Here is a 49,641-nt window from a genome sequence, read left to right as displayed (position 1 = left end):
CTGATCGCCTCGACCGCGGCGAGCGTGTCCCGCACCCGCACCCCCCCTTGCAGCGCGGCCGGCGGGCGCGCCGTGGTGATGACCTACTGGAATCCCGTGTTGCGTTACGGGGTCGACGCGTTCGCGCGGGATCTCGCGTCGGCCGGCGGACAGGGCCTGATCACCCCGGACCTCATCCCCGACGAAGCCGGACGGTGGCTGGCGGCGGCTGAGGAGCATCGGTTGGATCGCATTTTTCTGGTGGCGCCGTCGTCGACGCCGCAGCGCCTGGCGATGACGGTCGAGGCGTCGCGCGGATTCGTCTACGCTGCTTCCACGATGGGGGTAACCGGAGCGCGCGACGCCGTGTCGCATGCTGCGCCGGAATTGGTGCAGCGGGTCAAGGCGGTGTCGGACATACCGGTCGGCGTCGGCCTGGGGGTGCGGTCGCGGGAGCAGGCCGCCCAGATCGGCAGCTACGCCGACGGGGTCATCGTTGGTTCGGCGCTGGTGTCGGCGCTCGGAGACGGCGGGTTGCCCGCGTTGCGCGCGCTGACCGAGGAACTGGCCGCCGGCGTCCGGCAGCGGGCGGCGACCTGATGACGATGCCGCCGACGTACTTCCCCAGCCCGCCCCAGGGGGTGTGGCACCTCGGGCCGCTGCCCATCCGCGCCTACGCGTTGTTCATCATCATCGGCATCGTGGTGGCGCTGCTGATCGGCGACCGCCGGTGGGAGGCCCGCGGCGGCCAGCGCGGCGTCATCTATGACATCGCGTTGTGGGTCGTGCCGTTCGGGTTGGTGGGCGGCCGGCTGTATCACCTGGCCACCGACTGGCGAACGTACTGGGGCCCGGGCGGCGCCGGCATCGGTGCGGCCGTGCGCATTTGGGACGGCGGGCTGGGCATCTGGGGCGCGGTGGCGCTCGGTTGCGTGGGCGCGTGGATCGCCTGCCGGCGGCGCGGCATCCCGCTGCCCGCCTTCACCGACGCGGTGGCCCCCGGCCTCGTCCTGGCGCAGGCCATCGGCCGGCTGGGCAACTACTTCAACCAGGAGCTCTACGGCCGCGAAACCACGCTGCCGTGGGGGCTGGAGATCTTCTATCGCCGAGACCCCTCGGGATACGTCGACCCGCACTCGTTGGACGGCGTCTCGACCGGGCAGGTGGCGCTCGTCGTGCAGCCGACGTTCCTGTACGAATTGATTTGGAACGTCCTGGTTTTCGCCATTCTGATCTACGCGGACCGGCGATTCACGCTCGGCCACGGGCGGCTGTTCGCGCTGTACGTGGCCAGCTACTGCATCGGGCGGTTCGGCGTCGAATTGCTGCGCGATGACACCGCCACGCACATCGCGGGCATCCGGATCAATTCGTTCACATCGACTTTCGTGTTCATCGGCGCCGTGGTGTACATCATGGTCGCGCCCAAGGGCCGAGAGGACCCCGAGAGCCTGCGTGGTAACGAGGAGGCCGCGAAGGAACCGGCGCGTGAGCTCGCGACCGTTGCCGCGGCCGGCACGGCGACCGCGACGGTTGCGACGGCCGCCGACGACGATGACGGCAAGGCGGACGAGGCCGAAGTCGCCGAAGAACCCGAAGACGCCGACGAGCACGAGGCCGAAGAGCCCGAAGAGCCCGAAGTCGCCGAAGAACCCGAAGACGCCGACGAGGACGAGGCCGAAGAGCCCGAAGCCGAAGAGCCCGAAGCTAAAGAGACTGCGGCGGAAGAGCCCGAGGCAGAAGCGGAAGAGGCGGACGAGGCCGAACCCGAAGGGCCCGAAGAAGCCGAAGAGCCCGACGAAGCCGAAGAACCCGACGAACCCGAAGCCGAAACCGAAGAAGCCGCAGAGCCCGAAGCCGACGAGCCCGAGCCGAAGTCGGCGCATGACTCCGCCGAACCCGCCGCGACCGCCGAGCCGTATAAGGCAACCCGCAGCCGCTGGCGGCTGCGCAGGAACCGGCCGTAGCACCGCTGGTGGCCGGCGCGGTCTGGCATGCTGAGAGCGTGACGCAAACCGATTCCGCCGGACAACCGGTGGAACAGCGGCGTCAGCGCCGATACATCGCCGCGGGTACCGCCGTGGTGCTGGGCGGCGCGCTCGGCTACGTCGCCCTGGTGGACCCGCACAACACGAATTCGGTGTATCCGCAGTGCCCCTTCAAATGGCTCACCGGCTGGAATTGCCCGTTCTGCGGTGGCCTGCGCATGACGCACGACCTGCTGCACGGCGACCTGATCGCCGCCGTCAACGACAACATCTTCCTGCTGGTCGGCATTCCGATGCTGGCCGGATGGCTGCTGGTGCGCCGGCGCCGCGGCCAACCGGCGCTGTCAACGCCGGCCTGGCTGGCGATGGCGGTCGCCGTCATCGCGTGGACGGTGCTGCGTAACCTGCCCGGCTTTCCGCTGTTTCCCGCGGTTTAGCGTGGCCGATCGCTCACCTGGCAACACCCCGTTCCGTCGGACCGCGGGGGGCCCACCCGACTATGCTGGTTCGGCGTGAGTAGACGCGGGAAGATCGTCTGCACCCTTGGCCCTGCGACGAATTCGGACGAGCTGATTCTGGCGCTGGTCGAGGCGGGAATGGACGTCGCCCGGTTGAACTTCAGTCATGGCGACTACTCCGACCACAAGGCCGCCTACGAGCGGGTGCGGGCCGCGTCCGACACCACCGGGCGCGCGGTCGGTGTGCTCGCCGATCTGCAGGGACCCAAGATCCGGCTGGGGCGATTCGCCACCGGTTCCACGTACTGGGCCGACGGCGAAACCGTGTGCATCACCGTCGCGGATTGCGAGGGCACGCACGACCGGGTGTCGACCACCTACAAGAGGCTGGCCGAGGATGCGGTCGTCGGTGACCGGGTGCTGGTCGATGACGGCAACGTCGGTCTGGTCGTCGATGCCATCGACGGCGACGACGTTTTCTGCACCGTCGTCGAGGGCGGCCCGGTCAGCAACAACAAGGGCATGTCGCTGCCCGGCATGAACGTGTCCGCACCGGCCTTGTCGGAGAAGGACATCGAGGATCTCACGTTCGCGCTCGACCTCGGGGTCGACCTGGTCGCGCTGTCCTTCGTGCGCTCGCCGTCGGACGTCGAGCTGGTCCATGAGGTGATGGACCGGGTCGGCCGGCGGGTGCCGGTGATCGCCAAGCTGGAGAAGCCGGAGGCCGTCGACAATCTGGAAGCGATCGTGCTCGCGTTCGACGCCATCATGGTGGCGCGCGGCGACCTGGGCGTCGAGCTGCCGCTCGAGGAGGTGCCGCTGGTGCAGAAGCGGGCCATCCAGATGGCCCGGGAGAACGCCAAACCCGTCATCGTGGCGACCCAGATGCTCGAGTCGATGATCGAGAATTCCCGGCCGACGCGCGCCGAGGCCTCCGACGTCGCCAACGCCGTGCTCGACGGCGCGGACGCGGTGATGCTGTCCGGGGAGACGTCAGTGGGCAAGTACCCGCTGGCGGCCGTCCGCACCATGTCGCGCATCATCTGCGCCGTCGAGGACAACTCCACCGCCGCCCCGCCGCTGACGCACGTGCCGCGCACCAAGCGCGGGGTGATCTCCTACGCCGCCCGCGACATCGGCGAGCGCCTCGACGCCAAGGCGCTGGTCGCCTTCACCCAATCCGGGGACACCGTCAAGCGGCTGGCGCGCCTGCACACCCCGTTGCCGCTGCTGGCCTTCACCGCCTGGCCCGAGGTGCGCAGCCAACTCGCCATGACCTGGGGCACCGAGACGTTCATCGTCCCGATGATGACCTCCACCGACGGCATGATTCGCCAGGTCGACAAGTCGTTGCTGGAACTCGGTCGCTACAAGCGCGGTGACCTGGTGGTGATCGTGGCCGGCGCGCCACCTGGCACAGTAGGGTCGACCAACCTCATCCACGTGCACCGGATCGGGGAAGACGACGTCTAGCCCGACGACGATGCGGTCCGTGTAGCGGACCGAGGAGGAGTCGGGCAATGAAGCTAGCCCGACCCGAAGGAGAGGCCGCGATCAGCACCAATTCTGATTTCGAGGAATTGCTGGCCATTCTCGACCTCAACCGGGTCGCCGACGACCGGTTCGTCGGGTCTCATCCCAGCAAGAACCCGATGCGGACATTCGGTGGTCAGCTGATGGCCCAATCGTTCGTGGCGAGCAGCCGCACGCTGGTTCGGGAGGACCTGCCGCCCAGCGCGCTGTCCGTGCACTTCATCAACGGCGGCGACACCGGCAAGGACCTCGAATTCCACGTCACCCGCCTGCGCGACGAGCGGCGCTTCGCCAATCGGCGCGTCGACGCCGTGCAGGACGGCATGCTGCTGTCGTCGGCGATGATCTCCTACATGGCGGGCGGCCGCGGCCTCGAACACGGCGTCGACCCGCCGCAGGTGGGGGAGCCCGAAACGCAGCCGCCGATCGGCGAGCTGCTGCGCGGTTACGAGGAGACCGTCCCGCACTTCGTCAACGCGCTGCAGCCGATCGAATGGCGCTACACCAACGACCCGGCCTGGGTGATGCGCGAGAAGGGCGATCGGCTCCCGCACAACCGCGTGTGGATGAAGGCCGGCGGCCCGCTGCCCGGCGACCCGGTCCTGCACACCGCCACCATGGTGTACTCCTCGGACACCACGGTGCTGGACTCCGTGATCACCACCCACGGGCTGTCCTGGGGGTTCGACCGCATCTTCGCCGCATCCGCCAACCATTCCGTCTGGTTTCACCGGCCGGTCAACTTCGGCGACTGGGTGCTGTATTCGACGTCGTCGCCGGTGGCCGCGGACTCGCGCGGGCTGGGCACCGGTCACTTCTTCGATCGTTCCGGACAGCTGCTGGCGACGGTGGTGCAAGAAGGGGTGCTGAAATACTTTCCGCCGTCGGGCCGATAGACAGGGCGGAATACCCGCAGGACATCGGCGTGAATCGGGCCCGGCAGGGCCGGGATCGGGCGTAAGTTCGTAGCAGCCGGGTATTCGGTGCAGCGGCGGCAACCAGCCGCCCAGCTGGAGCGTCAGCGCATCGGGAGGTGAGTGTGAGCGGGCCGGTGGTCGACGTCTCAGCGAAGGCCCGCGCGCGCGAACGCGTGGTCGTCTCCGTCGATTCGCGGGCGGCCCGGCTGATCGGCGCGCTGGCCCTGTTGAGCGCCACCTGCTGGCTGGCCGAAATCCTGGTCCGCCACCACCACCAGCCGGCGTGGCACTACACCGATCGGTTGGCCTGGTCGCTGACGGTGCTGGTCGCGGTGGCGTGGATCGCCCGCGGCATTTTCCTGGGCCGTCCCGTGACGGCGTTGCACGCCGTCGCGGCGGCCCTGTTCGTGCTGGCGGGTCTCGGCCTGCACGTGCTGTCCTTCGACCTGCTTGGCGACCTGGTGATCGCCAGTTCGGGCATGGTGCTGATGTGGCCGACGTCGTCGCACCCGCGCCCCGAGGACCTGCCGCGGGTCTGGAAATTGATCCAGGCCACCAGGGACGACCCGCTCGCCCCGTTCACGATGCAGACCGGCAAGAGCTACCACTTCACCGCGGACGGCAACGCGGCGCTGGCCTACCGGACGCGCCTGGGCATCGCGGTGGTGAGCGGTGACCCGATCGGCGATGAGACCCGATTCCCCGAGCTGGTCGCCGACTTCGCCGCCATGTGCCACACCCACGGCTGGCGCATCGCGGTGGTCGGCTGCGGCGAGCGGCGGCTCGCCTTGTGGAACGACACCGCGGTGATCGGACAGTCGCTGCGCGCCGTGCCGATCGGGCGCGACGTGGTCGTCGACGTCACCCGGTTCGACATGGTGGGCCGCAAGTTCCGCAACCTGCGTCAGGCCGTCAAGCGTTCCCACAATTGCGGCGTCACCACCGAGATCGTCGCCGAACAGGAACTCGACGACAGGCGGCTCGCCGAGCTGACCGAGGTGGTGCGGTCGTCGAGCAAGGCGGCCCACGCCGACCGCGGCTTCCACATGAACCTGGACGGCGTGCTGGAGGGCCGGTTCCCGGGCATCCAGCTGATCATCGCCAGGGACGCCTCGGGCAAGGTGCAGGGATTTCACCGGTACGCGACGGCCGGCGGCGGCAGCGACATCACCCTCGACGTGCCGTGGCGCCGGCGCGGGGCGCCCAACGGCATCGACGAACGGCTCAGCATCGACATGATCATGGCCAGCAAAGAGAGTGGGGCACAACGGCTTTCGCTCGCGTTCGCGGCCTTCCCGGAGATCTTCGACGAAAAGAACCGCAGCCGCCTGCAGCGGGTCTTTTATCGGTTGATCCATGTCCTCGACCCGTTGATCGCGCTCGAGTCGCTGTACCGGTACGTGCGCAAGTTCCACGCGCTGGATGCCCGGCGCTACGCGCTGGTCTCGATGACTCAGATCGTCCAGCTGTTGATAGTGCTGCTGTCGCTGGAGTTCATGCCGCGCCGGCGGCATCTCTGAGCGCATCGATGTGCAGCCGGCGACAGCCGATGTCGTCGGGCAAGTGATGAGTCGCCACCACCACGGTCCGATCGGCGGGCAGCAAGGCGGCCGCCGGCCCCAGCAGCTCGCGCAGGATCGGTTCCGCGTCGGCGGCGTCCAGATGCTCGGTCGGCTCGTCGAGCAACACGATTCGGGCGGGTGAGAGCACGGCCCGCGCCAGCAGCAGGCGCCGGCGCTGACCGCCCGAAAGCCCTTGTGCGCCACCGGTCAACACCGTCGACAGGCCGTCGGGCAAGCCGGCGAGCCAGCCGCCCAGCCCGACGGCGTCCAGCGCGGCCGCCAACTCGTCGTCGCGGCAGTCGCCGCGGGCGACCAGCAGGTTGTCCCGGACGGTGGTGGCGAACAGGTGCGCGTCCTCGGCGAAAAAGCTGACGGCGCGGCGCAAGTCGTCCTCGTCGAACTCGGTCAGGTCGGTGCCGTCGAGCGTCACCCGCCCCTGCGCCGGGGGCAGCAGGCCGGCGAGGGTCATCAACAGCGTGGTCTTGCCGGATCCGCTGGGGCCGGTGACGGCCAGCCGCGAACCCGGCGGCAGGTCCACCGTGGCGCGGTTCGACCGGGCCGCGGCGTGGCCGGACCGGATGTCGGCGGACAGCACGGCGGCGGGCCCGGGCGGGGCCGCGGTGGGCTTTCCGGGTTCCGGGGGGTCGGTCGCGGTCAGGTCGAGCAGCCGGCGCGCGGCGATGCGCGAGCGCGTCAGCTGGACCGCGGTGGCCGGCAAGGGGGTCATCGCCTCGAACGCGGACAGCGGCAACAACATCAGGACGGCCAGCGTGGTGGGCGCGACCGAGGGTGCCAAAGCGATCCCGGCCAGCACCGCGCCCAGCACGCTGGCCCCGATCGCGGCCGTCGGCACGGCTTCGGCGACGGCGGCCGGCCTCGCGGCCGCGTCGAGGGCCGCACCCCAGGCCCGTTGGCCGCGTTGAGATTCGGCGATCACGCGGGGCAGCAGCCCCGCGACGCGAAGCTCGGGCGCGTGTTCCAGAGCGATCATCGCCGAGGTGTCACGCTCGGAATGATGCTGCCGGGCAACGATTTCCTGCCTGGCCGCCGCGTTGGCGGCCAGCCGCGGGGCGACGACGCCCGCGATGAGCAGGCAGACCGCCAGCACCGCCGCGGCGGGCGGCGAGATCACCGCGACAACCGCGGTCGCCGCCAGCGCCAGCACCGCCGCGACCCCGATCGGCACCACGGCGCGCACCAACACGTTGGCCAGCTCTTCGACGTCGGAGCCCACCCGGGTGACCAGTTCGCCGCTGTGCAGCCGGGCGGTGGCCGCCGCCGGTCCGTGGGCCAGCCGGTGATAGATCCCCGTGCGGGCGCTACCGGCCGCGCGCAGGGCGGCGTCGTGGGTCACCAATCGCTCGCAGTAGTGCAGCACGCCACGCGAAATCGCGAACGCGCGCACCGCGACGGCCGCGATCGACAGGTCCAGCACGGGCGGCATCTGCCAGGCCCGCGTGATGAGCCAGGCCGACACGCCGGCCAGCGCCAGCGCACTGCCCAGCGACAGCGCGCCCAGCGCGACCGCCGCCAGCATGCGGGGGAGCCGCGGGCGCAGCAGCGGCAGGGCGGACAACAACGGATCAGACCGGGGCATAACGCGCCCCCCTGCCGGCGGCCACCTCCACCACCCGGTCACCGATGGCCAGCACCGGTGCGCGGTGCCCGACGACCACCACGGTGGCGCCGGAACGGGCGCGGTCCACGATGGCCCGCAGCACCCGTTCCTCGGCGCGGGCGTCCAGGTGCGCGGTGGGCTCGTCGAGCAACAGCACGGCCGCGGACGACCCGAGCGCCCGGGCCAGGCCGAGTCGCTGTCGCTGACCCAGCGACAGGCCGACGCCGCCGCGGCCGAGCGCGCTGTCCAGCCCGTCGGGCAGATCGGCCAGCACCGCATCGAAGTCGGATGCGGCGCAGGCGCTTTCGAGATCACTGAGGTCGCCGAAGAGCGCGAGGTTGTCCCGGACGGTGCCCGGGATCAGCGCCGGGCGTTGCGGCAGCCAGGACAGCTGGCGCCACCACGCGCCCGGCTCGAGATCGGCCACGTCGATGCCGCCCACCGTGACCCGGCCCGACGACGGCGCGGTGATACCGATGATCGCCTGCACGGCCGTGCTTTTGCCGGCGCCGTTGCGCCCGGTCAGCACCGTCACCGAGCCCGGCTCGATGAGCGCGGTGAGCCCGCACGGCGCGTCGCCGTCGCGCCCGGCCACGCCGAGCGCGTCGAGGCGGATCTCGGCGCCGCGGGCGGTCACCGTCCGATGTGGCGTCGTCGTTCGGGCCGGCTCGCCGATGAGCGCGAAGGCCCTGTCGGCGGCGGTCCTGCCGTCCTGCGCGGCATGGAATTCCACGCCGATCCGGCGCAACGGCCAATAGACATCGGGTGCCAGCAACAGCACCGTGAGGCCGGTCGCCAGCGTCATCTCGCCGAACACCAGCCGCAGCCCGATCCCCACCGCGATCAGCGCGACCCCGAGTGTCGCCAGCAATTCCAGCACCAGCGCCGACAGGAAGGCGATCCGCAGCGTCGCCATGGCCGAGCGGCGATGCGCCGCAGCGAGTTCGGCGATGCGGCGCTCCGGGCCTCGGCCGCGGCCCAGGGCCCGCAGCGTGGGGATCCCGGCGATGAGATCGAGCAGCCGCCCCTGCAGCGTCGTCATGGCGGCCAGGGCCGCCGCGGACCGGTCGGCCGTCGCCAGGCCGATCAGCACCATGAAGATCGGGATGAGCGGCAGGGTGATCGCCACGATGGCCGCCGACTTGAGGTCGTACACCGCGATCACGGCGACCGTCGCCGGGGTCAGGATCGCGGCGAGCAGCAACGTCGGCAGGTACCCGGTGAAGTAGGGCCGCAGGCCGTCGAGACCCCGGGTGACCACCACCGCGGCGGCATCCCGTTGGGCGGCGAGCTCACCGGGCTGGCGGGCGGTCACCGCCGTCAGCACCTGACCGGACAGGTCGGCGATGACTGCGCTGGCGCCCCGCTGGCCCAACCGCGCTTGCAGCCAGTGCGCGACCGTGCGAATGGTCCACAGCAGCACCAGAATCGACAACGGGCCGAGCCAGGCCCGCAGACCGGGCGCCCCGTGATCGCTCACCGCGCGGGCGACCACGCGCGCCAGCACGATCGCCGAGCCGATCGCGCAGCCGGAGATGACCACGCCGCAACAGACCGTGGCGCTCAGGTAGCGGCGCAAGGCCGTCGATGCCCGCCAGAGCCGCGGGTCCACGGGGCCCCGCGCTCGCGAGCCGGGTGCGCTCAGGACGCGCGCCTCGCCAGCCCGATGGACGGCGGTATCCGATCCGCGGAAATCCGTTGCCGGAACACCCAATACGACCATGCCTGGTAGACCACCGTCAGCGGGGCCATGAACGCGGTCACCCACGTCATCACCTTGAGGGTGTACGGCGTCGACGAGGCGTTGTAGATCGTCAGGCTCCATTGCTTGTTCAGCGTGGAGGGCACCAGGTTGGGGTAGAGCGCGCCGAACAACAGGATCACCACCGCCACAATGACCATCGCGGTGCTCGCAAACGCCCAGCCGTCGGAGGCGCGCCGCCACACCACCAGCACGGCGGTCAGCTGCGCCACCACCGCGACCGCCAGCACCAGCCAGGTCCACTGCTTGCCGTAGGCCAGCTGCGTCCAGATCCCGAATCCCGCCACCAGTGCGGTCGCCGGGACCGACAGCCACACCGCCAGCCGGTGGGCGTCGTCGCGGATGGAGCCGGAGGTCTTCAGCGAGATGAACACCGCGCCGTAGAACAGAAACAGCCCGGCCGTCGCCAAGCCGCCCAACAGGGTGTAGGCGTTGAGCACGTCGGTGACCGACAGGTGGACGTCGCCGGTCGCGTCCACGGGGAGGCCGCGGACCAGGATGGCGAACGCCACGCCCCACAGGATGGCGGGCAGCCAGGAACCGGCGGCGATGCCGAAATCGGCCCAGCCCCGCCACTTCGTGTCGTCGACCTTGCCGCGCCACTCGATCGCCACCGCGCGCAAGATCATGCCGAACAGGATGGCCAGCAGCGGAAGATACAGCGTGGAGAACACCGTGGCGTACCAGCCGGGGAACGCGGCGAACATCGCTGCGCCGCCGACGATCAGCCACACCTCGTTGCCGTCCCACACCGGACCGATCGTGTTGAGCGCCGTGCGCCGGATGGGTTCGGCCTCGCCGACGCCGACCCGGGCGAGCGGTTCCATCAGCATGCCCACGCCGAAGTCGAAGCCCTCCAGGACGAAGAAACCGAGGAACAGCAACCCGATGATGCCGAACCACAACTGCTGCAGTCCCATCGGTCAGCTCCTTTCCGTGCTCGGGCCTAGTAGGCGAACGAAAGCGGCGCCACCTCGTCGTCGCCGGGTGCCGGCGCGGGGGCCGGTTCGGCGTCGTGTTCCCGCGGGCCCTCGGTGATGTACCGCTTGAGCAACCAGAACCACAGGACCGCGAGCACCGCGTAGACGAGGGTGAAGGTGACCAGCGAGGTGATGACCATGCCGGGAGCCAGGTGTGAGACGGCCTCCCGGACGGTGAACCGAACCTGTTGGTCCCCGGTCGGATTCGGCGCGACGATCCATGGCTGCCTGCCCATCTCGGTGAACACCCACCCGGAGATGTTCGCCAGGAACGGCGTGGGAATGGTCACCAGCGCCAGCCACGACAGCCATCGCTGGTTGGGCACCCGGCCGCCGCGGGTGAGCCACAGCGCCGCCAGCGCGAACAACACCGGGACGGCGAGGAACCCGATCATCGCGCGGAACGACCAGTAGGTGACGAACAGGTTGGGCCGGTAGTCATTTGGGCCGAACCGACCCTCGAAGTCCTGCTGGATGTTCCGGACGCCCTGCAGCGTCACGTCGCTGGTCCGGCCCTCGGCGAGGAACGGCAACACGTAGGGCACCTCGATCACGCGGGTGATGCTGTCGCAGTTGTTGTGCGTGCCGACGGTGAGGATGGAGAAGTCCGGATCGGTTGCGGTGCTGCACAACGACTCCGCCGACGCCATCTTCATCGGTTGCTGCACGAACATCAGCTTGCCCTGGCGGTCGCCGGTGAAGAACAGGCCGGCCGCGGCGAGCAGCACCACCCAGCAGCCGAGGATCGCCGCCGGGCGGAACATGGTGCGCGCATCCGATTCACCGGCAGGCGTCGCCGTCGCCGGGCGCCGTGACCGGACCAGGAACCACGCGCTGACCGCCGCGACGAACGTCCCGGCGGTCAGCAGCGCGCCGGTGACGGTATGCGTAAACGCCCACCGCGCAGTGTTATTGCCAAGCAGCGCGGTGATGCTGTCCAGCTCGGCGCGATGCGTCGCCGGGTTGTAGTGCGCGCCGACCGGGTGCTGCATGAACGAGTTCGCCACGATAATGAAGAAGGCGGACACGTTCACACCGATCGCGACGATCCAGATGCAGGCGAGGTGGATCAGCTTCGGCAGCCGGCCCCACCCGAAGATCCACAACCCGATGAACGTCGACTCGAAGAAGAAGGCGAACAGGCCTTCCATCGCCAGCGGCGCGCCGAAGATGTCGCCGACGAACCGCGAATACTCGCTCCAGTTCATCCCGAACTGGAATTCCTGGACGATCCCCGTCGCCACGCCGATGGCGAAGTTGATCAGGAACACCTTGCCGAAGAACTTCGTGAGGCGGTACCACGCGGTGTTGCCGGTGGCCACCCACACCGTCTGCATGACGGCCAGCAGCGGCGCCAAACCGATGGTGAGCGGCACGAAGATGAAGTGGTAGACGGTAGTGATACCGAACTGCCACCGCGAAATATCGACGACATTCATCTGCCATCTCCCGAAACTGCGGAGCCGTACGCACGGCTACTACGAAGTGTAGTAGAAGTGCCGGGGCCGGCGCTACCGGTCGCCCCTCAACCGGTCAGCGTCTGCGAAGCCTTGCGGATGCCGAAGGAGGAGATGATCTCGAAAATGCCGATCACCACGAACCACACGCCGACCACGAGCGCCAGCGTCACAATCGATTCCAGCGGCGAAGCGAGGACCACGATGCCGGCGAGCAGACTGATCACGCCGATGAAAATCGTCCAGCCCCGGCCGGGTAGGAGCGGGTCCTGGATGGCCGAGATCGTCGTGCCGACGCCGCGGAAGATGAACCCGATGCCAATCCAGATGGCCAGCAACAGGATTGCGTAGCCCTGACCGAAATGGCGAAACGCCAACAGCGCCAGGATGAGTGAGGCGGCACCGCTGATGAACAACAGGATCCGGCTGCCCGCCGAGACATGCAGGCTGAAGGCGAAGAACACCTGTGCGGCGCCGGTGATCAGCAGGTAGACGCCGAAGGCGGTCGCGGCCACGACGATGGATATTCCGGGCCACGCCAGCACCAGGACGCCGAGGGCCAGCGACAGAATTCCCGACAACAGGGCCGATTTCCACAGGTGCGGCAACAGACTTGGAGCGGGGGGAGGTCCAGGTGTGGTTTGCATGGCCGCAGTGTGACACAAACGCCGCCCCCGGTATAGGGCACTTGGGTTACACGTTGGCGGTGCGCGAATCCGCGGCCAGCAGATCGGTGGTCACGTCGGTGGTTTCGCTGGGCGCCTTGCGCCCGATCAGGTACCAGGTCCGCATCAGGCCTTTGCCTTTGACGTCGATGTGGCCGCGCTCCTGCAGCACGAACTCGTCCCGCAGGCGCTCGTACATGGCCTCGGGCACCTGAATTCGGCCCGCCGAGTCGGTGGATTCCATCCGGGACGCGACGTTGACCGCGTCGCCCCACACGTCATAGAAGAAGCGGCGGGACCCCACGACACCGGCGACCACCGGCCCGCATGCCATCCCCACCCGCAGCGGAACCGGGTTGCCGTGCGGATCCTGAAGTCCGGCCACAACATTGGCCATGTCGAGCGCGAAGTCCGCGAGCGCCTGGGCATGGTCGGGCCGGGGGCGGGGAACGCCGCTGACCACCATGTAGGAATCGCCGCTGACTTTGATCTTCTCGAGCCCGTGCTTGTCGACGAGAGCGTCGAAGGCGCTGTAGAGGTGGTCGAGGAAGCGCACCAGCTCCGCCGGTGCCGTGCCGCTGGCCCGCTCCGTGAAGCCGACGATGTCGGCGAACAACACGGAGGCTTCGTCGTACTTGTCGGCGATGATGCCGCGGCCGGGCTCCTTGAGCCGCTCGGCGATGCTGGCCGGCAACATGTTGGCCAGCAGCGCCTCCGAGCGCTCGTACTGCGCCTCCATTACGGCCTCGGCGCGCGCGGTGTCGCGCAGGGCGAACCACACGGTGACGACGACCATCACCACGCTGGACACCGTCGTGACGACGAACCCGGCCGCCTGGACCCAGGCCGGCTGCAGCCCGGTGTCGCGGGGGATCAGGAACTCGACGGCGATGATCAGGCCGGCGGCGACCGCGGCGAGCGCGGACGCCAACACGATGTGTTCGATTCCCAGCAGCAGCACGACGATGCACGCGCCCACCAGGAAGAAGAACTCGGCCCCCGAACCGGTGCCGACGTCGACACAGCTGGCAAACACCGACACGTAGGCCGCGCCCAGGAAGGTAAGCGGCGCAACCAGTTCGCCGAACCGCTGCAGCCACGGGACCATCGCGAAGACCATGGCGCCGAGGACGTTGATCGAACTGACCTGCCACAGCCACGTGCCGCTGAGGATCTGCACCAGCACGAAGCTCACGCTCACCATGACGGCGAGCCACGCGGTGATGGTCAGGATCCGGGCCCGGCGGGCGGCGCTGGCCGCGTAGTGCTGATTGCGGTCGCGCGTCTGCGCCCGCACCGCTGCCACGCAGTCGGGGCGGCTCGTTGAGCCATCTGCCACCGGTGGGGCGCCGCACTTCTTAGCCGCCACGCTGACAGCGTAACGCTGACCTCGGTGTTTGTCGGCCCCTGGACCGAGGAAACGCGGCCGCGGCGCCGGGGCGGAGGCCGCTTTGGCGCCAGGCCGTATCGGGTGCAAAAAAAATTCCGAAAAAAAATTCGCGTTTGGGGGGTTTCAAAATTTGTCCGAAGTGTTATTAAACATATGTCGGGCTGTGAAGTGGGTCACGTGTTCCTCTAACCAAAGGGGCGCATCATGGGGATTCTCAGCAGGAAGATCGGGCTCGTGCTGGTCCTGGCGGGAATTGCGATGGCGACCCCCGCGTGCGGGGTGGGATGTGGCGGCGCGGCCTCGTTGTTGCGAGTGGCAACCGACTCCATGCAGAGTGATCCGATGCAGGTCAACGTGGTGCACTCCGAAGAACAGGTGTGCATCAGCCGCTGACGAGGCGGCTCGCCTGGGCCCCTGGGAAAGGGCCCGCGGCGACGGTCGAGTCCCGGATCTTTTGCCCGCGGGGTGGGGTCGGTCGCCAATAAATTCGGCCCGCGCGTGCCGCCGTCGCGAAATAAATTGAATTCATAGCGCGCGCCGAATTTCGCGCCTGGTGGTAAATGCGCGGAGTATTCAAATTCGCGGAAGTCCATACCTTTGGCACGCATTTGGCGGCATTTACCGCATCCACGCTTTGGCGTGGCTGGAGAGCCGGGACTTGAGTACCGGAAAGCGGCCGGCTAGCCACGAGCCGGTTTGCCGGGTGCGGGGGCGGGGAGGCGCCGATTGCGAACGAGCGGCGAGTGCCGTGGTGGTGCCCTCGGTGAGATTCGAACTCACACTGGACGGGTTTTGAATCCGTTTCCTCTGCCAGTTGGGATACGAGGGCTGGCCGGCCTCCTACCTTAGAGGCAGCCTCCCACCATAGAGGATCGGGCGCGGGCGGCCGCCTGACCGCCCCCGAGGTCGCTGGTTCGAGGCGTTCACGACACAATGTCCGTCATGACAGGCCCCACGACCGACACCGACGCCGCCGTGCCGCGCCGGGTCCTGATCGCGGAAGACGAAGCGCTCATCCGAATGGACCTCGCCGAGATGCTGCGAGAGGAGGGTTACGAGATCGTCGGGGAGGCCGGCGACGGGCAGGAAGCCGTCGAGCTGGCCGAGCAGCATCAACCCGACCTGGTGATCATGGACGTGAAGATGCCGCGGCGCGACGGGATCGACGCGGCATCGGAGATCGCCAGCAAGCGCATCGCGCCGATCGTCGTGTTGACCGCGTTCAGCCAGCGCGACTTGGTCGAGCGCGCCCGCGACGCCGGGGCGATGGCCTACCTGGTCAAGCCCTTCACGATCAGCGACCTGATTCCGGCTATCGAGTTGGCGGTCAGCCGGTTCAGCGAGATCACCGAGCTGGAACGCGAAGTGGCCACGCTGTCCGACCGGCTGGAGACCCGCAAGCTCGTCGAGCGCGCCAAGGGCCTGCTGCAGACCAAGCAGGGCATGACCGAACCCGAGGCGTTCAAGTGGATTCAGCGCGCCGCGATGGACCGGCGGACCACGATGAAGCGGGTCGCCGAGGTCGTGCTGGAAACCCTCGGCTCCGAGGACGAGTAGCTTTTCGACCCGCCGAGTGTGCGCTCAGGGCCTCGAGCGTGCGTCCAGGGCGCCAGAAGCGCAGGATTCGCGCCCTGAGCGCACGCGCAAAGCCGCCATCGCACACTGGATTTCGTAAACCGCGTTGCGACGTGCCGCGCTGACCGTCGACCCGGCGGCCGCTTACAGCTAGCGCGCCACGATCACCGACGAGCCGTGACCGAACAGGCCCTGATTGGCGGTGACGCCGACCGTGGCGTTCTCCACCTGCCGGCCGGTGGCCTGCCCGCGCAGCTGCCAGGTGAGCTCGCAGACCTGCGCGATGGCCTGCGCGGGGATGGCCTCCCCGAAGCACGCCAGCCCGCCCGAGGGGTTGACCGGGACCTTGCCGCCGATGGTGGTCGCGCCGCTGCGCAGCAGCGCCTCGGCCTCACCCTTGGGGCACAGCCCAAGGTGCTCGTACCAGTCGAGCTCCAGCGCGGTGGACAGGTCGTACACCTCGGCCAGGCTGACGTCCTCGGGCCCGATGCCCGCCTCGGCGTAGGCCGCGTCGAGGATCTGATCCTTGAACACCCGGTCGGGTGCGGGCACGGCGGCGGTGGAATCCGTTGCGATGTCGGGCAATTCGGGTAGGTGCTGGGGGTAGCGGGGGGTGACCGTGCTGACCGCGCGCACCGACGGGACGCCGTCGAGCGAGCCGAGGTGCTTGCGGGCGAACTCGGCGCTGGCCACGATCAGGGCCGCGGCGCCGTCGGAGGTGGCGCAGATGTCGAGCTGGCGCAGCGGGTCGGCCACCACCGGGCTGGCGAACACGTCGTCGGCCGAGGCCTCCTTGCGGTAGCGGGCGTTCGGGTTCTGCAGCCCGTGCCGGGAGTTCTTCACCTTCACCTGGGCGAAGTCGTCGGGCGTCGCGCCGTAGAGGTCCATCCGGCGGCGCGCCAGCAGCGCGAAGTACACCGGGTTCATCGCGCCGATCAGGTGGAACCGCTGCCAGTCGGGGTCGTTCTTGCGTTCCCCGCCGACGGGGGCGAACGCGCCCTTGGGCGTGGTGTCGGCGCCGATCACCAGCGCGACGTCGCAGAACCCGGCCAGGATCTGGGCGCGTGCGCTCTGCAGCGCCTGCGACCCGCTGGCGCACGCCGCGTAGCTCGAGCTGACCGGCACGCCGTTCCAGCCCAGCTTCTGGGCGAACGTCGACCCGGCGATGAAGCCCGGGTAGCCGTTGCGGATGGTGTCGGCCCCGGCGACCAGCTGGATCTGCCGCCAGTCCAGGCCGGCCTCGGCCAGGGCGGCACGGGCGGCCACTACGCCGTACTCGGTGAAGTCGCGGCCCCACTTGCCCCATGGGTGCATGCCGGCGCCGAGGATGTAGAGCGGTTCGGGAGTCATGGCGCAACCTTCCAAGCGTGCACGATCCGCTCCACGCCGTCGTCGTCAACGAACAGCGGCATCGTGGTCAGCTCCATCTCCATGCCGACCTTCAGGTCGGCGGCCAGGGTGCCCTCGACCACCTTGCCCAGCACGATGAGTCCCTCGTCGGCGAGCTCGACGGCGGCAATCGCGAACGGCTCGAACGGATCCGGGGCGGGATAGGGCGCCGGCGGCGGGTACCGGTTTTCGGTGTAGCTCCACAGCGTCCCGCGGGTCGACAACGCGACGGCCTCCAGTGTGTCGCTGGCGCAGCCCGGGTTGGGGCAGTTGTTCTCCCGCGGCGGGAACACGTAGGTGCCGCACTCGGGGCACTTCCCGCCGATCAGGTGGGGGCGACCGGCGCCCTCAGTAGTCGAGTCGGTGGCGAACCATCCGTCGATCGCGGGTTGTTGGCTGGTGACCTCTGGCACTCGGCCAGACTACCCAGCGCCAATCCAAAACTGAAACGTGTTGCAGTTCTGCGGCAGCCTCGGGCTCGTCGGTCGGGGTGCCTAGAGTGATAGCCGTGCCCGCTCCGCCCGCTCAGCAGACCGACGAAAACACCAAGCCGACACTGATGTTGCTCGACGGCAATTCGCTGGCGTTTCGGGCGTTCTACGCGCTGCCCGCAGAGAACTTCAAGACCCGCGGCGGCCTGACCACCAACGCGGTGTACGGCTTCACCGCGATGCTGATCAACCTGTTGCGCGACGAGGCCCCGACGCACGTCGCCGCGGCGTTCGACGTGTCCCGGCAGACCTTTCGCTCCGAGCGGTACCCGGAGTACAAGGCGAACCGCTCGTCGACGCCCGACGAGTTTCACGGCCAGATCGACATCACCAAGGAAGTGCTGAACGCGCTGGGCATCACGGTGCTGGCCGAGCCCGGCTTCGAGGCCGACGACCTCATCGCGACGCTGGCCACCCAGGCCGAGAACGAGGGCTACCGCGTGCTGGTGGTCACCGGGGACCGGGACTCGCTGCAGTTGGTCAGCGACGACGTGACGGTGCTCTACCCCCGCAAGGGCGTCAGCGAACTCACCCGGTTCACGCCCGAGGCCGTCGTCGAGAAGTACGGGCTGACCCCCACGCAGTACCCCGACTTCGCCGCCCTGCGTGGCGATCCCAGCGACAACCTGCCCGGCATCCCGGGCGTGGGGGAGAAGACCGCGTCCAAGTGGATCGCCGAATACGGCTCGCTGCAGGGGCTGGTGGACAACGTCGAGTCGGTGCGCGGCAAGGTCGGCGACGCGCTGCGGGCCAACCTGGCCGGCGTGATCCGCAACCGCGAGCTCACCGACCTCGTCAAGGACGTGCCGCTGGCGCAGACCCCGGACACGCTGCGGATGCTGCCGTGGGATCGCGACCACATCCACCGGCTGTTCGACGACCTGGAATTCCGGGTGCTGCGCGACCGGCTGTTCGACACGCTGGCCGCGGTCGAGCCCGAGGTCGACGCGGGCTTCGACGTGCGCGGCAGCGCGCTGCAGCCGGGCGAGCTGGCCGTGTGGTTGGCCGAGCACAGCTCGGGCAAGCGCTTCGGCCTGGCCGTCGTCGGCACCCACCTGGCGTACGACGCCGACGCCACCGCGCTGGCCATCGTCTCGGCCGACGGTGAGGGCCGCTACATCGACACCTCCGCGCTGGATCCCGACGACGAGGCCGCGCTGGCGTCCTGGCTGGCCGACCCGGGCCCGCCCAAGGCGCTGCACGAGGCCAAGCTGGCGATGCACGACCTGGCCGGCCGCGGCTGGACCCTGGCCGGCGTCAGCTCCGACACCGCGCTGGCCGCCTACCTGGTGCGGCCCGGGCAGCGCAGCTTCTCGCTCGAGGACCTTTCGCTGCGCTACCTGCGCCGCGAACTGCGCGCGGAAACCGCTGAGCAGCAACAGCTTTCGCTGCTCGACGACACGGAGGGCACCGACGACCAGGCGGTGCAGACCCTGATCCTGCGGGCCGTGGCGGTGCTGGACCTGGCCGACGCGCTCGACGAGGAGCTGGCCCGCATCAACTCCACGTCGCTGTTGGGCGGCATGGAGCTGCCCGTGCAGCGGGTGCTCGCCGGCATGGAACACACCGGCATCGCAGTCGATTTGGATCTGCTCGGCGAGCTGCAAAGCGATTTCGCCCACCAGATCCGGGACGCGGCCGAGGCGGCCTACGCGGTGATCGGCAAGCAGATCAACCTGGGCTCGCCCAAGCAGTTGCAGACCGTGCTCTTCGACGAGCTGGAGATGCCGAAGACCAAGCGCACCAAGACCGGCTACACCACCGACGCCGACGCCCTGCAGTCGCTGTACGACAAGACCGGCCACCCGTTCCTGCAACACCTGCTCGCCCACCGCGACGTCACCCGGCTCAAGGTGACCGTCGACGGGCTGCTGAACTCGGTGGCCTCCGACGGGCGCATCCACACCACGTTCAACCAGACCATCGCGGCCACCGGCCGGCTGTCGTCGACGGAGCCGAACCTGCAGAACATCCCGATCCGCACCGAGGCGGGCCGGCGGATCCGGGATGCCTTCGTGGTCGGTGACGGCTATGCCGAGCTGATGACCGCCGACTACAGCCAGATCGAGATGCGGATCATGGCCCACCTGTCCCGCGACGAGGGCCTGATCGAGGCCTTCAACACGGGGGAGGACCTGCATTCGTTCGTCGCCTCGCGGGCGTTCGGCGTGCCGATCGAGGAGGTCACCGCCGAGTTGCGCCGCCGCGTCAAGGCGATGTCGTACGGCCTGGCCTACGGGTTGAGCGCCTATGGGCTCTCGCAGCAGCTCAAGATCTCCACCGAGGAGGCCAAGGAGCAGATGGATGCGTACTTCGCCCGGTTCGGCGGGGTGCGCGACTACCTGATGAACATCGTCGAGCAGGCCCGCAAGGACGGCTACACCTCCACCGTGCTGGGCCGCCGCCGCTACCTGCCCGAGCTGGACAGCAGCAACCGCCAGGTGCGCGAGGCCGCCGAGCGGGCGGCGCTCAACGCCCCCATCCAGGGCAGCGCCGCCGACATCATCAAGGTCGCGATGATCGAGGTCGACAAGGCGATCGCCGAGGCGGGGCTGAAATCCCGCATGCTGCTGCAGGTGCACGACGAACTCCTGTTCGAAATCGCGCCCGGCGAGCGGGACCAGCTCGAGGCGCTGGCGCGAGAGAAGATGGGCGGCGCCTACCCGCTCGACGTGCCACTCGAGGTCTCCGTCGGTTACGGCCGCTCCTGGGACTCCGCGGCGCACTAGCGCGGCGATCCGGACGGTGCCGCGCCCCACGGCCCGCGGGGTAGCGTTGGGGGCGGAAAATCGGCCCGAAATTCGCCCTGGCGTTACTTTCGCGTCAGCAGGTGGCGGCCGAGTTTGGCCAGCGTGTACGCAGTCGAGTAGCCTCAATAGGTAAATCCCAATTTTGTCCCTACGACCCAACCTGTCCGGAGCAACCCACCACATGCCGAGTCCCACCGTCACCTCGCCCCAAGTAGCCGTCAACGACATCGGTTCCAGCGAGGACTTTCTTGCCGCAATAGACAAAACGATCAAGTACTTCAACGATGGCGACATCGTGGAGGGGACGATCGTCAAAGTGGACCGGGACGAGGTGCTCCTCGACATCGGCTACAAGACCGAAGGGGTCATCCCCGCCCGCGAGCTCTCCATCAAGCACGATGTCGACCCCAGCGAGGTCGTTTCCGTCGGCGATGAGGTCGAGGCCCTGGTTCTCACCAAGGAGGACAAAGAGGGCCGGTTGATCCTGTCCAAGAAGCGCGCGCAGTACGAGCGCGCCTGGGGCACCATCGAGGCGCTCAAGGAGAAGGACGAGGCCGTCAAGGGCACCGTCATCGAGGTGGTCAAGGGTGGCCTGATCCTCGACATCGGCCTGCGTGGCTTCCTGCCCGCGTCGCTCGTGGAGATGCGGCGCGTCCGCGATCTGCAGCCGTACATCGGCAAGGAGATCGAGGCGAAGATCATCGAGCTGGACAAGAACCGCAACAACGTGGTGCTGTCGCGGCGCGCGTGGCTCGAGCAGACCCAGTCCGAGGTGCGCAGCGAGTTCCTCAACCAGCTGCAGAAGGGCGCCATCCGCAAGGGTGTGGTGTCCTCGATCGTCAACTTCGGCGCGTTCGTCGACCTTGGCGGCGTTGACGGTCTGGTGCACGTCTCCGAGCTGTCCTGGAAGCACATCGACCACCCGTCGGAGGTCGTTCAGGTCGGCGACGAGGTCACCGTCGAGGTGCTCGACGTCGACATGGACCGCGAGCGGGTGTCGTTGTCGCTCAAGGCGACTCAGGAAGACCCGTGGCGGCACTTCGCCCGCACGCACGCCATCGGGCAGATCGTGCCCGGCAAGGTCACCAAGCTGGTGCCGTTCGGCGCGTTCGTCCGCGTCGAGGAGGGCATCGAGGGCCTGGTGCACATCTCCGAGCTCGCCGAGCGCCACGTCGAGGTGCCCGACCAGGTGGTCGCCGTCGGCGACGACGCCATGGTCAAGGTCATCGACATCGACCTGGAGCGCCGCCGGATCTCGTTGTCGCTCAAGCAGGCCAACGAGGACTACACCGAGGAGTTCGACCCGGCGAAGTACGGCATGGCCGACAGCTACGACGAGCAGGGCAACTACATCTTCCCCGAGGGCTTCGACGCCGAGACCAACGAATGGCTCGAAGGTTTCGACGCCCAGCGCGCCGAGTGGGAGGCCCGGTACGCCGAGGCCGAGCGCCGGCACAAGATGCACACCGCCCAGATGGAGAAGTTCGCCGCGGCCGAGGCGGCCGGGCACGGCGCCGAGCAGTCGTCGGCCAACGGCGGTGCGCGCGAGGAGAAGGCGGCCGGCGGGTCGCTGGCCAGCGACGCCCAGTTGGCCGCTCTGCGGGAGAAGCTCGCCGGCAACGCGTAATAGCGTTCAGGCATGCTGCGTATCGGGTTGACCGGCGGCATCGGCGCCGGCAAGTCGGCCCTGTCGGCCACCTTCGCCAAATGCGGGGCCGTCATCGTCGACGGCGACGTGATCTCGCGCGAGGTGGTCCAGCCGGGCACCGAGGGCCTGAAGGCGCTCGTGGCGGCGTTCGGCGACGACATCCTGCTGCCCGACGGGTCACTGGACCGTCCTGCCTTGGCGGCCAAGGCCTTTGCCGACGACGAGGCGCGGCAGCGGCTGAACGGCATCGTGCACCCGCTGGTCGGCAAGCGCCGCGCCGAGATCATCGCCTCGGTGCCCGAGGACTCGGTTGTCGTCGAAGACATTCCGCTGCTGGTGGAATCCGGGATGGCGCCGCTGTTCCCGCTCGTGGTCATCGTGTACGCCGACGTCGAGGTGCGGCTGCGGCGGCTCATCGAGCAGCGCGGCATGCCCGAATCCGACGCCCGCGCCCGGATCGCCGCGCAGGCCAGCGACGAGCAGCGCCGTGCCGTCGCCGACATCTGGGTGGACAACTCCGGCAGCCCGGACAACCTGGTGCAACGCGCCCACGACGTGTGGGACAACCGCATACTGCCCTTCGCGCACAACCTGAGCCGGCGCCAGGTCGCCCGGGCGCCGGTGCGGGTGGTGCCGCCCGATCCCAGCTGGCGCGACGAGGCGCAGCGCATCGTCAACCGGCTGAAGACAGCCTGCGGACACCGGGCCATCCGGGTGGACCACATCGGTTCGACCGCCGTGGCGGACCTGCCCGCCAAGGACGTCATCGACGTGCAGGTCACCGTCGAATCCTTGGCCGTGGCGGACGAAGTCGCCGAGTCGTTGTTGTCGGTGGGTTATCCGCGCCTGGAACACATCACAGCCGACGCCGCCAAGCCCGACGCCCGCAGCACCGTGCAGGATTTCGACCACAGTGATGATACCGCGTTGTGGCACAAGCGAATTCACGCCTCGGCCGATCCTGGAAGGCCGACCAACGTACACATCCGGGTCGCGGGCTGGCCCAATCAGCAGTTCGCTCTGCTCTTCGTCGACTGGCTCAATGCGAATGCCGACGTGCGCGAGCAGTATTCGCGGATGAAACGGGAAGCCGACGCAGCCGCCGGCGGCGACATCATGCGCTATATCACCGCCAAAGAACCGTGGTTTCGTGACGCCTACCGGCAAGCCTGGGAATGGGCCGACACCACTGGCTGGAAGCCCTGAGCCGCCATGCCATTCGTCGACCACATCCTGGGCCCGCGACGGCCCTACGGCGACGAGGCGCCGCGGCTGGTGGCGGGCCGGCGGCGGCGCACCAGCACCATCGACACCCATCCGGATGGGGCGCGCGGCTCAATGGCGGACCTGCGGGCGCGCGACGTGGTGGGCGCCGAGGACGGACGTGTCGAGGTACTCGGCCAGGTCCGAGTGCGGGCACACCTCACCGATCAGGTCGTCGACGACATCACGTCGACCGCTTGTCTGGACGCGCTGCTGGGCTGTCGGGTCGGCGCCGGATTCCGGGCGACGGTTGGCCGGCTGTTCCCGCAGGAGGCAGAGCAGGCCACCCTGCTGCACCTACTGCTCGACGACTGGGTCGGTGCGACCCTGGTGTCCGGATACGCCACCCAATACGCGGCGATCATCGAGGGCATCGAAGAGAAGATGCCGCCGGGCATCGCCGACCGGATGGCTGGGATCTGCGCCGGTTTCGCACCGGACGCGTCGCTGATCGCATACACCCGGCGGCACGATGTCATCCCGACGGGCCGCGGCCCGGTGGCGCCGCCGCTGAGCGGACTACACGAGGTGGAGCCGCTGCGAGCGCGTGGGATGCGCAGGTACCGGCGGCTGGATCTGGCGGACGCCGACTCCGCGTCGGCGCGGTTCCAGGCCCACTTCCGCGACTCTCACGTGGATGACGACTTGATGGAGACGATTGTGCATGAGTACACCGTCGCCGGCACGGTCGACACCTCGGCGCGGGTCATCACCGAGGTGAGCGCCGAGGTGCGGGTGTTGCCGTGGCAGGAATGCCCCGGGGCGATCGGTAGTGCGTCCCGCATCCGCGGCATGTCCCTCACCGAGTTGCGCGACCGCGTCCGCGGCGAATTCGTTGGCACCAGCACCTGCACCCACCTCAACGACACATTGCGCACGATCGCCGATCTGGACGCCCTGATAGATAGCCGGTGAGCAGAGGTGAGGAGTCGGGCAATCGACCTCAGCCGGGTAGCGGTGCGCCGCAGGCCAGCGCGCCGTTGTTCGGGTCGGCGTTGCCGGGTGCGGGCTTGACCAGTTGGTCGGCCTGGGTGAAAACGTTGTCGTCGACGTCGATCTCGCAGTGCACGTTCGCCGAGTACGGGAAATGCAGCACTATCCGCATGCCGGCCTGCGCCGGGTCGGGCAACACCGTGTTGGCCTCGAAAGCGTTGCCGGGCATGGACGGAAGGTTGGTGGTGTTCGTCTGGCCGCCGTTGATGATGAAGGTGGCCTGGCTGCCGGTGGTCAGCGCGTCGATCCGGGCGCGGTAGGTGATGTTGTGCAGGTCCGCCCGCGCGATCGCCGGACTCAGCTGGGCGCCAACGGCAATGATCGCGATGATCGGCAGCAACCTGCGGCCGGTGCAACTCATAGCTGCTGACATTACCCGCTCTCCCGCACCACGTCGCCGGCGTCCTTGTCGGTGCGGATGCCGAGGTAGCGCGGGTGGCGCAGCTTCCCGTCGCGGGTCCACTCGGTGAAGCCGATCTGGACCACCAATTCGGGGCGGGCCCACCGGGCGCCGGCCTCGCGCACCAGGCCGCGGGTGAAGGGCGGCGTGTCCCGCGCGAGGGCCGACAGCCGCCGGTGCAGGCGGCGCAGCGTGGCCTCGTCGAAGCCGGTGCCCACCTTGCCGGCGTACACCAGGTCGCGGCCGTCGTAGTAACCCAGCAGCAACGCGCCCAGCTCGACGCGGCTGCCCCTGGGGCTGGTGTAGCCACCGACCACGAATTCCTGGTCGCGCACGCACTTGAACTTCAGCCAATTCTTCGAGCGGCCGCCGTCATACGTCGACTCGGCCAGCTTCGCGATCACGCCCTCGTCGCCGCGCTCGCAGGCCGCACGGTAGGCGGCGAGGCCGTCCTCGATGCGGTGCGGGGTGTAGCGTAGCGGTCCGCCGAATTGAATCGCGTTGCGCAGCAACCGTTTACGCCATACCAGCGGTGCGTTGAGCGTCGACTTGCCGTTCAGGTGCAGCAGGTCGAAGACGTAATAGGAGACGCGGATCGGCGAGGCGCGGGCCACGTCGGGGTCGGTGATGCCCAGGCGGCCCTGCAGCCGGGCGAAGCTGGTGCGGCGGCCCTGGAACGCCACCACCTCGCCGTCCAGCACGAAGCGGGTGGCGGGCTGGGCGGCCAGCGCGTCGACCAGTTCCGGATAGGTCCCGTTGAGCGGCTGGCGGTTTCGGGACAACAGCCGCACCCGGTCGCCGTCCCGAAACGCCAGGCACCGCATGCCGTCGAACTTGCGCTCGAAGATCCATCGCGGATCGGAGAACCGCTTGTCGGTCAGGGTCGCCAGCGTCGGGGACCGCCAGTCGGGGACCGGCTCGTCGCGCAGCGCCGCGCGCACCGCTTCGGGCAGGCCCGCCGCTACGCCTGGCGCCACGTCAGCTCCATCCCGTGGCCGGCCAGCCAGCGGGAGAGGTCATAGCCGTTGCGGGCCAACCCCGCTACGGCCTCCACGGCGCGCCGCACCGCCCGCTCCGCGGCCTCCGGGGTCAACAGGCCGTGCCGGACGGCGTCCAGCAACTCGTCGACGTCGGCCAGCTCCGCGCCGTCGCCGGTGCGCACGACGATGTCGAGGTAGTGATCCTCCGAACGCCACACCTCGGGTCCGGGCGTGTACTCGCCGACGTCGAGGTAGTAGTCCTGATCGCGCTCATGGCCGGGGTTGAAGTGAAAGACCGTGGCGCGCAAGCCGAGTGACGGCAGCAGCCACGACTCGAGGTAATGGAACTGGGCGCGGCCGGGGGTGGGCCGGGCCACGTACAGGCCCCACGGGTGGACCGCGTAGTCGTCCACCTCCCGCACGATGCCCTTGGGATCGGTGTTGGTGCGGGCGATCAGGTCGAACGTCTCGTGCTTCGGCGGATGGATGCCCCTACTCTAGTCATGGTGAGCGACCTCAGCGGAAAGACGGCCCTTGTCACCGGCGGGAATTCGGGCATCGGGTTGGCGGCGGCGCGGCGGCTGGCCGACGCGGGTGCCTACGTCATCCTGACCGGTCGCAACCAGGACACCATCGACGCCGCGGTGGCCTCGATCGGCGAACGCGCGACGGGCATCCGCGCCGACGTGGCCGACCCCGACGACCTGGCGGCGGTCGCCGGCGTGATCGCAGCCCGCGGAGCGGGCCTCGATGTGCTCTTCGCCAACGCGGGCGGCGGGGAATTCGCGGCGCTGGGCGAGATTTCGGTCGAACACTTCACCACCACGTTCATGACCAACGTGGGCGGCACGCTGTTCACCGTGCAAACCGTGCTGCCGCTGCTCAACCGCGGGGCGTCGATCGTGTTGACCGGCTCGACCGCCGCCTACAACGGCACCCCGGCGTTCAGCGTCTACGCGGCGACCAAGGCGGCGATCCGCTCGTTCGGCCGCACCTGGGCCGCCGAACTCGTGGACCGGGGCATTCGGGTCAACACGATCGTCCCCGGACCGGTCGAGACGCCGGGGCTGCTGGGGCTGGCGCCGGCCGGGCGCGAGCACGAGATACGCGAGGGCGAGGCGGCCAAGGTCCCGATGGGCCGCCTGGGCCGGCCCGAGGAGGTCGCCGCGGCGGTGCTGTTCCTGGCGTCGGACGACAGCAGCTTCATGACCGGCAGCGAGGTCTTCGTCGACGGTGGTGCCGAGCAAATCTAGGGGTGCCCCGGACTATCGGCGCAGGCGGATCCGCCACCGCACGAAACCGGCGTAGAACACCGACAACGCGGCCAGCATGCCCATGTCCAGCAGCCACACCTTCGGCGTGTGCCGCCAGAACCGGTCCTGGGACAGCAGCGAATCCGGCACCAGGTGCCGCAGGTCGACCGTCGACGCGGCCGCGGCGTAGCCCCAACGCGCGGGCATCGCGAACGACAGCTGGTCCAGCCCGAGCCGTCCGGTCACCGGGACCATGCCACCGCAGAGCACCAGCTGCGCCATCACCGTCACCACGAACAGGGGCATGATCTGCTCGCTGGAGCGGACCAGCGACGAAATCGCCAGGCCCAGAATGGCCGACGCCACACAGGTGGCCGCGACGGTCGCGAACAATTCGACCGTCGCCCCGGCGGTCGACTGGCCGAGCAGGACGGCGCCCCGCGTCGGCGCGCTCTTGCCGATCACCACGATCGCGGTGATGATCGCCGATTGCAGAACGGCGAACCCGCAGAACACCGCGGTTTTGGCGAGCAGGTAGGCCGTGGTGGACAGCCCCACCGCCTGTTCGCGCTGGAAGATGGCCCGCTCGCCGACCAGGTCGCGGATGGTCAGCGCGGTGCCCATGAACGCGGCGGCGGGCATCAGCAGGGCCAGAATTTGCGCCGCCTCGTCGGGCGTCCCCGCATTCGCGCCCGGCGGATGGAACCCGTTGGCGCCCGGCACCGTCAGCGAGAGCGAACCCAGGATGAACGGCAACAGCGCCAGGAAGACGAAGTAGGCGCGGTCGGCGACCACCAGGCGGATCTGCCGCCGGGCAACCGTCGAGATCTGGCGCCGCACACTGGTATGCACCGGTTCGCCCAGCGCGCCCGGCTCGTCGGCCTTGTCCGGCAACAGCTTCGGCGGCCGCTTCGCGGCGTCACGCTGCTCCACGAACCGCCGGTTGGCCTCCTCGGGGTCCGCACCCACCTGGGTGAAGATCTTCGCCCAGTTGGTGGTGCCCATCGCCGCGCCGATCCGATCGGGCGGGCCGCAATAGGCGGTCTTGCCGCCCGGGGCCACCAACAGCAACTGGTCGCAGGTGTCGAGGTAGGACAGCATGTGCGTCACCACGATCACCACCCGGCCGGCGTCGGCCAGCTGCCGCAGCATCATCATCACCTGGTGGTCGAGCGCCGGGTCGAGGCCGGAGGTCGGCTCGTCGAGGATCAACAGCGACGGCCCGGTGAGCAGCTCGAGCGCCACCGAGGCCCGCTTGCGCTGACCGCCGGACAGCTTGTCCACCCGGGTGTCGGCGTGTTTGGTCAGGTCGAGCTCGTCGAGGACCTGTGCAACGACCTTGGCCCGGTCGGCTTTGCTGGTGTCGGGCGGCAGGCGAAGCTCGGCTGCGTAGCCGAGCGCCTGGTTGATGGTCAGCTGCCGGTGCACCACGTCGTCCTGCGGGACCATGCCGATGCGGCTGCGCAACGACGCGTATTCGGCGTGAATGTCGTGGCCCTCGAAGGTGACCGAGCCCGAGCTGGGCGTGGTGTAGCCGGCGATGAGCCGCGCCAGGGTGCTCTTGCCGGCGCCCGACCCCCCGATGACCGCGGTCAGGGTTCCGGGCCTCGCGATCAGCGAGATGTCGTCCAGCAGTTGTTTGCCGTTGTCGACGACGTATTCGACGTTGCGCACCTCGAGACCGCCGGTGCGGGTTGCGGTTTCGCTGCGAGGGGTCAGGGTGCCGTCGCGGCAGACCAGGTCGACGTTGCCGATGGTGACGACGTCGTCGTCGGACAGGATCGCGGAGCCGACCCGGGTGCCGTTGACGAAGGTCCCGTTGATGCTGTTGTCCCGGATCTCGGTGCCCAGCGGCGTCTGCACCAGCGTCGCGTGCCGGCGCGACGCCAGCACGTCGGAAACGACGATGTCGTTCTCCGCGGCGCGACCGATCGTCAGGGCGCCCGGGCTGCCCGCGGCCGCCGACGAGCGCGGTGAGAGCAACTTCACAAAGCGCGTGGCGAGGTTCGACACGTCGGCCGTCTTGGCGTCGACCACGGTGAGTTCGGCGGGCGGCGTCGGCGCGTGGACGACGGTCCGCTCGGCGGGCGCGACACCGCGCAGCGGGACGGCGGGGGCCGGTGCCCGACGGGGCCGCGAAATCGGTTGCCGGGACAGTGGATTCCGCGGAGCTCCGGGCGGCCGGGGCGCCCGGGTGGGATTGGTTTGCTCGGGAAGCGCGGACCAGGCCAGCGTCGGCGGCCCGGCCGCCGGATTCGGCAGGGCCCGGCCCGGCCGGTCGGCGTAGCCCTGGCGCGGTCCGATCGCGAAGGTCAGCAGCGGTCCGCGCGGATTGCCGACGTGGATGCTCTGGCCGTCGTGGATGTCGATGACCGGCATCCGGTAGCCGTTGAGGTAGGTCCCGTTCAGCGAGCCGTTGTCGATTGCCAGCCACCGGCCTTGGTCGAACCGCAGGATCAGGTGGGCGCGCGAAATCCGGGGATCGGCGATGCGCACGTCGGCTTCGGTGTCGCGGCCGACGACCACCTCGTGGCCGGCCGCGAAGGATCGTAGGGACCCGTCGTGCCGAATCGTCAGGACGGGCGGGGCGGGGCGGGTCACCACTCAAGTATCTGTGCGCCGCCGGGGGGTTCTATTGGGAGCGGCTGTGATTTCGCTATGTGTCGGTCCGCTCACTCATAACCGTTTCATAGCTTGGCGAGGCGGACTCCCCAGCGGAATCCGGCATCATCTGAACGTAAGGGGTTGCGCCGAGGCCTTTTCCGGGCGCGCCGCGCACATCGTCGTGCCGGCCGGGGCGCCGAGGCCTGCACGCGCCCCGGTGTTGCGTGCCGTGTCGCGTTGCGGCAGGCCGGGATCGGAACGAGGGGGTGGGGCAACGGATGGACGAGGGCAAGGGCACCACCCGGCGCATCGGCGCCGGGCGGCGGTTGCTGAGTAATCGCGCGGCGCTGCGCGCGGGTTTTCAGTCGCTGCCCGCGGTGACCATCGCCCATCTCTTCCGCCGCGTCCCGCCGGTCACTTCCACGCCGAACGCGGAGCCCCTCGAGGCGGATAGCGCCCGCCTTTCGATAAACAGCGGTGCGCCGTTCGCCGGCTACACGATCCTGCGGCAGCTGGGTGCCGGGGGCATGGCCGAGGTGTATCTGGCGCTGCATCCCCGGCTGCCACGCCGTGACGTGATCAAGGTGCTGGCGGAGGCGGTCACGGCCGACCCCGAGTTCCGGGAGAGGTTCAACCGCGAGGCCGATCTCGCCGCGACGCTGTGGCATCCCCACATCGTCGGCGTCCACGACCGCGGCGAATTCAACGGCCACCTCTGGATTTCCATGGATTACGTCGAGGGCACCGACGCCGCCCGGCTGGTCAAGGAGCTTCACCCGGAGGGCATGCCGGTCGGTGAGGTGTGCGCCATCGTCCGGGCCGTCGCGGGGGCGCTGGACTACGCCCACGACCGCGGGCTGCTGCACCGCGACGTCAAGCCGGCCAACATCCTGCTCACCCATCCCGAGGCCGGCGAGCGCCGAATCCTGTTGGCGGACTTCGGGGTCGCGCGGCACCTGGGTGACATCAGCGGGATCACCGAGACCAACGTCGCGGTGGGAACGGTGGCCTACGCGGCGCCGGAACAGTTGACGGGATCCAACATCGATGGGCGCGCGGACCAATATGCCTTGGCCGCAACGGCTTTCCACTTGCTCACCGGCGCGCCCCCGTTTCAGCACTCGAACCCGATCGCGGTGATCAGTCAGCACCTGCACGAACAGCCGCCCCGGCTCAGCGATTTCCGCCCGGAGCTGGCGCATCTCGACGACGTGTTCCGCACGGCGCTGGCCAAACGCCCCGAGGACCGGTTCGACCGGTGCCGCGCGTTCGCCGACGCGGTCGGCGAGCGGCTCGACGAGGCCGCCGCGCCCGCCCCGGGTCCCGGGCCCCGCGCCGCGTCGATGGCGCGGCGACGGCGCGGACCGCGCGCCGTGGCGGCGGCGATGAACCACCGCTTCTCGGCGCGGACCCGGTGGGCGGTCGGGCTGGTGTGCGCGATGCTCGTCGCCGTCGCGGCCACCGGGTCGATCCTGTACTCGTTCGAGCCGGACACCCCGCCGGCGAACCCGGCGCTCGCGTCGAAACCGTCCGTCCCGGCGCCGAGTGCCGCGCCGGCCCGGTCCGGCGGACCGGCGCTCAACGGGGCCTACAAGCTGGACTACGACGAGAGCAAGCGGACCACCAACGGCGTCGCGATCCGCCACGACGGCCCCGCCACCGGCTGGTGGGCGTTCCGTTCGGTGTGCACCACCAACGGCTGCGCGGCCACCGGGGCCCGGCTGGACAACGCCACCCACCAAACGGCCGACGGCGGCAAGACGGACACGTTGCACTTCGTCGCCGGCTATTGGCAGGGCGCGCCGCAGCAGGACCGGATGGCGTGCACCCCGCCCGACGGCCAGGGCGCGGCCACCCAGCAGGAGACGCTCGCGTGGTCGCTGGCGCCGCAGGCCGACGGCACGCTGCGCGGCACCGTGACCGAGACCGTGCTCAGCAACGAATGCGGCGCGCAGGGCGCCGTGGTGCGGGTGCCGGTGGTCGCCACCCGCGTCGGTGACGTGCCGGCCGGCGTCAACCTGGGCGACCCCGCCCAGGCCGTCAGCACGTCGGCGGCCGCGGCGGCCCCGGCGCCGCCCGTGCTCGGCGGGGTCTGCGGCGACGTCGGCAAGCTGGCCTACGACCCGACCAACAGCGAGCAGATCGTCTGCGAGGGCAACAGCTGGGCCAAGGCCCCGATCACGATGGGCGTGCACGCCGCGGGCAGCTCGTGCGACCGGCCCGGGACCTCGGTGTTCGCCATGACCACGTCGAACGACGGGCACCTGCTGCAGTGCGATCCCGTCACCCGAACCTGGAGCCGGCCCGGGGGATAGCGGGCGGCCAGACCGGCTCCGCGACACTTGTCGGTGCGCGGTTCTACCCTGGTGGCATGGCTTTCGCCACGGAACATCCGGTAGTCGCACATTCGGAATACCGCGCGGTCGACGAGGTCGTGCGCGTCGGCGGCCACTTCGAGGTGGTCAGCCCGCACGCGCCCGCCGGCGACCAGCCCGCCGCCATCGACGAGCTCGAACGCCGGATCAGGGCGGGGGAGCGCGACGTGGTGCTGCTCGGCGCCACCGGCACCGGGAAGTCGGCCACCACCGCCTGGCTCATCGAGCGGCTGCAGCGGCCCACGCTCGTCATGGCGCCGAACAAGACGCTGGCCGCCCAGCTGGCCAACGAACTGCGAGAGATGTTGCCGCACAACGCGGTTGAGTACTTCGTGTCGTACTACGACTATTACCAGCCGGAGGCGTACATCGCGCAGACCGACACCTACATCGAGAAGGACAGCTCGATCAACGACGACGTGGAGCGGCTGCGGCATTCCGCCACGTCGTCCCTGCTCTCGCGGCGCGACGTGGTCGTGGTGGCGTCGGTGTCCTGCATCTACGGCCTCGGCACGCCGCAGTCGTACCTGGATCGCTCGGTGGAACTCGGCGTCGGCACCGAGGTGCCCCGCGACGCGCTGCTGCGGCTGCTCGTCGACGTGCAGTACACCCGCAACGACCTGTCCTTCACCCGCGGTTCGTTCCGGGTGCGGGGCGACACCGTGGAGATCATCCCGTCCTACGAAGAGCTGGCGGTGCGCATCGAGTTCTTCGGGGACGAGATCGAGGCGCTGTACTACCTGCACCCGCTGACCGGCGACGTGATCCGCCAGGTCGACTCGCTGCGGATCTTCCCGGCCACCCACTACGTGGCCGGCCCCGAGCGGATGGCGCACGCCATCTCGACGATCGAGCAGGAGCTGGCCGAGCGGCTGGCCGAGTTGGAGGGCCAGGGCAAGCTGCTGGAGGCCCAGCGGCTGCGCATGCGCACCAACTACGACATCGAGATGATGCGCCAGGTCGGCTTCTGCTCGGGCATCGAGAACTACTCCCGCCACATCGACGGCCGCGGCCCGGGCTCGCCGCCGGCGACGCTGCTCGACTACTTCCCCGAGGACTTCCTGCTCGTCATCGACGAGTCGCACGTCACCGTGCCGCAGATCGGCGGCATGTACGAGGGCGACATGTCCCGCAAACGCAACCTGGTCGAATACGGGTTCCGGCTGCCGTCGGCGTGCGACAACCGCCCGCTGACCTGGGAGGAGTTCGCCGACCGGATCGGCCAGACGGTGTACCTGTCGGCCACCCCGGGCCCCTACGAGCTCAGCCAGGCGGGCGGGGAGTTCGTCGAGCAGGTGATCCGGCCGACCGGCCTGGTGGACCCGAAGGTCGTGGTCAAGCCCACCAAGGGGCAGATCGACGACCTGATCGGCGAGATCCGCAAGCGCACCGAGGCCGACGAGCGGGTGCTGGTGACGACGCTGACCAAAAAGATGGCCGAGGACCTCACCGATTACCTGCTGGAGATGGGCATCCGGGTGCGCTACCTGCACTCCGAGGTGGACACGCTGCGCCGGGTGGAACTGCTGCGCCAGCTGCGGCTGGGCGACTACGACGTGCTCGTGGGCATCAACCTGCTCCGGGAGGGTCTCGACCTGCCCGAGGTGTCGCTGGTGGCGATCCTGGACGCCGACAAGGAGGGCTTCCTGCGGTCCTCGCGCAGCCTGATCCAGACCATCGGCCGCGCCGCCCGCAACGTCTCCGGCGAAGTGCACATGTACGCGGACTCGATCACCGACTCGATGAAGGAGGCCATCGACGAGACCGAACGGCGGCGGGCCAAGCAGGTCGCCTACAACGAGGCCCACGGCATCGATCCGCAGCCGCTGCGCAAGAAGATCGCCGACATCCTGGACCAGGTCTATCGCGAGGCCGACGACAGCGAGACAGTCGAAATCGGCTCCGGGCGCAGCATGTCCCGCGGCCGGCGCGCCCAGGGCGAGCCGGGCCGCGCCGTCAGCGCCGGCGTGTTCGAGGGACGCGACACGACCAGCATGCCGCGCGCCGAGCTGGCCGACCTGATCAAGGACCTCACCGCGCAGATGATGGCCGCCGCGCGCGACTTGCAGTTCGAGCTCGCCGCGCGGTTCCGCGACGAGATCGCCGACCTGAAGAAGGAACTGCGGGGGATGGACGCCGCCGGCCTGAAATGAGTTTGCTGGCACCGGAATTCAGTTTTCCCACCCCGGACCGCCCCATACGGTAGAAGGGTGACCGACACCGCGACCGGTACCGGCGGCTGGCGTCAGCTGCTGGGGGCCAGGTACCTGAGGACGTCCGTCCTGCTGGCCGGCGGGGTGGCGCTCTACGCCACCAACGAGTTCCTGACCACCAGCTTGTTGCCCAACACCATCGCCGAAATCGGCGGCAGCCGGCTCTACGCCTGGGTGACGACCCTGTACCTGGTCGGCTCCGTGGTGGCCGCGGCGATGGTCAATCCGATGCTGGTGCGCGCCGGGCCGCGCTCGTCCTACCTGACCGGGCTCGCCGTGTTCGGTGTGTCCAGCCTGGTTTGCGCGGCGGCGCCCAACATGCAGGTTTTGATAGCTGGGCGCGCCCTGCAGGGCGTGGCCGGCGGGCTGCTCGCCGGCCTCGGATACGCGGTGATCAACACGGCCTTGCCGCGTGAGCTGTGGACGCGCAGCTCGGCGCTGGTGTCGGCGATGTGGGGCGTGGCGACGGTGGTCGGCCCCACCACGGGTGGCCTGTTCGCCCAGCTGGGTTTGTGGCGGTGGGCCTTCGTCGCGATGGCGGTGCTGACCGGCCTGATGGCCATGCTGGTGCCGGTCGCGTTGGCCCGCGTGGGGGGCGGCGGCGCCGTGGCGCCGATGAACGTGCCGGTGCGGTCGCTGCTGCTGATCGGCGCCGCCGCGCTGGCGGTCAGCGTCGCCCAGATCCCGCACAACGCGTGGGCGACGTTCGCGCTGCTGGGCGCCGGCGTCGCGCTGGTGGGCCTGTTCGTGCTCGTGGACTGGCGGACGCACGCGGCGATCCTGCCGCCCAGCGTGTTCGGACCCGGCCCGCTGAAGTGGATCTACCTGACCATGGGCGTGCTGATGGGCGCCGCGATGGTCAACACCTACGTGCCGCTGTTCGGTCAGCGGTTGGCGCATCTGACGCCGATAGCGGCGGGATTCCTGGGGGCGGCGCTGGCGCTCGGCTGGACGGTCAGCGAGATCCTCAGCGCGTCGCTGGATCGCCCCCGCACCGTCGCGCGGGTGATCGTGGCGGCGCCGATCGTGGCCGCGTCCGGGATGGCCCTGGCCGCGGTCGCCCGCCGCGGCGACGGGTCCCCCTGGACCGCCGCGCTGTGGGCGGTGGCGCTGCTGGTGGCGGGCGTCGGGATCGGGATGGCCTGGCCGCACCTGTCGGCGCGCGCGATGGCCGCGGTCGACGACCCGGCCGAAGGCGGCGCCGCATCGGCCGCGATCAACACCGTCCAGCTGGTCTCCGCGGCGATCGCGGCCGGGCTGGCCGGGGTGGTGGTCAACACCGCCAAGGGCGGCGACGGGATGGCGGCGCACTGGCTGTTCACGGTGTTCACCGCGTTGAGCGCCGCCGGGGTGGCGGCGGCCTACGGCGCGACGCGCGGGGCCCGCCGGCCGCAGCCGGTCGGCTAGCCCCTGGCTCAGTCGGGGTCGTCCTCGGTTTTCAGCACCGCCACCACCCCGTCGACCTCGCCGAACACCTGCTGGGCGTTGGCGATCTTGGCGCCCGACAGGGTCATCGTCACCCGCACCTCGCCGTCGTCGATGTCGTGCGCGTCCGCGTCCAGCTCGGTGAGCTGCCAGTTCCGCTGCCCGCAGATCCGCAGCACCTCCCGCAGCATGCCGCGACCGTTCTCGTAGATGATCTGCACCCGGACGGTGCCCCGCAGCTGCGCCGTCAGGCGACCCTCGACGGCCTTGAAGACGAGGGCGCTGACGAAGTGCAGCGCCACGACGGCGATGGCCAGCAACAGCAACCCCGCGCCCACCGCCATGCCGACCGCGGCCGATTCCCACACCGCGGCCGCCGTGGTGAGCCCGTGCACCGCCCCGCGCCGGGTGATGATGATGCCGGCCCCCAAAAAGCCGATGCCGGAAACGATTTGGGCCGCCATGCGGGACGGGTCAAGCGCGACCGTGCCGTTCGACAGCACGTCGGCGAACCCGTACTTGCTGACCAGCATGATCAGCGCCGCGGAGGTGCCCACGATCGTCTGGGTGCGCAGCCCGGCGCTCTTGCCCTGAACGGTGCGCTCCAGGCCGATCAGCGTGGTCAATCCGAACGCGGCGAACAGCTCGATGAGGTGCCGAAGCCCCTGGACGTTGCCGCCCAGCAACGGCGCGGCCAGCCAACTGTGCATGGGTAGTCAACTACCCAACAAATGGCGGTTCACGCCGCCCGGAAAGCGCCAAAATCAGCGCGTCGACTTGACCACCTGCGAGTAATGGAATTGCCATCGTTCGACAATGCGGAACCCGAGGTAACTCGGGAATCGATACGCCGGCGCTCGGCCGAATGCGGGCCCCGGCGGCAATGCCGGTCCGGATTGATGGTCGGGCAGCGACGGTTCCTTATTGGTAATGGTCCAGATCGCCGGGCATTTGTCGATTTTGGCCGTCGTCAGCCACACGGCGACGTGGCCGTCCCACAGCGTGCCCACCTTCGGCCCGTACGCGCCCCGTTCGACGTCGATCAGCGACCGGAAGGCGGCCGGCCGGGTGGCCAGCAGCGCGCGGATCGGCCCGGGCCGCCACGGCACGGTGTTGTCAACCATCAGGCAGTCGCCCGGGGCGGCGTGAGAGCTGATCAAGTCGGCGACCTGGCTGTAGTCCCAGCCCTCCTTGGCGTACGGCCAGCGCTGGACGAACAGGTAGTTCGGCACCGCGGCGACGGCGCAGACCAGCAGCACACCGGCGATGGGCCAGGGTCTGCGGGCGATCGTGACGACGCAGACCGCCAACACGGCGGCCATCGCGGGCGCGGTGAAGATCAGGTAGCGCGGGTAGTAGATCGGTTCGCTGACGGCCGAATAGACGACCACCAGGGCGGTGGGGATCACCAGCCACGCCGAGCACACGATCAGCAGCCGGCGGATGTCCCCGGCCGGCGGCCGCACCCCCGCCAGCCGGGCGGCGACGGCCGCCACTATGAGGACGGCGGACACAATGGCGAACGCGACGCTGTGGTCGAAATACTGCCGCAGGATGATGTCGAACGCGTAATGCCAACTGACCGGGTAAATCCAGTTGACCTGCCAAACCTGCGCGTGGGCGAACAGCATGAACGGCGTCATCGCCGCGACCGCGACCGCCGAGCTGATCGCCCACCGAATGACCGTGGATTTGCGCGCTTTTTCGGGCGCCAACAGCGGCACCATTACGGCATAAACGGCCACCAGCAGAACCATGTTCAGATTGAGCAGAATCGAAAGCATCAACGCCAGCGCGTAGCCGACCCACCAGCGCTGCCCGTTGCGCCGGACGGCGGCGACGAGCAAGACCGTGAGCCAGACCCCGGCGGCCGCCGCGAAGGCGTAGGGCCGCGCCTCCATCCCCGCCCAGGTGGTGCGCGGCAGGATGGCGAAGATCACGCCCGCGCACACGGCGGTCGGTCGTGTCGCGAACTGGCGGGTGAACACCGTGACGCCGGCGGCGGCGGCGCCGACCGCCAGGGCGCTGGGCGCCCGCGAGAAGAACTCGGTCGGTCCGAACAGCGCGAACCAGCCGTGCATCAGCAGGTAATACAGCCCGTGAACGGCGTCGATGTGGCTCAGCAGCCGCCACAGCTCCGCCAGGGTGCGGCTCGCGGCGGCCGAGATGGTCGCGCCCTCGTCAAACCATAGCGAGGGTCGGCAGGCCCACGCGCCGCTGACGACGGCCGCCAACACGGCGATCGCCCACGGATCGAGCAACCTGCCGGCCGGACGCGCGGGCGCGGGCTCCTCGACTTCGTCCGCGGCGCGCTGCTCGACGGTGGGCATGGACATGATGCTTGTCACCCTAAAGGGGAATCGTCAGGACGGCTCACAAATCGGCCCCCGCCAATTCCGCGGCACCGGCATTGGGGCGAAAAGCGGCGTTATGCAACGCTTTACGCCCCGGGCCTGAGCATTTGATTGATTCGCCATCGCCGATATTGTCGGATGACGCGGCGCGAGGCCGCAAATTGCCGACACGCCGTGGCATGCGGTGTCGCTAATCTGTTCCCTGTCCAACGGGCAAACGCGATACTGTCTTGGGTTGGCTGACCAACCGAAACTGGGAGGGTAAATGGGCGCCTATCGGACTGTAGTGGTGGGAACCGACGGCTCGGACTCGTCAATGCGTGCGGTAGACAAGGCAGCGCAGATCGCCGGGCCGGACGCCAAGCTGATCGTCGCGTCGGCGTACCTGCCCCAGCATGAGGACGGCCGGGCCGCCGACGCCCTGCGCAACGAGAGCTACAAGGTGTCCGGCACCGCGCCGATCTACGCGATCCTGCAGGACGCCAAGGAGCGGGCGCACAAGGCCGGCGCCAAGAACGTCGAGGAGCGCCCGATCGAGGGCGCGCCGGTGGACGCGCTGGTCAAGCTGGCCGAAGACGAGAAGGCCGACCTGCTGGTCGTCGGAAACGTCGGCCTGAGCACGATCGCGGGCCGGCTGCTCGGCTCGGTGCCCGCCAACGTGTCGCGGCGCGCCAAGGTCGACGTGCTGATCGTGCACACCACGAACTAGCGATCGAGCCCGATGGGTGGCGACCCGCTTCGCCCGGCTACGCCGCGCTCGCGATCGCCACGCCCCCGCCTCACCAGCCCCGCTCGCGCCATTCGCCCAGGTTGGGGCGCTCGGCGCCGAGCGTTGTGTCGTCGCCGTGGCCGGGGTAGACGACGGTGGAGTCGTCGTACACGTCGAACACCCGGGCGGTGACGTCGTCGAGCAGCTGGGTGAAGTCGCCCGGCTGCCACGTCTTGCCGACGCCGCCGGGGAACAGGCAGTCGCCGGTGAACAGCTGGGTCACCCCGCCCGTCGCGGGCCCGTCGAGGGCGAGCGCGATCGAGCCGGGCGTGTGCCCGCGCAGGTGGATGACGTCGAAGCGCAGCTCGCCGATCTCCACGGTGTCGCCGCCCGCCAGCAAACGGTCGGGTTTGACGGGCAGCGGCTCGGCGTCGATCTCGTGGGCGGCGGTGGGTGCCCCGGTGGCCGCGGCGACGGCCTGCAGCGCCTGCCAGTGGTCGAAGTGTTGGTGGCTGGTCAAGATCAGCGAGACCTTCGGTGCGTGCTCCCGGATCAGGCCGATCAGCACGTCCGCGTCGTTGGCGGCGTCGATCAACAGGGTTTCGCCGGTAGCGGAACATGTCACCAGATACGCGTTGTTGTCCATGGGGCCCACCGAGGCCTTTAGGATCGTGGCGCCGGGTAGGGTCCGGCGGGCCGCGGTACCGGGGTCGACGTGTCCGGTGTAGTCGTCGCTAGGCACAACCGAGGCAGTCATAGCGGCCACGTTACTGGTCAAACGTTGCTTGTCGGTACGGGCACATAGCATGGAATGCGCCGTGCGCATACCCGCCGCAGTACGTAGAGGATTCACCGAGAGAGGGCAGCGTGGCTGACCGCCTGATCATCAAGGGCGCCCGCGAACACAACCTGCGTGGCGTCGACCTCGACCTGCCCCGCGACGCGCTGATCGTCTTCACCGGGCTGTCGGGTTCGGGCAAATCGTCGCTGGCGTTCGACACCATCTTCGCCGAGGGCCAGCGCCGGTACGTGGAGTCGCTGTCGGCCTATGCGCGGCAGTTCCTGGGGCAGATGGACAAGCCGGACGTCGATTTCATCGAGGGCCTGTCCCCGGCGGTGTCGATCGACCAGAAGTCGACCAACCGCAACCCGAGGTCGACCGTCGGGACCATCACCGAGGTTTATGACTACCTGCGGCTGCTCTACGCGCGCGCCGGCACCCCGCACTGCCCGGTCTGTGGTGAGCGGATCGCCCGCCAGACGCCCCAGCAAATCGTCGACCAGGTGCTGGCGATGCCGGAGGGCACCCGTTTCCTGGTGCTCGCGCCGGTGGTGCGCACCCGCAAGGGCGAGTTCGCCGACCTGTTCGAGAAGCTGAACGCGCAGGGCTACAGCCGGGTGCGGGTCGACGGCGTGGTGCATCCGCTGACCGACCCGCCCAAGCTGAAGAAGCAGGAGAAGCACGACATCGAGGTGGTGGTGGACCGCCTCACCGTCAAGGCCAGCGCCAAGCAGCGGCTCACCGACTCGGTGGAGACCGCGCTCAACCTGGCCGACGGCATCGTCGTGCTGGAGTTCGTCGACCACGAGCACGACGCCCACAATCGCGAGCAGCGGTTCTCCGAGAAGCTGGCCTGCCCCAACGGCCACGCGCTGGCGGTCGACGACCTGGAGCCGCGGTCGTTCTCGTTCAACTCGCCCTACGGCGCCTGCCCCGAGTGCACCGGCCTGGGCATCCGCAAGGAGGTCGACCCCGACCTGGTGGTGCCCGATCCCGAGCGCACGCTGGCCGAGGGCGCGGTGGCGCCGTGGTCCACCGGCCACACCGCCGAGTACTTCACCCGGATGATGGCCGGCCTCGGCGAGGAGATGGGCTTCGACGTCGACACGCCGTGGCGCAAGCTGCCGCCCAAGGCGCGCAAGGCGATCCTCGAGGGCTGCGACCACCAGGTGCACGTGCGCTACCGCAACCGGTATGGCCGCACCCGTTCCTACTACGCCGATTTCGAGGGTGTGCTGGCGTTCCTGCAACGCAAGATGGCCCAGACCGAATCCGAGCAGATGAAGGAACGCTACGAGGGCTTCATGCGTGACGTGCCCTGCCCGGAGTGCGAAGGCACCCGGCTCAAGCCGGAGATCCTGGCCGTCACGCTCGCCGCGGGCCGGCACGGCAAGAAGTCCATCGCCGAGGTGTCCGAGCTGTCGATCTCGGACTGCTCGGACTTCCTCAACGCGCTCACCCTGGGCCCGCGCGAACAGGCGATCGCGGGCCAGGTGCTCAAGGAAATCCAGTCGCGGCTGGGCTTTCTGCTCGACGTCGGGCTGGACTACTTGTCGCTGTCGCGCGCCGCGGCCACGCTGTCCGGCGGTGAGGCGCAACGCATCCGGCTGGCCACCCAGATCGGGTCCGGCCTGGTGGGCGTGCTGTACGTGCTCGACGAGCCGTCCATCGGCCTGCACCAGCGTGACAACCGGCGCCTCATCGAAACCCTCACGCGGCTAAGAGATTTGGGCAATACCCTGATCGTCGTCGAGCACGACGAGGACACCATCGCGCACGCGGACTGGATCGTCGACATCGGTCCCCGCGCCGGTGAGCACGGCGGCCAGATCGTGCACAGCGGCACATATGCCGAGCTGCTGGCCAACAAGGACTCGATCACCGGCGCCTTCCTGTCGGGCAAGGAGGCCATCGAGATGCCGGCGATCCGGCGTCCGACAGACCGCAAGCGCCAGCTCACCGTCGTCGGCGCCCGCGAGCACAACCTGCGCGGCATCGACGTCTCGTTCCCGCTCGGCGTGCTCACCTCGGTGACGGGGGTGTCCGGCTCCGGCAAGTCCACGCTGGTCAACGACATCCTGGCCACGGTGCTGGCCAACCGGCTCAACGGCGCCCGGCTGGTGCCGGGGCGGCACACCCGGGTGACGGGCCTGGACCACCTGGACAAGCTGGTGCGGGTGGACCAGTCGCCGATCGGGCGCACGCCGCGGTCCAACCCGGCCACCTACACCGGGGTGTTCGACAAGATCCGCACCCTGTTCGCGGCCACCACCGAGGCGAAAGTCCGTGGCTACCAACCGGGCCGGTTCTCGTTCAACGTCAAGGGCGGCCGCTGCGAGGCGTGCACGGGCGACGGCACCATCAAGATCGAGATGAACTTCCTGCCCGACGTCTACGTGCCGTGCGAGGTGTGCCATGGCGCACGCTACAACCGCGAAACGCTGGAGGTGCACTACAAGGGCAAGACCATCTCCGAGGTGCTGGACATGTCGATCGAGGAGGCGGCGGAGTTCTTCGAGCCGATCACCGGCATCCACCGCTACCTGCGCACGCTGGTCGACGTCGGCCTCGGCTACGTCCGGCTGGGCCAGCCCGCGCCGACGCTGTCCGGGGGTGAGGCGCAGCGCGTCAAGCTGGCCGCCGAACTGCAGAAGCGCTCGACCGGGCGGACCATCTACATCCTCGACGAGCCCACCACCGGCCTGCATTTCGACGACATCCGCAAGCTGCTCAGCGTCATCAACGGCCTGGTGGACAAGGGCAACACCGTGATCGTGATCGAGCACAACCTCGACGTCATAAAGACGTCGGACTGGATCGTCGACATGGGGCCCGAGGGCGGGGCCGAGGGCGGAACCGTGGTGGCCGAGGGCACCCCGGAGGACATCGCCGCCGTGCCCGAGAGCTACACCGGCAAGTTCCTCGCCGAGGTCATCGGCCGCGCCGCGCCGCCGCGGCGGTCGACCCGGCGACGCAAGGTGACCGCCTGATCGGCTCTCAGCCCGGGATTTTCGCCGCCATCTGGTTGGCGATCTGCCTGCCCTGGTTGATGATTCCGGGCGCGCAGGCGTTGACATCGAGCACGACGTTCGACACCGCCGACAGGACGTGCTGGCACACCACCGGGCTGTTGGCCAACGTGTGCTGCAGGGCGATGTTGGGCGGATTGCCGCTGATCTGACCGAAGGTCCATTCGAGCGGGGCCTTGTCGGCGGGCTGGGTCACCGTCTTGCCCCCGCAATCCCGCCATTGCGGCCACTGGTCGGCCACGAATTTGCGGGCCTGGTCGGCGGTGGCGAAGATCACCGCGCCCTGGACCACGACGTAGGCCGGTTTGCTCTGCGGCTTCTTCATCAGCTGGGCCAGCGTCGCCGTGTAGCCGCTGCTCTTGTACGTCCGGGTCTGGAACCCCATCAGCGCGCCCAGGCACTTCTCGTCCGACAGCGTGTTGTCGGGGCCGGGGTCGGTCATCTCCGTCACGCTGTGGTCGACGACGATGCCGGTGGTGCCGATGAGGACGTTGACCTGGTCGACGGGCAGCAGCAGCGAATCCAGTTGTGCGGGAACAACTATGGGCGATGTGCTGGTGGTCACCGCGCTCGCGGTCGAGGTCGCCTCGGTCGGGCTCGTCGTGGTGGGGTTGTCGGGTTGCGTGGCCGAGGACCTGTCTACCGCCAACCACACCCCGGTACCCGCGATGACGGCGACGACGAGCGCGAGGGCGCCGATGACCAGGCCCAGCCTGCGCCTGGGTGGCGCGGGTGGCGCCCACGGCGGCGGGGTGGGGAACCACGTCGGGGGTGGCGGCGCGAAATGGCGGCTGTGCTGGATCAATTCGGTCGCCTCGCGTTGATCCGGCGTGCTGAGCGCGTGCAGGGCCGCCTTCGCCAGATCGCCCGCGGTGAGGTATCGGGCGGCCGGGTCTTTGGCCATCCCGCGGGCGATCACCTCGTCGAACGCCGCGGGCACGGCGGGGTTTCGCTGGCTCGGGCGGGGGACCGGCTGCGCCAGGTGTGCGGCCATCAGGCTGCTGAGGCTGGTCGTCTGGAACGGCCTTGTGCCCGTGAGGCATTCGAAAAGCAGGCAGGCGAGGGCGTAGATGTCGACGCGGTAGGTGGGGTCGTCGTTGCCGAATCGCTCGGGCGCCATGTAGTTCCAGCTGCCGATGGCGGCGCCGGTCTTGGTCACCCGCTCGTCGGTGGCCGCGGCGGCGATGCCGAAGTCGACCAGGTAGGCGAAGTCGCCCTCGGCGAGCAGGATGTTCTCGGGTTTGATGTCGCGATGAATGACCCCGGCGCGGTGCGCGGCATCGAGGGCGGCGGCGACCTGTTCGACGATCGCGACGGCGCGCGGTGGCGGCAGCGGCCCCGTGCGGCTCAGCACCGTGCCCAGGTCGCGCCCCTCGATGAGGCGCATGTCGATGAACACCTGGCCGTCGACCTCGCCGAAATCGTGGATCGGCACGATGTGCGGTTCCTGCAGCCGGCCCGCCGTCCGGGCCTCGCGCTGCATGCGCCGGCGGAAGGAGTCGTCCGAGCTCACCTGCTCGGACATCAGTTTCAGCGCCACCACCCGGTCCTTGACGGTGTCGTAGGCCTCGTAGACCTCGCCCATCCCGCCGCGGCCCAACAACCGCCGCAACTGGTAGGGCCCGAACCGGCTCCCGATCCGCGAACCCGGCCGCGTTTCACTCATCGACGTCCCCCCGACGCCAAGCCGACTTCCTAGCCTTCGTCCGCGTGCATCGACTCGCGGATCTGGGCCAACCGTTCGGCGGCGGCGCGCTCCCGCTCGTCGTATTGCTCGGCGACGGAACGGCCCTCGGGGGATTCGGCGTCCAATTCCGCGCCGCCCACCGACGTCGCGTAGCGGTTCTCGATCTTCTCGCGCACGGACTCGAAGGTCGGTACGCCCGCGCTGTCGTACCCGGGGTCGGGCGGGGTGGCGCCGGGCGTCGCTGGTTCGTCGGGCATGGTCGCTACGCTACTGAAGCCCGTCGCTCGCGCTGCAGATACCGCACCATTTGCTCCCAGTACACCAGCGTCAGCGCCATCTGGATGGCGATGGCCGTGGCCGCCGGCAGTGCCCGCCGGCGCCATGCGGCGACGACGGCGCCCAGCGCGGCCACCGACGTCAGCGCGCTGACCGCCATCGCCGCGTCGCGGGGGCGGCGGCTGATCCACAACTCCTCGCCCAGCATCGCCCGCGTCGACCACGCCCGCCGGTGCGCCGGCTTGCCGAACACGAACGGATTCACGGCCAGCCACAACGCAATCCACGCCGCGTCGCGCCAGCGCCGCGTCCACACCGGCACCACGATCAACGGGGTGCTCGCCCAACGGGTCCAGGCGCTCCACGGGTTGCAGTGCCGCGCAAAGACGGCACGCCGAACGCGCGCGACGATGGGCACCGGCGGCTACCGCCGGGCGGGGTTGGACCGGTCGGCCGGGACGACGACCGGGGTGGTGAGCGCGGGCGGGGCGGTGCCGGGCAACGCGGTCCGCGGAATGCCCGGCGTGCCCAGCCGGCCGGCCAGCCACGGCAGCGCGGCGGCGAAGGCCCGGTCGGCGAAGGGCCAGTCGTGCTTGCCGGGCTGCGCCAGCACCGCGCAGTCGATGCCGTTTGCGCGCCCGAGCGCACACAGCGAGTAGGCGGCCGCGGTCTGGTTGCCCGGGTCGGCGGCGTTGTCCCGGCCGGCCAGGCGGATCGCGCCGCTGTCGGTCATCATCGGGTCGTGGCGCGCCGCCGGCGGCCCGTCCGCGGAGATCGCGAACCAGCCCGCCACGTCGCTGTACGGCCCGTGCCGGCTGATCACCGTGGTCGGGTCGAAAGCCGCCCAGGCGTCGGCGTTTCCGCCGAACAGCCGGGCGATGGTCTGCGCCTTGGTGCCGGCGTTGGGGAAGAAGTCGCCGGCGACGTCGACGAACGCGCTGAATATGTCGGGGTGCATGACCGTCAGGTCGACGGCGCAGGTCCCACCCATCGACCAGCCGGCGACGCCCCAGTTGGTTCGGTCGCGGCTAACGCCGAACTTCGAAACCATATACGGCACAACGTCTTTGGTCAGATGGTCGGCGGCGTTACCGCGGGCGCCGTTGACGCATTCGGTGTCGTTGTTGAACGCGCCGCCGGAGTCGACGAACACCAGCACCGGCGCCTTGCCGTCGTGGGCGGCCGCGAAGTCGTCGATCGTCTTGATCGCGTTGCCCGCGCGGGTCCAGTCCGCGGGGGTGTTGAACTGGCCCCCGATCATCATGACCGTCGGCAGGGCCGGCGGCGGGTTGCTGGTGAACCATTCGGGCGGTAGGTAAACCAGCTCACCGCGATGCTTGAAATGCGATGCGTCCGCCGGTATCGCCACCGGAACGACGCTGCCGTGCGGCGGACGCGCCCGCTTGGCGGCCATCGCGATCACGGTCGCCGGGTCGGTCTGGTCGGGCAGGGGACCGGAGGTGAGCTGGTTCCACGCCGCCTGCACGGTCGGGAAGTAGCCGACCCACAGGTTGAGCACCAGCGCGGCGCACAGCGCGCACAACGGCACGGCCAGCAGCCCGGCCCCGCGCCGCCAGCGCCGCGCGCCGCGCCAGCCCAGGACCAGCGCCGCCCCCGCCGTCCCGGTCAACGCGATCCAGACCCACAGCGCGGCCGGCGCGGGGTCGTCGGACAGGCCGCGGTCGACGATGTACCAGTGCGTGAGGTAGGCCGCGGCGGCACCGGTCAGCGCAGCTCCCGGCAACCACACCGTCCGCCACCGACGCGACCGCCAGCCGACGGCGAGCGCGAGCACCACCGCGGTGACCACCTGGATCGTGGTGGGCAGCCAGCCGTGCATCAGCGACGTGTGACTACTTGCCAGCAACTGCGTCGTGGCGTTGGTCGTCGGCGCGGTCACGGCACTCATTGTGATCTATTGTTAACCGCCCTGGAACATATTCACCGAATGTTCGCCCTGGGACGGCCCCCGCGTCCGGGGCCGATCAGTGGGGCTTGGCCAGCGGAAATGGCAGCGTCTCGCGGATGCTGCGGCCGGTTATGAGCATGACGAGCCGATCGATGCCCATGCCGAGCCCGCCGGTGGGCGGCATCGCGTACTCCATGGCCTGCAGGAAGTCCTCGTCGAGCTCCATCGCCTCCGGGTCGCCCCCGGCGGCCAGCAGCGACTGCTCCTGCAGGCGGCGCCGCTGTTCCACCGGATCGGTGAGCTCGCTGTAGGCGGTCCCCAGCTCGACCCCCCACGCCACCAGGTCCCACCGTTCGGCGACGCCGCGCCGGCTCCGGTGCGGCCGGGTCAGGGGCGAGACGGACGTGGGGAAGTCGATGTAGAACGTCGGCCCCTCGGTGCGGTCCTCGACCAGGTGCTCGTAGAGCTCCAGCACCACGGCGCCGGCGTCCCAGTGCGCCCGGTACGGAATGTGGGCGGCGTCGGACAGCTTGCGCAGCACGGACAACGGGGTGTCCGGATCGACGCGTTCCCCGAGCGCCTCGGACACGGCGTCGTGCACGGTTTTCACCGGCCAGGTCCCGGAGATGTCGACCGGCTGCAGGCGGCCGTCGGCGCCGTCACCGCGCAGGACGGTCTGCTCCCCGTTGGCGGCCTGCGCCGCGTTCTGGATCAGCTCGCGGCAGCCGTCGATCCAGACCAGGTAGTCGGCGTGCGCCTGGTAGGCCTCGAGCAGGGTGAACTCCGGGTTGTGGCTGAAGTCGACCCCCTCGTTGCGGAAGGCCCGGCCCAGCTCGAACACCCGCTCCACCCCGCCGACGCACAGCCGCTTGAGGTAGAGCTCCGGCGCGATGCGCAGAAACAGGTTCATGTCGTAGGTGTTGATGTGGGTGACGAACGGCCGGGCGGTGGCCCCGCCGTGGATCTGCTGCAGGATCGGCGTCTCGACCTCGATGAACCCCTTGGCGAACAACGTCTCCCGGACCGAGCGCAGGACGCTGGCGCGCGCCGTGATCAGCTCGCGCGACTCGGGATTGACCGCCAGGTCCACGTAGCGGGTGCGCACCCGCGCCTCGGGGTCGGTCAGCCCGTTCCACTTGTTCGGCAGCGGCCGCAGGCACTTGCCGATCATCCGCCAGTCGCGCACGATCAACGAGCGGGTGCCGTTCTTGGAATACCCCATGTGCCCGGTCACCTCGACCAGGTCGCCGAGATCGATGGCCGCGGTGAAATCCGCGTTCCGGCCGCGCTCCAGGCGTGAATTGTCCAGCAGCACTTGCAATTCGCCCGACCAGTCCCGCAGCTGGGCGAACAGCACCCCGCCGTAGTCGCGGATCCGCAGTATCCGGCCCGACACCGACACGGGTTCCTGGTCGTCCGCGTCCAGCGCCCTGGCGACGGTGTGGCTGGGCGGAGAGCCCACCGGGTAGGCGTCAATGCCGTTGCGCCGCAATATCTTCAGCTTGGCCAGCCGCACCCGCACCTGCTCGGGCAGCCGGGCCCAGGACTCCTCTTGCTCCGCGTCGTCGCGGCGTTGCTGCAACTCGCTGACGTCGGGGGCGGAGCCGTCGTGGTGCAGCAGGCCCGACTCCGCCAGCCGCTGGGGCACGGCGGGGTGGTGCCCGGTGTGCACGCGCTCGCGCCGGGTGAACGGGAGCACCAGGAAGCCCTCGGCGATCACCGACGCGACGCCGACCCGGGGGATCAGCCGGGCGTCCTCGTAGCAGGCGTAGCGCGGAACCCAATCGGGTTGGTACTTCATGTTCGAGCGGTACAGCGTCTCCAGCTGCCACCACCGCGAGAAGAACAGCAGCAGCCCCCGCCACAACCGCGCGACCGGGCCCGCGCCGAGCTGGGCGCCCTGCTCGAACGCCGAGCGGAACATCGCGAAGTTCAGCGAAATGCGGCTGATGCCAAGGTTTTCGGCGGTCAGGGCGAGCTCGCTGACCATCAGCTCGATGGTGCCGTTGGGCGACTGCGGGGATCGGCGCATCAAGTCCAGGGAGACGCCGGTGGTGCCCCACGGCACCAGCGACAGCATCGCCACCACGGCGCCGTCGCGGTCCATCGCCTCGACCAGCAGGCAGTCCCCGTCGGCCGGGTCGCCGAGCCGGCCCAGCGCCATGGAGAAGCCCCGCTCGGTCTGGGTGTCGCGCCAGGCGTCGGCGCGGGTGATGGTCTGGGCCATCTCCTCGGCGGAGATGTCGCGGTGCCGCCGGATCCGCACCGTCAGCCCGGCGCGGCGGGCCCGGGTGACGGCCTGGCGCACCCCGCGCATGTCGGGTCCGGACAGCTTGAAGTCGGCGGTCCGCAGGATCGCCTCGTCGCCCAGCTCGAGCGCGTTCAGCCCGGCTTCCCGATAGACCCGCGCGCCCTGCGTGCTGGCGCCCATGACCCCCGGCGCCCAGCCGTACGTCTGGCACAGCCCGAGCCACGCGTCGATGGCCTGCGGCCAGGCCCGCGGGTCGCCGATCGGGTCGCCGCTGGCCAGGCACACGCCCACCTCGACGCGGTAGGTGATGGCGGCGCGGCCGCTCTGGGCGAACACCACCGACTTGTCGCGGCGGGTCGCGAAGTAGCCGAGCGAGTCGTTCTTGCCCCACAGCTCGAGCAGGCCGCGGATGGCGGACTCGTCCTCGCCCGTCAGCGCGTTCTCGGCGCGCTGGGACTGGAACAGCACGATGGTCGCCATGATCAGCGCCAGCGCGCCGGTCAGGCCGAAGATCGCGTTGAGGAAGACGTGCGGCTTGCCGGTGAACAGGTCCGGGTCGGCCAGCGCGAAGCCGACCACCCGGTTGGCGACGTAGGGCAGGCGGTCCTGGCGCGCCAGCGTTCCCGGCCACAGCTCCACCAGTCCCCAGGACACCAGGATCCCGATCACGTCGCCGGCCACCAGCACCGCGGCCGCTTTGACCAGCGCGCAAACGGATCGCCTGGCTGGTGCTGCTCGGCCAGATGATCCTGGCCGCGGGGCTGAACGCCGCCGACATCGCCGCGGGTGACAACACCGCGGCCGAGACCTTCGGCGAGAACCTCGGGTTCGCGGTGCACATCGTCGCGATCGTGCTGCTGGTGCTGGCCTACCGGGAGTTCTGGGCCAAGGTCCGCAAGGGCGCGCTGGTCAAAGCGGCCGCGGTGCTGGTGGCCGGCGACGTGATCGGGATCCTGGTGTCCTGGGGACTGGTGGAG

The 49,641-nt window shown here is 69.5% G+C and carries 37 protein-coding genes, 1 tRNA gene and 2 pseudogenes; 19 read left to right on the top strand and 21 right to left on the bottom strand.

The window, feature by feature from the left end:
- The 6 genes from trpA to A5702_RS12680 all read left to right on the top strand — a co-directional run.
- On the top strand, window positions 1-579 hold a 579-nt coding region (gene trpA, locus A5702_RS12705; RefSeq protein WP_068221130.1), incomplete at its 5' end, for a tryptophan synthase subunit alpha.
- Window positions 579-1,946: a prolipoprotein diacylglyceryl transferase gene (locus tag A5702_RS12700; protein ID WP_068221128.1), complete on the top strand. Its 1,368-nt coding sequence runs from the start codon at window positions 579-581 to the stop codon at window positions 1,944-1,946. The genes trpA and A5702_RS12700, both read left to right, overlap by 1 nt.
- Window positions 1,947-1,984: 38 nt before the next feature.
- On the top strand, window positions 1,985-2,404 hold the full coding sequence (locus A5702_RS12695) for a DUF2752 domain-containing protein (RefSeq protein ID WP_055404130.1): 420 nt from the start codon (window positions 1,985-1,987) through the stop codon (window positions 2,402-2,404).
- Between the two features lie 75 nt (window positions 2,405-2,479).
- Entirely contained in the window at window positions 2,480-3,898 is a 1,419-nt protein-coding gene (gene pyk, locus A5702_RS12690; protein WP_055404131.1) for a pyruvate kinase, read from the top strand.
- 47 nt (window positions 3,899-3,945) lie between these two features.
- Window positions 3,946-4,854 carry an acyl-CoA thioesterase II gene (locus A5702_RS12685; protein WP_068221126.1) on the top strand — a complete coding sequence of 303 codons (909 nt, stop codon included), beginning with the start codon at window positions 3,946-3,948 and terminating at the stop codon, window positions 4,852-4,854.
- A 143-nt stretch (window positions 4,855-4,997) separates the two neighbouring features.
- The gene (locus A5702_RS12680; RefSeq protein WP_068221124.1) at window positions 4,998-6,395 is read left to right on the top strand and encodes a bifunctional lysylphosphatidylglycerol flippase/synthetase MprF; all 1,398 of its coding nucleotides are present in this window, start codon (window positions 4,998-5,000) and stop codon (window positions 6,393-6,395) included.
- On the opposite strand, the pseudogene cydC reads toward A5702_RS12680, so the two are convergent.
- The 6 genes and pseudogenes from cydC to A5702_RS12650 all read right to left on the bottom strand — a co-directional run bounded on the left by cydC (window position 6,329) and on the right by A5702_RS12650 (window position 14,288).
- A pseudogene (gene cydC, locus A5702_RS12675) lies at window positions 6,329-8,034 on the bottom strand (thiol reductant ABC exporter subunit CydC). The gene A5702_RS12680 and the pseudogene cydC overlap by 67 nt on opposite strands.
- A complete protein-coding gene (gene cydD / locus A5702_RS12670) occupies window positions 8,021-9,634 on the bottom strand; it encodes a thiol reductant ABC exporter subunit CydD (protein ID WP_068221120.1) in 1,614 nt (537 codons plus the stop codon). Before cydD ends, cydC begins: the two are co-directional and overlap by 14 nt.
- Before the next feature lie 62 nt (window positions 9,635-9,696).
- Window positions 9,697-10,737: a cytochrome d ubiquinol oxidase subunit II gene (cydB, locus tag A5702_RS12665; protein ID WP_068221118.1), complete on the bottom strand. Its 1,041-nt coding sequence runs from the start codon at window positions 10,735-10,737 to the stop codon at window positions 9,697-9,699.
- A gap of 26 nt (window positions 10,738-10,763) precedes the next feature.
- Window positions 10,764-12,236, bottom strand: a complete 1,473-nt coding sequence (locus A5702_RS12660) for a cytochrome ubiquinol oxidase subunit I (RefSeq protein WP_067814993.1) — start codon at window positions 12,234-12,236, stop codon at window positions 10,764-10,766.
- Between the two features lie 86 nt (window positions 12,237-12,322).
- Window positions 12,323-12,919 carry an HdeD family acid-resistance protein gene (locus A5702_RS12655; RefSeq protein WP_156669603.1) on the bottom strand — a complete coding sequence of 199 codons (597 nt, stop codon included), beginning with the start codon at window positions 12,917-12,919 and terminating at the stop codon, window positions 12,323-12,325.
- Between the two features lie 28 nt (window positions 12,920-12,947).
- Window positions 12,948-14,288, bottom strand: a complete 1,341-nt coding sequence (locus A5702_RS12650; RefSeq protein ID WP_055404138.1) for an adenylate/guanylate cyclase domain-containing protein — start codon at window positions 14,286-14,288, stop codon at window positions 12,948-12,950.
- A gap of 225 nt (window positions 14,289-14,513) precedes the next feature.
- On the opposite strand from A5702_RS12650, the gene A5702_RS12645 reads away from it, so the two are divergent.
- Window positions 14,514-14,702, top strand: a complete 189-nt coding sequence (locus A5702_RS12645; protein WP_055404139.1) for a hypothetical protein — start codon at window positions 14,514-14,516, stop codon at window positions 14,700-14,702.
- A gap of 359 nt (window positions 14,703-15,061) precedes the next feature.
- On the opposite strand, the gene A5702_RS12640 is transcribed toward A5702_RS12645, so the two are convergent.
- Window positions 15,062-15,138, bottom strand: a tRNA-Leu gene (locus A5702_RS12640).
- A gap of 113 nt (window positions 15,139-15,251) precedes the next feature.
- Between A5702_RS12640 and A5702_RS12635 the strand changes: the two genes are divergently transcribed.
- Window positions 15,252-15,866, top strand: a complete 615-nt coding sequence (locus tag A5702_RS12635) for an ANTAR domain-containing response regulator (RefSeq protein ID WP_156669602.1) — start codon at window positions 15,252-15,254, stop codon at window positions 15,864-15,866.
- A gap of 168 nt (window positions 15,867-16,034) precedes the next feature.
- On the opposite strand, the gene A5702_RS12630 is transcribed toward A5702_RS12635, so the two are convergent.
- Both A5702_RS12630 and A5702_RS12625 read right to left on the bottom strand, forming a co-directional pair.
- Window positions 16,035-17,234 (bottom strand): lipid-transfer protein, encoded by a 1,200-nt coding sequence (locus A5702_RS12630; RefSeq protein ID WP_055405544.1) that lies wholly within the window; start codon window positions 17,232-17,234, stop codon window positions 16,035-16,037.
- Window positions 17,231-17,686 (bottom strand): Zn-ribbon domain-containing OB-fold protein, encoded by a 456-nt coding sequence (locus A5702_RS12625; protein WP_055405545.1) that lies wholly within the window; start codon window positions 17,684-17,686, stop codon window positions 17,231-17,233. The genes A5702_RS12630 and A5702_RS12625 overlap by 4 nt, the downstream gene beginning before the upstream one ends.
- Window positions 17,687-17,832: 146 nt before the next feature.
- On the opposite strand from A5702_RS12625, the gene polA reads away from it, so the two are divergent.
- From polA to A5702_RS12605, 4 genes are all read left to right on the top strand, one after another.
- On the top strand, window positions 17,833-20,493 hold the full coding sequence (polA, locus tag A5702_RS12620) for a DNA polymerase I (RefSeq protein WP_197281346.1): 2,661 nt from the start codon (window positions 17,833-17,835) through the stop codon (window positions 20,491-20,493).
- Between the two features lie 202 nt (window positions 20,494-20,695).
- Window positions 20,696-22,141, top strand: a complete 1,446-nt coding sequence (gene rpsA, locus A5702_RS12615) for a 30S ribosomal protein S1 (RefSeq protein WP_067815002.1) — start codon at window positions 20,696-20,698, stop codon at window positions 22,139-22,141.
- 12 nt (window positions 22,142-22,153) lie between these two features.
- Window positions 22,154-23,368 carry a dephospho-CoA kinase gene (gene coaE / locus A5702_RS12610; RefSeq protein ID WP_068221115.1) on the top strand — a complete coding sequence of 405 codons (1,215 nt, stop codon included), beginning with the start codon at window positions 22,154-22,156 and terminating at the stop codon, window positions 23,366-23,368.
- A 6-nt stretch (window positions 23,369-23,374) separates the two neighbouring features.
- Complete coding sequence (locus A5702_RS12605) at window positions 23,375-24,340, top strand: DUF2889 domain-containing protein (protein WP_068221112.1); 966 nt, start codon at window positions 23,375-23,377, stop codon at window positions 24,338-24,340.
- A 28-nt stretch (window positions 24,341-24,368) separates the two neighbouring features.
- Here the strand turns inward: A5702_RS12605 and A5702_RS12600 are convergent, their stop codons facing one another.
- The 3 genes from A5702_RS12600 to A5702_RS12590 are packed head-to-tail and all read right to left on the bottom strand — an operon-like array spanning window position 24,369 to window position 26,220.
- Complete coding sequence (locus A5702_RS12600; RefSeq protein WP_055404956.1) at window positions 24,369-24,779, bottom strand: hypothetical protein; 411 nt, start codon at window positions 24,777-24,779, stop codon at window positions 24,369-24,371.
- An 11-nt stretch (window positions 24,780-24,790) separates the two neighbouring features.
- Entirely contained in the window at window positions 24,791-25,795 is a 1,005-nt protein-coding gene (gene ligD, locus A5702_RS12595) for a non-homologous end-joining DNA ligase (RefSeq protein WP_082956047.1), read from the bottom strand.
- On the bottom strand, window positions 25,780-26,220 hold the full coding sequence (locus A5702_RS12590; RefSeq protein ID WP_068221109.1) for a DUF402 domain-containing protein: 441 nt from the start codon (window positions 26,218-26,220) through the stop codon (window positions 25,780-25,782). The genes ligD and A5702_RS12590 overlap by 16 nt, the downstream gene beginning before the upstream one ends.
- An 84-nt stretch (window positions 26,221-26,304) precedes the next feature.
- Here A5702_RS12590 and A5702_RS12585 point away from each other — a divergent pair, with 84 nt between their 5' ends.
- Window positions 26,305-27,051: an SDR family oxidoreductase gene (locus A5702_RS12585; protein WP_156349687.1), complete on the top strand. Its 747-nt coding sequence runs from the start codon at window positions 26,305-26,307 to the stop codon at window positions 27,049-27,051.
- A gap of 12 nt (window positions 27,052-27,063) precedes the next feature.
- Here A5702_RS12585 and A5702_RS12580 read toward each other — a convergent pair whose 3' ends face one another.
- Window positions 27,064-29,655 (bottom strand): FHA domain-containing protein, encoded by a 2,592-nt coding sequence (locus A5702_RS12580; RefSeq protein ID WP_197506556.1) that lies wholly within the window; start codon window positions 29,653-29,655, stop codon window positions 27,064-27,066.
- Between the two features lie 278 nt (window positions 29,656-29,933).
- On the opposite strand from A5702_RS12580, the gene A5702_RS12575 reads away from it, so the two are divergent.
- From A5702_RS12575 to A5702_RS12565, 3 genes are read left to right on the top strand one after another with little or no spacing between them, the layout of a single operon-like run.
- A complete protein-coding gene (locus tag A5702_RS12575) occupies window positions 29,934-31,970 on the top strand; it encodes a serine/threonine-protein kinase (RefSeq protein ID WP_068221107.1) in 2,037 nt (678 codons plus the stop codon).
- 56 nt (window positions 31,971-32,026) lie between these two features.
- Window positions 32,027-34,183 carry an excinuclease ABC subunit UvrB gene (gene uvrB, locus A5702_RS12570; RefSeq protein WP_055404960.1) on the top strand — a complete coding sequence of 719 codons (2,157 nt, stop codon included), beginning with the start codon at window positions 32,027-32,029 and terminating at the stop codon, window positions 34,181-34,183.
- 57 nt (window positions 34,184-34,240) lie between these two features.
- Window positions 34,241-35,650: an MFS transporter gene (locus tag A5702_RS12565; protein ID WP_055404961.1), complete on the top strand. Its 1,410-nt coding sequence runs from the start codon at window positions 34,241-34,243 to the stop codon at window positions 35,648-35,650.
- 8 nt (window positions 35,651-35,658) lie between these two features.
- Here the strand turns inward: A5702_RS12565 and A5702_RS12560 are convergent, their stop codons facing one another.
- Together A5702_RS12560 and A5702_RS12555 are read right to left on the bottom strand one after the other, a co-directional pair.
- The gene (locus A5702_RS12560) at window positions 35,659-36,378 is read right to left on the bottom strand and encodes an MgtC/SapB family protein (RefSeq protein ID WP_068221104.1); all 720 of its coding nucleotides are present in this window, start codon (window positions 36,376-36,378) and stop codon (window positions 35,659-35,661) included.
- 54 nt (window positions 36,379-36,432) lie between these two features.
- Entirely contained in the window at window positions 36,433-38,004 is a 1,572-nt protein-coding gene (locus A5702_RS12555; protein ID WP_068221136.1) for a glycosyltransferase family 39 protein, read from the bottom strand.
- Window positions 38,005-38,287: 283 nt separating this feature from the next.
- Here A5702_RS12555 and A5702_RS12550 point away from each other — a divergent pair, with 283 nt between their 5' ends.
- Window positions 38,288-38,731 (top strand): universal stress protein, encoded by a 444-nt coding sequence (locus A5702_RS12550; RefSeq protein WP_055402815.1) that lies wholly within the window; start codon window positions 38,288-38,290, stop codon window positions 38,729-38,731.
- Between the two features lie 70 nt (window positions 38,732-38,801).
- Here the strand turns inward: A5702_RS12550 and A5702_RS12545 are convergent, their stop codons facing one another.
- Complete coding sequence (locus A5702_RS12545) at window positions 38,802-39,488, bottom strand: MBL fold metallo-hydrolase (RefSeq protein WP_055402813.1); 687 nt, start codon at window positions 39,486-39,488, stop codon at window positions 38,802-38,804.
- A gap of 110 nt (window positions 39,489-39,598) precedes the next feature.
- Between A5702_RS12545 and uvrA the strand changes: the two genes are divergently transcribed.
- On the top strand, window positions 39,599-42,502 hold the full coding sequence (uvrA, locus tag A5702_RS12540; RefSeq protein ID WP_068221103.1) for an excinuclease ABC subunit UvrA: 2,904 nt from the start codon (window positions 39,599-39,601) through the stop codon (window positions 42,500-42,502).
- A gap of 7 nt (window positions 42,503-42,509) precedes the next feature.
- Here uvrA and A5702_RS12535 read toward each other — a convergent pair whose 3' ends face one another.
- The 5 genes and pseudogenes from A5702_RS12535 to lysX form a co-directional block, all read right to left on the bottom strand.
- Entirely contained in the window at window positions 42,510-44,207 is a 1,698-nt protein-coding gene (locus A5702_RS12535) for a serine/threonine-protein kinase PknH/PknJ (RefSeq protein ID WP_068221100.1), read from the bottom strand.
- Window positions 44,208-44,236: 29 nt separating this feature from the next.
- Window positions 44,237-44,485 (bottom strand): hypothetical protein, encoded by a 249-nt coding sequence (locus A5702_RS12530; protein WP_068221097.1) that lies wholly within the window; start codon window positions 44,483-44,485, stop codon window positions 44,237-44,239.
- A 5-nt stretch (window positions 44,486-44,490) separates the two neighbouring features.
- Window positions 44,491-44,922: a DUF6653 family protein gene (locus A5702_RS12525; RefSeq protein ID WP_055402803.1), complete on the bottom strand. Its 432-nt coding sequence runs from the start codon at window positions 44,920-44,922 to the stop codon at window positions 44,491-44,493.
- Between the two features lie 6 nt (window positions 44,923-44,928).
- Window positions 44,929-46,413 carry an alpha/beta hydrolase family protein gene (locus A5702_RS12520; RefSeq protein ID WP_197506555.1) on the bottom strand — a complete coding sequence of 495 codons (1,485 nt, stop codon included), beginning with the start codon at window positions 46,411-46,413 and terminating at the stop codon, window positions 44,929-44,931.
- Window positions 46,414-46,489: 76 nt separating this feature from the next.
- A pseudogene (gene lysX, locus A5702_RS12515) lies at window positions 46,490-49,372 on the bottom strand (bifunctional lysylphosphatidylglycerol synthetase/lysine--tRNA ligase LysX); the annotation flags it as partial.
- Between the two features lie 20 nt (window positions 49,373-49,392).
- Here lysX and A5702_RS26325 point away from each other — a divergent pair.
- Window positions 49,393-49,641, top strand: a 249-nt coding sequence (locus tag A5702_RS26325) for a hypothetical protein (protein ID WP_156669601.1), incomplete at its 3' end; no start/stop codon positions are given.

The sequence above is a fragment of the Mycobacterium sp. E3339 genome (assembly GCF_001666915.1).
In the GTDB taxonomy this organism is placed as follows: Bacteria; Actinomycetota; Actinomycetes; order Mycobacteriales; family Mycobacteriaceae; genus Mycobacterium.
The sequence above is the reverse complement of the archived record's forward strand: the minus strand, read 5'-3'. Positions and strand labels throughout refer to the sequence as shown.

Excerpts from the sequence above, each read along its gene's own strand:
- A5702_RS12605 (WP_068221112.1), top strand. The coding sequence starts at position 23,375 with ATGCCATTCGTCGACCACATCCTGGGCCCGCGACGGCCCTACGGCGAC.
- A5702_RS12685 (WP_068221126.1), top strand. The coding sequence starts at position 3,946 with ATGAAGCTAGCCCGACCCGAAGGAGAGGCCGCGATCAGCACCAATTCT.
- A5702_RS12660 (WP_067814993.1), bottom strand. The coding sequence starts at position 12,236 with ATGAATGTCGTCGATATTTCGCGGTGGCAGTTCGGTATCACTACCGTC.
- A5702_RS12600 (WP_055404956.1), bottom strand. The coding sequence starts at position 24,779 with ATGAGTTGCACCGGCCGCAGGTTGCTGCCGATCATCGCGATCATTGCC.
- A5702_RS12530 (WP_068221097.1), bottom strand. The coding sequence starts at position 44,485 with ATGCCCGACGAACCAGCGACGCCCGGCGCCACCCCGCCCGACCCCGGG.
- rpsA (WP_067815002.1), top strand. The coding sequence starts at position 20,696 with ATGCCGAGTCCCACCGTCACCTCGCCCCAAGTAGCCGTCAACGACATC.
- A5702_RS12520 (WP_197506555.1), bottom strand. The coding sequence starts at position 46,413 with ATGAGTGCCGTGACCGCGCCGACGACCAACGCCACGACGCAGTTGCTG.
- A5702_RS12555 (WP_068221136.1), bottom strand. The coding sequence starts at position 38,004 with ATGTCCATGCCCACCGTCGAGCAGCGCGCCGCGGACGAAGTCGAGGAG.
- A5702_RS12535 (WP_068221100.1), bottom strand. The coding sequence starts at position 44,207 with ATGAGTGAAACGCGGCCGGGTTCGCGGATCGGGAGCCGGTTCGGGCCC.
- polA (WP_197281346.1), top strand. The coding sequence starts at position 17,833 with ATGTTGCTCGACGGCAATTCGCTGGCGTTTCGGGCGTTCTACGCGCTG.
- A5702_RS12560 (WP_068221104.1), bottom strand. The coding sequence starts at position 36,378 with ATGCACAGTTGGCTGGCCGCGCCGTTGCTGGGCGGCAACGTCCAGGGG.
- A5702_RS12575 (WP_068221107.1), top strand. The coding sequence starts at position 29,934 with ATGGACGAGGGCAAGGGCACCACCCGGCGCATCGGCGCCGGGCGGCGG.
- A5702_RS12635 (WP_156669602.1), top strand. The coding sequence starts at position 15,252 with ATGACAGGCCCCACGACCGACACCGACGCCGCCGTGCCGCGCCGGGTC.
- A5702_RS12545 (WP_055402813.1), bottom strand. The coding sequence starts at position 39,488 with ATGACTGCCTCGGTTGTGCCTAGCGACGACTACACCGGACACGTCGAC.
- coaE (WP_068221115.1), top strand. The coding sequence starts at position 22,154 with ATGCTGCGTATCGGGTTGACCGGCGGCATCGGCGCCGGCAAGTCGGCC.
- A5702_RS12700 (WP_068221128.1), top strand. The coding sequence starts at position 579 with ATGACGATGCCGCCGACGTACTTCCCCAGCCCGCCCCAGGGGGTGTGG.
- A5702_RS12630 (WP_055405544.1), bottom strand. The coding sequence starts at position 17,234 with ATGACTCCCGAACCGCTCTACATCCTCGGCGCCGGCATGCACCCATGG.
- uvrB (WP_055404960.1), top strand. The coding sequence starts at position 32,027 with ATGGCTTTCGCCACGGAACATCCGGTAGTCGCACATTCGGAATACCGC.
- cydB (WP_068221118.1), bottom strand. The coding sequence starts at position 10,737 with ATGGGACTGCAGCAGTTGTGGTTCGGCATCATCGGGTTGCTGTTCCTC.
- A5702_RS12645 (WP_055404139.1), top strand. The coding sequence starts at position 14,514 with ATGGGGATTCTCAGCAGGAAGATCGGGCTCGTGCTGGTCCTGGCGGGA.
- A5702_RS12550 (WP_055402815.1), top strand. The coding sequence starts at position 38,288 with ATGGGCGCCTATCGGACTGTAGTGGTGGGAACCGACGGCTCGGACTCG.